We start from the raw sequence: 49,515 nt of genomic DNA, 5'->3' as shown, positions 1-49,515 counted from the left end.
GCCTACGGCATTGGTCGCCGAAACCAGTCGGCCAAGGTCGTCATAGGCGTAGGAAACAACGCTGTACTCGGTTACCCAAACGTAGGGATCAGAACCCTCGGTCCGCTGAATCTGGTAATCCACTGCCACGATACGATCGGCCGAATACCGCAAAAACAGCGAACGCCCGACACCGTTGTCCAACCGCTCAATGCGCCCCAACACATCCCGGGAAATCCGCAGCCGGTTGTCATACGCATCGCTGATGGCTGTCAGCAAACCCTCTTGAAAGTGGTAGAAACGCGACGCCTGCGCCAGCACCAACTCGTCAGGCAACGTCCCGAGATAAATGGCCGCTTCGGCCAGGCTATTGGTAATCGCAGGCCGAGCAACCGTAGGCAAGGGCAGGGTGGTAGACCGATTCTCATGGTCCGTCCACACCACCGAATCGCCCGAAACACAAAGCCTGTGCGCCAGCGCATGACTCCAGCCAAACCCCAACCCACAATCCACGCCCACCGCACTGGTGCGATACAACCGCGTCCACTCGAACGGCAAGATCCCATCGAGCGTGCCGTCAGTCAGGGTCAGCAACTCTTCTCCAGTGACCATCGACACCGGGCAACCATTGGTAGCGGTCTTGTCCGCAGAAGCCGCCGCATCACCGTTGGCATTCCTGCCGGAAGCAGGCACATCATCAACAGCTTCCTGGCGAACCAGCACGGTCTGCTGCCGACCCTTGTCCCGCACCACCGGCACCGGGTTGGAAACCAGTTGCTCCCCAGCCTTCAACGGCACATCCGGCACCGTCTTGATCGCCACCGACGGCCCACCCAATAGCAAGGGCTTCGACGCCTCGACATGCTCTCCCAGTCGAGCCTTGCCGAACTGCCCAGCCATGTGTTCCAACCACCTGCGCGCCCGCTTCGACTTGATCCCACCCAACACCTTGGCACTCATGCGCACCACCACACCCATCCCGGCAGTGGCGAGGCACAGCAACAGATTGATCAATACTTCGGCGCTGATTTGCCCCAATAACTCGTTCATGTACGGCGGCGGCAACAGGCGCATCCAACTGACCATTGCCGACAGATACACAAACAACAACGGCTCATCGCTGAGCACCAGCAAACCCTTCGCAAGGGTTTCGGCGCTCATGCTCAGCAGTGCTTCGAAGGCTTGCGGGGACAGGTAATGCAGGAGCTTTTCAGCATTCCCCAGTGGGTCCGAAAGCCACAGGAACAATTGCTTGATGGTGTCCCAGAGTGAATACAGCGCCTCGCCAAACCCACGCGCATAGGCTTGGTGCAACGAGAGATAGCGCTTGAGGAAGTTCGCTTCGGAGTAGCTCTTCCACAGCGGCTTAAAGGTGGTTGCCCATTCACTGCGCAGCCAGCCTTCCAGCGGTACGATTACCGATTGGTAGGAGGCATACAGCGCTTTGACATGATCTTTGGAAACGTTGGGGTAGAAACTGACCCGATACGCCTGGTTGCGATCACACTCGGTGACTTCAAGAATGCCGCTGGGCCCGATGGTTTTATGGATAGGTTCGCCCAGCGGGCCACCTTTTGGATCGACGCGTTGCAGAATCACCGGCGTATTGCCGATGGGCACGAACCGCGCGCTCTGGAACATATGCACCAAGGTCAACGTGCCGTTGGCCGAGCACGTTGCGGTGGTGCTGCTGGGAAGGATGGAGCGGTTGATCGGAGCGACCAGCGTCACCTCATTGCCGACCTTGAACACCTGCTCGACATCCAGCGCCGAAAAGCTGAAAAAGCTCTCGGCCCACACGTCGTAGGTATTGAGGCAGCGATTGAAGTCGCTGATCACGGATTCGACGTCCCGCGTCGTTGAATCCATGGCTGCCAGTACCATGTAGCCAATCGCCTGGCTGGTCGCGGAAATCACGACACAGCCCCACTCACCAAGACACTCACAAAAAAACTCATCTGCAATCCCTCGCACGGTGAAATCAGGCGAAGGACTTTGCAGGCGTTCCCAGGGCAGGGCAGTAGAGCTAATCCGGCGGTTGCGTGGGACGTTTCAACAGCCCTTGTGTGCCGCCATACGACTGGCGGCTATTGTCAGAAATTTCCCACAGGAGTACAAATGTACTCCATGACGACTCTAACCCCCCGCCGTACCGCCATCCTGACCTTTATCCGCGACCGTATCGCGCAGCAAGGCCAGCCCCCCAGCCTCGCCGAGATCGCCGAGGCGTTCGGTTTTGCCTCGCGCAGCGTGGCGCGCAAGCATGTGCTGGCGTTGACCGAAGCCGGCTTTATCGAGGTCAACCCCAACCAGGCGCGCGGCATTCGCTTGCTCAACCAGCCGCCGCGGCCCGAATGGCTGGATGTGCCGGTGCTCGGCCGCGTCGCGGCGGGCTTGCCGATTGGCGCCGATGCCGACGTGCACAGCCGCCTGCAACTGGACCCTGCCACCTTCGCGAAAACCCCGGACTACCTGCTGCGGGTGCAGGGCGATTCGATGATCGAAGACGGCATCCTCGACGGCGACCTGGTGGGTGTACGCCGCAGCGCCGAAGCCTTGAACGGGCAGATCGTGGTGGCGCGCCTGGACGGTGAAGTGACCATCAAGCGTTTCGAACGCCATGGCGACAGCGTGCGCTTGCTGCCGCGCAACCCTGCGTATCAACCCATCGTGGTCAAGCCTGACCAGGACCTGGCGATCGAAGGGGTGTTCTGCGGCCTGGTGAGGCAGGGCTGATGGGCGCCGTCGTTGCGTTGGATACGCTGTTCAATGGCGGCCGCGTGTGGAAAGGCCGGCCCGTCGCGCCGCCAGCCAGCGTGCATCCCACCGGGCTGACGGGGTTGGACGCGGTGTTGCCCAGCGGCGGTTGGCCGGAGGCGGCCTTGAGTGAAATCCTCATGGCCAAGGAGGGCGTCGGCGAGTTGCAACTGGTACTGCCGACACTGGCGCGCTTATCCAAGGCCGGCGAGCGCATTGTGTTGGTGGCGCCGCCCTACACGCCGTATCCCCACGCCTGGCAGAACGCCGGGGTGGATTTGCGCCTGCTCTCGGTGATCCAGGCCGAGGAACGTGATGCGCTGTGGGCGGTGGAGCAATGTCTGCGTTCCGGCAGTTGCGGCGCGGTGTTGTGCTGGCCGCGCAAGGCCGATGATCGCGCGTTGCGCCGCTTGCAGGTGGCGGCGGAAACCGGGCAGACCCTGGCGTTTGCCTGGCGCGCCTTGAGCGAGGCGATCAACTCATCGCCCGCTGCTTTGCGTCTGGCGGTTGAAGCGAAACCCGCGCAAGTGCGGGTGCTCAAGTGCCGTGGCGGCCTGGCCCATCCGGCGCCGATTGCCCTGGCCGGGCACTGAGGTTGGCATGCGCTGGGTGTGTATTGTCTTCCCGCAATTGGCGCTGGACGGGGTGCAGCGTGCGCACCCCGAACCGGACCAGCCCCTGGCCCTGCTGGCCGGCACGCCACAGCGTCGCGTGCTGCAAACCGTCAATGACGCCGCCCGCGCCCTGGGCCTGCGCCCCGGCCAGTCGCTGACGGCGGCCCATGCCCTGGCCAAGACGTTTGCCAGTGCCGAATACGACCCCGCCGAGATCGAGCGCTGGCAGCAATTCCTCGCGGCCTGGGCCTATCGCTTCAGCTCCCAGGTCAGCCTGTATTACCCGCGCGCCTTGTTGTTCGAAATCGAATCGAGCCTGGGTTTGTTCGGCCCGTGGCCGCAGTTCGAAGCGCGTTTGCGCGCAGAACTGACCGAGCTGGGCTTTCGTCACCGTATCGTCGCCGCGCCCAACCCGGCTGCGGCGCGGGTACTGGCCAATCTCTACGATGGCCTGGCCGTGGCCGATGATGAACGTTTGATGCAAGCCCTGGCGCCGCTGCCCATCGACCGCGCCGGCCTCGACCCGCAGGCGGCCACGGCCTTGTCGCGCATGGGCCTGCGCACCCTGGCTCAGGTGCAGGCGTTGCCCCGGCATACGCTGGCGCGACGCTTTGACGCCAGCCTGCTCAAGCACCTGGACGCCCTGAGCGGGCAGCGTCCGTTGGCCTTGGCGTTTTATCAGCCACCGGATCAGTTCGATGTGCGCATCGAGTTGAATTTCGATGTGCAATCCCATCAAGCGCTGCTGTTTCCCTTGCGCCGCTTGACCGGCGATTTGTCCGCCTTCCTCTGTGGCCGCGACAGTGGTGTGCAGCGTTTCGACCTGCACCTGGAACACGCCCAGGGTCCCGACAGCGTGATCAAGGTCGGCCTGCTCAGCGCCGAGCGTGAACCGGCGATGCTGTTTGAACTGGCCCGTGGGCGCCTGGAGCAAGTGCAGGTGACCTCGCCGGTGCGCGGCTTTCGCCTGGTAGCCGAGGATTTGCCGGTGTTTGTGCCGCAACGCCAGGACCTGTTCGACGATCGCCCGCACCAAACCCTGCCCTGGGAGCAACTGCGCGAACGCCTGCGCGCACGGTTGGGGGATGACGCGGTGCAGGGCCTGCGTTTTCATGCCGACCACCGCCCCGAATGCGCCTGGCAAGCAGCGGCCGACAGTCGCCCCGGCCCAACCCTGGATAACGTCCAGCGCCCCGGCTGGTTGCTGAGCGAACCGACCTTGCTCGCCGAGCAGGGCCTCCAGATCCTCATGGGCCCGGAGCGCATCGAATCCGGTTGGTGGGACGGCGCCGATATCCGCCGCGACTACTACCTGATCCAGACCCGCGCCGGCCAACAAGGCTGGGCCTATCGCACCGTGGGTCACAACGATGGGCTGTGGCTGCAAGGCTGGTTTGCATGAGTTACGCCGAGCTGCATTGCCTGTCGAATTTCAGCTTCCAGCGCGGTGCGTCCACGGCGCTGGAGTTGTTCGAGCGGGCCAAGCATCAGGGCTACAGCGCCCTGGCGATCACCGATGAATGCACCCTGGCAGGGATTGTGCGGGCGTGGCAAGCAGCGAAAGCGGTGGAGTTGCCGCTGATTATCGGTAGCGAGATGCGCATCGAGAACGGCCCGAAAGTGGTGCTGCTGGTGGAAAATCTCAGCGGCTACCAGCAGCTGTGCCGCTTGATCACCCTGGCCCGGCGTCGCGCCGAAAAGGGCAGTTATCGCCTGCTGCGAGAAGACTTCGAGCAACCGCTGCCCGGCCTGTTGGCGTTGTGGGTCGCCGCAGACAACGACACCCAGGCCGATATCCAATGGCTGCGCCACACCTTCGCCGAACGCCTGTGGCTGGCGGTGCAGCTGCATTGTGGCCAGGACGATGCGCGCCACTTGCACCAACGCCTGCAACTGGCCGCCAGCCTGCAACTCCCGGCCGTGGCTTGCGGCGATGTACACATGCATGCCCGTGGCCGCCGCGCCCTGCAAGACACCATGACCGCCATCCGCCATCACGTGCCGGTGGCCGAAGCCGGCACGCGCCTGCATCCCAACGGTGAGCGGCACCTGCGCAGCCTCGACGCCCTGGCCGCGCTGTACCCGCAAGCCTTGCTCGACGAAACTGAAACCATTGCCCGCCGTTGCACCTTCGACCTCAGCCAGTTGCGCTATCACTACCCGCGCGAGCTGGTGCCTGCCGGCCATGACGCCAAATCCTGGCTGCGCGCCGTGACCGAAGAGGGCATCGCCCAGCGCTGGCCCCAGGGCGTCGATGCAAAGACCTTGCAGCAGATCAACAACGAACTGGAGCTGATCAGCGAGCTGGGCTACGAAAGCTACTTCCTCACCGTGCACGACATCGTGCGCTTCGCCCGCAGCCGTTCGATCCTGTGCCAAGGCCGCGGCTCGGCGGCCAACTCGGCGGTGTGTTTTGCCTTGGGCATCACCGAGATCAACCCGAGCCTGACGAGCATGCTGTTCGAGCGTTTCCTGTCGCGCGAGCGCAACGAGCCGCCGGACATCGACGTGGACTTCGAACACGAACGCCGCGAAGAAGTGCTGCAGTACGTGTTCCAGCGCTACGGCCGCACGCGTGCGGCGTTGACGGCGGTGGTCAGCAGCTACCACGGCGCCGGCGCCGTGCGCGACGTGGCCAAGGCCCTGGGGTTGCCACCGGACCAGGTCAACGCCCTGGCCGAGTGCTTCGGGCGCTGGAGCGACGAAGCGCCGCCCATGGAACGTCTGCGTGAGGGCGGCTTCGACCCTGACAGCCCGATCCTGCGCCGCGTGCTGACGCTGACCCAGCAATTGATCGGTTTCCCCCGGCACCTGTCCCAGCACCCCGGCGGCTTCGTGATTTCCGAATACCCGCTGGACACCCTGGTACCGGTGGAAAACGCAGCCATGGCCGAGCGCACCATCATCCAGTGGGACAAGGACGACCTTGACGCCGTCGGCCTGCTCAAGGTGGATATTCTCGCCCTCGGCATGCTCAGTGCGATCCGCCGCTGCTTCGACCTGTTGCGCCGCCATCGTCATCTGGACCTGGCGTTGGCGAGCATTCCCAAGGAAGACCCGGCCACCTACGCGATGATCAGCAAGGCCGATACCATCGGCGTGTTCCAGATCGAGTCGCGGGCGCAGATGTCGATGTTGCCGCGCCTGAAGCCGCAGACGTTCTACGACCTGGTGATCGAAGTGGCGATTGTGCGCCCGGGGCCTATCCAGGGCGGCATGGTGCATCCGTACCTGCGGCGGCGGAACAAGGAAGAAGAGACCACCTATCCCTCGCCGGAGTTGAAAGCGGTGCTGGAACGCACCCTGGGCATTCCGCTGTTCCAGGAACAGGTCATGCAGATCGCCATGGTTGCCGCCGATTACGGCCCCGGCGAGGCGGACCAGTTGCGCCGTTCCATGGCGGCGTGGAAGCGTCACGGCGGCCTGGAGCCGCATCAGGCGCGCCTGCGCACGGGCATGCTGAAAAACGGTTACAGCGAAGCCTTTGCCGCGCAGATCTTCGAGCAGATCAAGGGCTTTGGCAGTTATGGCTTTCCCGAATCCCACGCGGCCAGTTTCGCCTTGCTGACCTACGCCAGTTGCTGGCTCAAGTGCCACGAACCGGCGGCGTTCGCCTGTGCGCTGATCAACAGCTGGCCCATGGGTTTCTACAGCCCGGACCAGATCCTGCAAGACGCGCGGCGCCATCACTTGCAGATCCGCCCGGTGGATGTGCAGGCCAGTGACTGGGATTGCAGCCTGGAGCCCATCGACGGCGCGCAACCGGCGATTCGCATGGGCTTGCGCATGATCGCGGGGTTTCGCGAAGAAGATGGGCGGCGCATCGAGGCGGCGCGCCAGCGTCGTATGTTCAGCGACATTGCCGACCTCGACGAACGCGCCGGGTTGGATGCTCGCGCCCAGGCGTTGCTGGCGGATGCCGGTGCCTTGCGTGCCCTGGCGGGCAACCGGCATGCGGCGCGTTGGGAGGTGGCCGGGGTGCACAAGCAACTCGGGCTGTTTGCCGGCCTGCCCAGTCCCGACGAAACGCCGGTCGAACTGCCGGCGCCGACGGTGGGCGAAGACGTGCAGGCGGATTACGCGACGGTCGGCACCACCCTGGGCCCGCATCCGTTGGCATTGCTGCGTGCGGAGTTGCGCCGGCGGCGCTGCCGCAGTTCCGAGGAACTGATGGCGGTGGAGCATGGGCGCAACGTCAGCGTCGCCGGGTTGGTCACCGGTCGTCAGCGTCCGGGCACGGCGAGCGGTGTGACCTTTGTCACCCTGGAGGACGAGTTCGGCAACCTCAATGTGGTGGTCTGGCGCGACCTGGCTGAGCGCCAGCGCCAGGCACTGGTGGGCTCGCGGTTGCTGAAAGTGGACGGGCGTTGGGAAGCGGTGGGCGAGGTGCGGCACCTGATCGCCGGGCGCTTGACCGACCTTACGCCGCTGCTGGACGGGATCAATGTGCGCAGCCGGGATTTTCACTGAGGGCGGTGGTGGCTGCGGGGTTTAGCGCCTAACGTACATGCGGTGAAACCATCTACGTTTGCAGCGCTCCAAAACTTGACGATGTCTTCTTTGCGCACAGAGCCAACCGATGCAGTTTTTATCCAACTCTCACGGCTGTGAAGGCTGGGCCGGTGAAATGGCCCAGCGCATCCGCGCGTTCGATTGGTCAACCACCGACCTTGGCCCCATCGACCGCTGGTCCCCCAGCCTGGCCTGCAACGTGCAGATGCTGCTGGCGTCCCCCGTGCCCATGGTGATGCTGTGGGGGCGGCTGGGCTACATGATCTACAACGACAGTTATTCGCGGTTTGCCGGCGGCCGCCACCCGTACCTGCTGGGCACGCCGGTGGAACTGGGTTGGCCGGAAGTCGCCGATTTCAACCGGCATGTGGTGGACACGTGCCTGGCGGGCGGCACCTTGTCGTTCAATAACAAGGACCTGGTGCTGCTGCGCAACGGCCAGCCGGAAACCGTATGGCTGGACCTCTACTACAGCCCGGTGGCTGGCGATAACCAGCAGCCGGCCGGGGTGCTGGCGATCGTGGTGGAGACCACCGAGCACGTGCATTCCGAGCGTTTGCGCCAGGAACTCACCCACAACCTGGAACAGCGCGTGGCCGCCGAAGTACAGGCGCGCTCCGCCGCCGAGGAGCAGTTGCGTCAGTCGCAAAAACTGGAAGCCATCGGCGGCCTCACCGGTGGCGTGGCCCACGACTTCAATAACCTGCTGCAAGTGATCGCCGGCAACCTGCATTTGCTGGCGCGCCATGAGCCGGACAACGCCCAGGTGCAGCGCCGTGTGGCGGCGGCGATTGCGGCCGTGGAACGCGGGGCCAAGCTGTCGGCGCAACTGCTCGCGTTTGCCCGGCGCCAACCGTTGTCGCCCGCCGTGTACAACCCGCAACGCATCTATGCGGGCTTGGGGGAGTTGCTGCAACGGGCGCTGGGGGAAACCATCCATATCGACGTGCAAATGCCCCAGGATGCCTGGTTTATCAATGTCGATCGCAACCAGCTGGAAAACGCGCTGCTCAACCTGGCGATCAACGCCCGCGACGCGATGAAAGGCGAGGGCGTGATCCGTATCACCGGGGAAAACATCATTCTCAACCCCGCCGATTGCGCGGGTAAAAGCATCAAGCCGGGCGAGTACGTACGCCTGGCAGTCACTGACACCGGGGTTGGGATGTCCCCGGTCACCCTCAAGCGTGCGTTCGAGCCGTTCTTCACCACCAAGCGCGAAGGCCACGGCACCGGCCTGGGCCTGAGCATGGTGTTTGGCTTTGTGCGCCAAAGCGGCGGGCATGTGGAGATGTGGAGCGAGGAGGGCAGGGGCACGGTGGTGCAGATGTATTTCCCCCACAGCTTGGAGCCGGAAAGCCTCGATGTGCACATTGACCAGGTGCTGCACGCCGGCGGTCAGGAAACCATCCTGGTGGTGGAGGATAACGAAGGCGTGCGCCTGACCGTGGTTGAGCTGCTGCAGCAGTCCGGGTACACCGTGCTCACCGCCGAAGACGGCGACCGCGCCATGCAGGCATTGCAAGGCGGGATGCTGCCGGACCTGATTTTTACCGACGTGGTCATGCCTGGCCGCGTCAAAAGCACCGACCTGGCCGACTGGGCCCGTGCACAGAGCCCGCCCGTGGGGGTACTGTTCACCTCGGGCCACACCCGCGACATTCTTTCCAGCAATCATCTGCTGAGCCCCGACATTCATCTGCTGAGCAAACCCTACAGCCCCGAAGCCCTGACGCAACGGGTCCGCAGCGTGCTCACCGCGCGATAAGGTTGACCATGACTTCACAGCGCAACATCCCTCAATTCCACGGTTTCGTGCGGGTGCGCGGCGCCCGCGAACACAACCTGCGTAACGTCGATGTGGATATTCCACGGGATGCCCTGGTGGTGTTCACCGGCGTGTCGGGTTCGGGCAAATCGTCCCTGGCGTTTTCCACGGTGTATGCCGAAGCGCAGCGGCGGTATTTCGAGTCGGTGGCGCCGTATGCGCGGCGGCTGATCGACCAGGTTGGCGTGCCGGATGTGGACAGCATCGAAGGCCTGCCGCCCGCCGTGGCCCTGCAACAACAGCGCGGCACGCCGAGTGCGCGCTCATCGGTGGGCAGCGTCACCACCTTGTCGAGCCTGATCCGCATGCTCTATTCCCGCGCCGGCAGCTATCCGCCGGGACAGGCGATGCTGTATGCCGAGGATTTTTCGCCAAACCTGCCCCAGGGCGCGTGCCCGCAATGCCACGGCCTGGGCCGGGTGTATGAGGTGACCGAAGCGCTAATGGTGCCTGACCCTTCGCTGACCATCCGCCAGCGCGCAGTCGCCTCCTGGCCCTTGGCATGGCAGGGCCAGAACCAGCGCGACATCCTCGTGACCCTGGGCTATGACGTGGACATTCCCTGGCGCGACCTGCCGCAAAAGCAGCGCGACTGGATCCTGTTCACCGAAGAAACCCCCACCGTGCCGGTGTACGCCGGCTTCACCCCGCAGCAGACCCGCGACGCGCTCAAGCGCAAGTTGGAGCCGAGTTACCAAGGCACCTTCAGCGGTGCGCGGCGCTACGTCCTGCACACCTTCACCCATAGCCAAAGTGCGCTGATGAAAAAGCGCGTGTCACAGTTTATGCAGGGCAGCGCCTGCCCGTTGTGCGCGGGCAAACGCCTGAACAAGGCGGCGCTGTCGGTGAAATTTGCCGGGGTGGACATTGGCGAGTTGTCGCAGTTGTCGTTGACGCAACTGGCCGAACTGTTGCGGCCGGTTGCGGCGGGGCAGGACAGGATGCAGCTGTCGGTGGAAAAGCGCCTGGCCGCGCAACGCATCGCCCAGGATCTGTTGGAGCGGGTCAGCACCTTGACCGAGCTGGGCCTGGGCTATTTGTCCCTGGAGCGCAGCACGCCGACGTTGTCGTCCGGCGAATTGCAGCGTTTGCGCCTGGCGACCCAACTGGGGTCGCAGTTGTTTGGGGTGATCTATGTGCTGGATGAACCGTCGGCAGGGCTGCATCCGGCAGATGGCGAAGCGTTGTTCACTGCGCTTGAGCGGTTGAAAGCGGCGGGCAATTCGTTGTTTGTGGTGGAACATGACCTGGAAACCATGCGCCGCGCCGATTGGCTGATCGACGTGGGGCCAGCGGCGGGTGAGCAGGGCGGGCAAGTCTTGTACAGCGGGCCACCGGCGGGGTTGGCGCAGATTGAAGCGTCACAGACCCGTGAGTATCTGTTTGCCGAAAAAAGCGGCTTGCCTCGGGTGTGTCGCGAGCCGCAGGGTTGGCTGAAGCTCGACGGCGTGACGCGCAACAATCTCAAGGAGCTGAGCGTGGATTTTCCCTTGGGCTGCTTTACGGCCGTCACCGGGATTTCTGGCTCGGGCAAGTCCAGCCTGGTCAGCCAGGCGCTGCTGGAACTGGTGGGCAGCGGCCTGGGTCGCGTGGTCGAAAACGATGAAGAGCCGAGCCTGGAGGACGATGCCCCGCAAACCAGCGGTGGGCGTATCAGCGCCGGCCTGGAGCAGATCCATCGGCTGGTGCAGGTGGACCAGAAACCCATCGGCCGCACGCCACGCTCCAACCTCGCGACCTACACCGGCTTGTTCGACCACGTGCGTAAACTGTTTGCCGCGACACCGGCGGCGAAACAGCAGGGTTACGATGCCGGGCAATTCTCCTTTAACGTTGCCAAGGGCCGCTGCCCCAACTGCGAGGGTGAGGGTTTTGTCAGCGTGGAGTTGCTGTTTATGCCCAGCGTGTACGCGCCGTGCCCAACCTGCCACGGCGCGCGCTACAACCCCGAGACATTGGCGATCCAATGGCAAGGCTTGAGCATCGCCGAGGTACTGGGGCTGACGGTGGAGCAGGCCGTCGAGGTGTTTGCCGAACAACCCAGCGTCCTGCGCTCGTTGCAGGTGCTGCGTGATATCGGCCTGGGCTACCTGCGCCTCGGCCAGCCGGCGACCGAACTGTCCGGCGGCGAGGCGCAGCGGATCAAACTGGCGACGGAGCTGCAACGCAATGCGCGGGGCGCCACGTTGTACGTCCTCGATGAGCCGACCACCGGCCTGCATCCCCGGGATGTAGACCGCTTGCTCAGCCAGCTCAACCACCTGGTGGACGCCGGGCACACGGTGGTTGTGGTGGAGCACGAGATGCGCGTGGTGGCGCAGAGTGACTGGGTGATCGACATCGGGCCGGGGGCGGGGGATTTGGGTGGGAAGGTGGTAATCAGCGGAATCCCAGCCACCGTGGCCAAAAACAAAATCAGCCGTACTGCGCCTTTCCTGGCCCGAGAGCTGACCTGACAGACAGCGCCGATCAACCTGTGAGCGGGCTTGTGTGGGAGCGGGCTTGCTCGCGAAAGCGGTAGATCAGTCGATTAATTTGGCGACTGACACACCGTATTCGCGAGCAAGCCCGCTCCCACACAAGCCCGCTCCCACAGGGGGCTGTGTCCACATTTAGAGCAGTGTCTTGACCTCAAACATGACAAGACCCCGCGCAATGGTCTAGCTTCAAGGGCGTAAGCCATTGATCAACTTGCGGAGGTACGCCATGCCAGTGAAACACGACCTGTATCAGGACTTGGGGTTGAGCAAGGACGCCGTTCACGAACGCAGGGCGAGCGACAAGCGTCTGGATTCGCTGCTCACTCAATACGACGACGCCGACAAAGAGGTGTTGAAGGCGGAAGCGGCCAGTGCCAGCGATGAGGATGTGGAGAAGCTGAAGAAGAAGCGGCTGTTGATCAAGGACAAGATTGTGGAGCAGTTGGGGTAACTGATGTTCCTACGGGGATAGGTCATATTTGTTCAGAATTGTCTGAGGGACAGTGCCCGGCGCAGTCCCTATGATGCCCACCGCCCACCCGGCTCTTGGGGGCTTTTACGGTGTAAGGATTACGCCGGTGAGCCGGGTGGGTATCTTGTTTCACCCATGCAGCGCTTGAATGCATGCCTCTATCGACCGCTGCTGCGTCTCCTCATACAGCGTCAACTCATCAATCGTCCGCCGCCCCAGCGCCTTCTCGAATTCAGCCCTGTTCGAATTGGCCGCGTAGTGACTCTGCGCCGCATCCCCCAGGTTTGACTGAAAAATCCCCGCCGCACTCACTGGCAGGAAGTCTTCGTACACCAACGGCTCCACCGCCACATGGCCTGCCGTGATCAGCTCCTCCAGTGTGCGTGGTTGATCGGCTTGGTCGCGTGCCGCCAGGCCTTGTGCAGTGGCGAAGTAGCGGAAGTACGCCAGGCCCTGTTCGCGCATTTGCACGTGGTTGTCGGGGAAGGCCTGGAAGTGCTGTTCCATCAATTGCACATAACGCGCGGCGTTGCCTTCAGTGGGGAATGCGCCCAGATCATCGCGTGCGGCATTCAGTAATTGGTCATACAGGGCGCGGCCTTTGGGGGTGAGTGCCACGCCGCGCTGTTCGATCTCGCCGAAGCGGGCGCTGTGGCTGCCTTGGGCGTCGGTGAAGGCGATGGCTTCGTCGAGGGCCTTGAAGCTGGTTTGGCGCAGCAGGATCGGGCACTGGCGGCGCGGCGGGCCTTCGATCACGGCCTTGGGGGTGATGCCTTTGCCGGGCATGGCGGCCTGGACTTGGTCGATGTCCAGGGTGCGCGGCGTCAGGTGGTTGATATGGGGGCCCTTGAAGGCCACCACGTCGGCGATCAGCCGGTGCTGGTCGCTGAGTTGCTGGTATTGGGCTCGGGTGACGGTGGCAGCGTGGTGCCAGCGGAAAGTTTCCAGGGCCTCGCGGATAAATTCCTCGGCGTCCACGGCGTTGAGTCCGTCAGCCTTTTCCGCCTGTTCGATCAGCGCCAGGGCGCGGTCGGTGAAGATGTTGCGTTTGACCAGGGCGGTTTCAGCAAAGGCGCGCAGTTCGGGGTTTTCGATCAGTTCCAGGCGCAGCAGCGAGGTGAATACGCGAAACGGGCTGGTTTGCAACGCGTGCTCATGCACCGCACGAAACGCGGTGGAGTGCACCGGCACGCCGGCCGGGGTCAGGTCGTAGTAGCCCACCGGTTGCATGCCCATCACCGCAAACAGGCGGCCGATGGTGGCCAGCTCGAAGGCGGTGCCCAGGCGGATGGCCCCGTGGCGCTCCATGTCCAAACGCTGGATTTCGCCCGTGCGTTGCAGCTGTTGCGCCAGCGCTGGCTGGGTGTCGAGCACGCGGGTGTTGGTCTCGGCCACCAACGCCATCAGTGCGCCATAGAGTGGAACTTCATCTCGGTACATGTCGGACATGGCCTTGGAAAAGCCCTTGCGGATCTCGTCGGGGCTGACATGTGCGGTGGTAGGCATAGAAAAATTCCTGATGACGGTGGCGATGAAAGTGGCCTTGTTCTGGATTTTGTTGAGCGCCCGCCGCACTTGCAAACGAAGAATCCTCTGGACTTCATTCCCTGGATGAATGAGATGACGTGAATATGACAAAAATCGGCCAGATGAAAATTTCATTTTCCACTGTTTTTCCTAACTAATTCTTCACGCAGTCGCCCCCACCCGGCATGAAAGAATCGTCACGTTCGCAAGGATGAAAACGCCGTTTTGCACATCACACACATAAAAAAATGTTTAGGGGCCGTCGTTAATGAAAATTTCTACACTGGCGTTGTCGATCACCGCCGCCGTTCTTGCACAACACGCGTTAGCTGATGATTTTGGGCTCGGCTCCCTGGGCACGGGCACCGGTCACAGCGGTTTCCTTGAAGACAGCCATGCATCCGTCAGTTCGCGGACCATGTACTACAGCGCTGACAACCGCTCGGGCAGCAACAACGACCTGCGCGAAGCCGCCACTGCGCTGCGGTTTGACTACAAATCCGGTTTCACCCAAGGCACCGTTGGCGTCGGTTTTGACGTGATGGCGTTCGGCGCTCTGCGCCTGGACGGCGGCGATGGCCACACCGCAGGCGCGGGCCTGTCGGGTAACGGCAACAGCTTCTTCCCGACCAAGAACAACGGCACCGAACCGGCCGACTCCTTTGGTCGTGCAGCGGGTAATGTGAAGTTCCGCATTTCTCAGACCGAGTTGCACGTCGGTGGCGGCTTGGCGCCGGTACTGCCTATCCTGGTGTCCAACGACAGTCGTGTGGCGCCGCAAACCTTTGATGGTGGCATCCTCACCTCCAACGATATTCCCAACGTCACCTTCACCGGCGGTGAGCTGAACCGCGCCGAAGGCCGTGCCTCCAGCAACTCCACCGGTTTGAGTGTGGCGGGCGGTCAGCGCGACAGTGATAGCTTCAAGTTCGGCGGGGTGGACTACAAGCCGTTTGGTTCTTCCGACAACGTCGTCGCGAAAAACCTGACGCTGCAGTACTACTACGCCCAACTGCAAGACTTCTACAAACAGAACTACTTCGGCCTGGTCCACGTATTGCCGCTGGGCAATGACCAATCGTTCAAGACCGACCTGCGCTACTTCGACAGCAGCAGCGACGGCAAGAACGGTCAGAGTGGCTACCAGTTCAACAACAACGGCGGCTATGCCAGGCACGCCAACGAAGTCGACAACAAAACCTACAGTGCGGCCTTCACCTACCAACTGGGCGGCAGCAGCTTGATGCTTGGCCATATTGGCGTGGGTGACGACGGCGGCTTTGTGTGGGTGAACCAGGGCAGCCTGGCCGATCCGCATGCACAAGGTGCCGGTGGCAGCGACTTCTACCTGTTCACCGACGCCGTGGTCGGCCAGTTCTCCCGGGCGGGCGAGCAGGTCAACTTTGGTCAGTACTCCTATGACTTCAAGGCCTACGTGCCCGGTCTGAAGGCGTCCGTGGCGTACCTGGATGGCCGGGACATCAAGGCGAAGGTGGCCGGTGGTCCTGACCAGAAAGAAAACGAAGCCGACTTCCGTCTGGACTACGTAGTGCAGGCCGGTCCTCTGAAAGGCTTCGGTACCACCTTCCGTACCGGTACCTACCACGGCAAGAACACCGGCACTGCCGATCAGGATCAAACCCGCCTGATCTTCAACTACACCTACGCCATCTTCTAAACCTTCATGTGCACACGGGCGTGGATGGGTCCTACACTGCACCTCACCTTGTAGGCGCAGGAGGACCCATGACGGCCACGCCCGTAACGCGGATTTCTGACACGATCGAAGGCCAACGCCTGGCAACCGGAGATGCCGAGCGCTGGCGCGAGTGGGGCCCGTACCTGAGCGAACGCCAATGGGGCACGGTGCGCGAAGACTACAGCGCCGATGGCGATGCCTGGGCCTACTTCCCCCATGACCATGCGCGCAGTCGCGCCTACCGCTGGGGCGAGGACGGCCTGGCGGGGTTCAGTGACAAGGCGCAACGCTGGTGCCTGGGCCTGGCCCTGTGGAACGAGCGCGATGGGATCATCAAGGAACGCCTGTTCGGCCTGAACAACGCCGAGGGCAACCACGGTGAAGACGTCAAGGAACTGTACTTTTTCGTCGATGGTGTACCGAGCCATGCCTACATGCGCATGCTCTATAAATACCCCCATGCTGCCTTTCCGTACGCAGACCTGATCGCCGAGAACGCCCGCCGTGGGCTGGCTGACGCCGAGTACGAAATCCTCGATACCGGCGTATTCGAAGACAACCGCTACTGCGATGTCAGTGTCGAATACGCCAAGCATCAACCGGATGATATTTTCATGCGCATCACCGTGCATAACCGCTCGGACCAGCCGACGCGGTTGCAGGTGTTGCCCCAGTTGTGGGCGCGCAATGATTGGAGCTGGACCGTCGGCGCGCCCAAACCACAGTTGACGCTGGACGGCGACCACGTGCTGGCACGTCATCATGCGTTGCCTGATCGCCATCTCAGCGCGTGGGGAGAGCAGGGCGTTGAGTGGTTGTTCTGTGAAAACGAAAGCAACCATCCCCGGCTGGAGGGGCAACCGGCGCCGGGGCCGTTCAAGGATGGGATCAACGATTACGTGGTAGAGGGTGTCCAGTCGGCGATCCGCCGTGACTGCGGCACCAAGGTTGCCGCGCGGTTCATCCTTGAGTTGGCGGGCCTGCAAAGCAAAACCCTCTACCTGCGGTTTGCACCGGTGGACGCTGTGCAGGTCAACGCGCGCAAGCTGTTTGAGCAGCGTCGCCAGGAGGCCGATGATTTCTACGCGGCCTTGCAACAGGGTATGGTGTCTGAGGACGCACGCAACGTACAGCGTCAGGCATTGGTCGGTTTGCTGTGGTCCAAGCAGCTCTACTATTTCGATGTGAACCAATGGCTCGATGGCGACCCGGCCCAGCCCGCGCCACCGGCCGAGCGTTTGCATAGCCGCAATACCCATTGGCGGCACCTGTCCAACTTCGACATTCTCTCCATGCCCGATACCTGGGAATACCCGTGGTATGCCTCCTGGGACCAGGGCTTCCAGGCCGTGGCCATGGCGCTGATAGACCCGGCGTACGCCAAACAACAGCTGTTGCTGCTGGTCAAGGATCGTTTCATGCACCCCAACGGCCAGTTGCCGGCGTATGAATGGCGCTTTGACGACGCCAACCCGCCCGTGCACGCCTGGGCCAGTTGGCGCGTGTATCAGCAGGACAAGGCACTGACTGGCGTAGGCGACATGGACTTCCTGGAGCGCATATTCCACAAACTGCTGCTGAATTTTTCCTGGTGGGTCAATCGCAAGGACGCCGAGGGGCGCAATCTGTTCCAGGGCGGCTTCCTCGGCCTGGACAATATTGCCTTGTTCGACCGCTCGGCCGCACTGCCGCCGGGTTATCAGCTGGATCAGGCCGACGGCACGGCGTGGGTCGCCGCGTATGCGCTGGACTTGATGCGCATCGCCCTGGAGCTGGCCAAGCGCAATGCGGTGTACGTGGATATCGGCGTGAAGTTTTTCGAGCACTTCTTGTACATCGCCGGGGCCATCAACCGCGTGGATGACAGCGCCGAAGGCCTGTGGGATGAACAGGACCAGTTTTTCTACGACGTGCTGCACCGCCCCGACGGCCAGAGTGAACCGGTACGCCTGCGTTCCATGGTCGGGCTGATGCCGCTGTTTGCCGTGTTGGTGCTGGAACAGCACGAACATGAAGGCCTGGAAGGGTTGCGTGAGCGTTTGCTGGGGTTTATGAAGCATCGGCCCGACTTGGCCAAGCTGGTGTCGCGCTGGAATGAACCGGGCCAGGGCAATCGCCTGTTGCTGGCGTTGCTGCGTGGTGAGCGTACGAAGGATTTGCTGCGGCGCATGCTTGATGAGGCTGAGTTCTTGTCGGCGTTTGGTGTGCGTTCATTGTCGAAGGCGTTTGCCGAGCAGCCGCTGGCATTGAAGATGAACGGCAACACCTTGTGTGCGCGCTACCAGCCCGGGGAATCCGATTCGCGCTTGTATGGCGGCAACTCCAATTGGCGCGGGCCGTTGTGGATGCCGGTGAACTACATGCTGATCGAATCGCTGCGGGAATTTCACCGCTACTACGCCGACAACTTTTCGGTGGAGTACCCGACGGGCAGTGGTTATCTGGCATCGCTGGAAGAAGTGGCTGATAGCCTCAGCGCGCGGCTGACGGGGTTGTTTCTAAGGGATGAGGAGGGGATACGGCCATCGATGGCGGGGTATGCGCAGTTGGAAGCGGACCCGGCGAGTCGTGACCTGGTGCTGTTCCACGAGTATTTCCATGGCGAGACCGGGCGCGGGTTGGGGGCGTCGCATCAGACGGGGTGGAGTGCGTTGGTGGCGTTGTTGTTGCAGCCAAAAACCTGAGCATCACAGCCAGTCAAAATGTGGGAGCGGGCTTGCTTGCGAATGCGGAGTGTCAGTCAATGAATCTGGTACTGATACACCGCATTCGCGAGCAAGCCCGCTCCCACACAAGCCCGCTCCCACACAGGGATTCAGGCTGGCCCTTGAATCAGGAAGGGAACAGCTCGCTCAGCTTCATCGCCAACATCATGTCGCCTTCGGTGCGCAGTTTGCCGCCCATGAAGGCCTGCATGCCGTCGGTGGAACCGTCAACGATACCTTCCAGGGTTTCGCTGTCCATGACCAGCGTCACTTGGGCGTCTGGGTTTTCGCCTTCCTGCAGCTCGCAGGTCTTGTCTTTGACAACCAGGGAGAAGTTCTTGGTGTCGTCGATGCGGAAACCGAATACCAGGTCCAGGCCGTCAGCGGCGCTTGGGTTGAATTTGGCTTTCATTGCTTCTACAGCTTTGGCTACGTCAGTCATGGTTTCGATCCTTTTATGGTGAGTCCAGTGACCTTGGGGTCACGGTTGGCCGCAGTTCATCGGAAGGTGATGAGCTGCGGCGCCTTCAACAGTTGCAAGTGGGTGTGGCTGTTGAAGGAAGCCAGGGCCACCTCGCGACCGCGGAATTTCAGCTGGTTGAGCGAGGTGTTAACAATTTGCCAGTTCAGTTCGAAGGCCTGGGTGGCAGGCATTCGGGTGATCAGGTGGAGCAGGGCGGTGATGGTGCCGCCGGAGGTGAACACGGCGATTTTCTGCGCGTTGTCCGCCGCCTCAAGAATGCGTTGCAGGCCGCCCTGGACCCGTTCGACAAACCCCAGCCAGCTCTCCAACCCCGGTGGATCATAGGTGCCGGCCAGCCAGCGTTCGATGATCAGGGCGAAGATACGCTGGAACTCGCTGCGGTTTTGCGCGGCATTGCGCAGGATCTCCAGGGCTTCGGGTTCGGTGGTCAGCAGGTCGGGGAGCAGGGCGCGGATGATCGCATCGGCGTCGAACTCGTTGAAGGCGCTGTCCACTTCCACCGTTGGAACGGATAAGCCGAGGGCGCTGTACTGCTCGAACGCGGCGCTGGCGGTGTGCTGCTGGCGGCGCAGGTCGCCGGCGATGCAGCGGTCGAACGTCACGCCTAGATCGGCCAAGTGACGCCCGAGCACTTGCGCTTGTTCCACGCCGACGGGCGACAGGACGTCATAGTCGTCTGCACCGAAGGAGGCTTGGCCATGTCGAATCAGATAGATGCTGCCCACGTCCGTTTTCCCGGTACGTTGAAAGTCTGGCGAGGTTATGGGGATGCCTGCGAGCTGTCAATGGAAAAACATACGCTTGTTTTAAAAGCCCGTTGGAGGCCCGCTTGCTGGCGGTTTGATCACTGGCCCCAACGCGGTGCCGCCGGTATGCTTGGGCGATCCGCGCCTGGCGCACTGCACTTGTAAGGAGCAACATGGATTTTTTGGCCGAATACGCGAGCTTCTTAGCGAAGACCGTCACCCTGGTGGTCGCTATTCTGGTGGTACTGATCAGCTTCGCCGCGTTGCGCAGCAAAGGTCGTCGCAAATCCGCTGGCCAATTGCAGGTCAGCAAACTCAATGACTTCTACAAGGGCCTGCGCGAGCGCCTGGAATCCACCCTGCTCGACAAGGACCAGCTCAAGGCCTTGCGCAAGTCCGAAAGCAAAGCCGATAAGAAAAACAGCAAGAAAAAGCCCGAAGCCAAGCCACGGGTATTCGTGCTGGATTTCGACGGTGACATCAAGGCCTCGGCCACCGAAAGCCTGCGCCATGAAATCACCGCACTGCTCAGCCTCGCTACCCCTAAAGACGAAGTGGTGCTGCGCCTGGAAAGCGGCGGCGGCATGGTCCACAGCTACGGCCTGGCTTCGTCGCAACTGGCGCGTATCCGCCAGGCTGGCGTGCCGCTGACCGTGTGCATCGACAAGGTCGCGGCCAGCGGCGGCTACATGATGGCGTGCATCGGCGAGAAAATTATCAGCGCCCCGTTCGCCATCCTTGGTTCGATTGGCGTGGTTGCACAGTTGCCTAACGTCAACCGCCTGTTGAAAAAGCACGATATCGACTTTGAAGTACTGATCGCCGGTGAATACAAACGCACCCTCACGGTGTTTGGCGAAAACACCGAGAAGGGCCGCGAGAAGTTCCAGGAAGACCTGGATATCACCCATCAGCTGTTCAAGAACTTCGTCTCGCGCTATCGCCCGCAGTTGGCAATCGATGAAGTGGCGACCGGAGAAGTGTGGCTGGGTGTTGCGGCACTCGACAAGCAACTGGTGGACGAGCTGCAAACCAGCGACGAATACCTGGCGACCAAGGCCAAGACCGCCGAGGTGTTCCACCTGCACTATGCCGAGCGCAAGAGCTTGCAGGAGCGTGTAGGCCTGGCGGCCAGCGGTTCGGTAGACCGCGTGTTGCTGACCTGGTGGAGCCGGTTGACCCAGCAGCGCTTCTGGTAACCCGCTTCCTCAGGTCTCAGCGGGCCCTTGTGGGAGCGGGCTTGCTCGCGAATGCGGTGTATCAGTTTCGGATGTATTCACTGACACTCCGTCTTCGCGAGCAAGCCCGCTCCCACATTGATCGGGTGCCGCATCAACAGCCCCACCACCAACGCCCCCAGCAACCCCAACCATCCCGCCACCCACAACACCCCACCGAAACCCCCGACAAACGCCTGCTGTGCCAGCGGCTGCACATTGGCCCTCGCCGACGCCGGCAACAACCCCATCGCCGCTGGCATATCACCCGCCACCACCCGCGACGCGATCCCGGCCACCTGGCCCTGCCACTGCGCACCGATACTCGCCCCCAACAATTGCTCGCTATGGCTGCTCAACAACGCCCCATACACGCCAATGGCCAGCATGATCGCGCTGAAACGCATAGTGGTACTCATCCCCGAGGCCATCCCGACGCGGTCGCGCGGCACGCAAGCCATGATGTTTTTCTGCGTATCGCCATTGAGCAAACCCGCGCCGGCCCCCGTGACCGCAATCGCCAACGCGAAGGGTACATACCCGCTGACATCCACCGCCCACGCGCTGAGCAGGTTGCCGCAGCCCACCAGGGTCAATCCCGTTGCCATCATCGTCGCCGGGGTAAAACGCCCCGCCAGGCGCGCACCGATGCGTGGGCAAACCAGCATGGTCAGGGCGAACGGCAACATGCCCAACCCCGAAGCAATGGCGGAGAACCCCAGGCCGTTCTGCAAGTAGAAGGGCAGCAGCGTCATCATCACCTGGGCGCAACCGGCGTAGGCAAACATCCCGAGCAAGGCGCCGATAAAGCGTGGGTGGCGAAACAGTTGCAGGTCCACCATGGGCCGTTGCTGCACGCGCTCGACCAGCACAAACACCCCCAGCAGCACGGCGCCAGCCAGCAGGCGCGCATAGGTCGGCGGGCTGTCCCAGCCGATGCGGTTGGCTTCGATCAGCCCCCAGATCAGGCACAGCAGGCTGGCACTGAACGCCAGGCTGCCCCAGGGATCAAGGCGGGCGGACTGGGTATCGCGGGATTCCGGGATGGCGCGCAGCACCAGCGCCATCAGTGCCAGGCCCACGGGCAGGTTGAGGTAGAAAATCCAGCGCCAGCCCAGGTACTCGGTGATCAAGCCGCCAAGGGTCGGCGCGGCGGTCATCGCCACGCCCATGCACGCGCCCCAGAACGCCCAGGCTTTGGCGCGCTCCACTTCATCGTGGAAGGTATGGCCGATGGACGCCAAGGCCGACGTCAGCAATAGCGCCGCGCCGACGCCTTTGACGGCGCGGGCGATATCCAGCCACAACGCGCTGGGCGCGGCGCCGCAACCCAGGGACGCGAGGATGAAAATACTCAAGCCCCACACCAGGGTTTTCTTGCGCCCGAAGCGGTCGGCAAGGCTGCCGGCCGGCAAGAGCAGTGCGGCGAAAGCCAGCATATAGGCACTGACGACCCACTCGATATCGGCGAAATTGGCCCCCAGGTCGCGGGCGATGCTCGGCAGGGTGACGGCGACGATATTGGTGTCGAGCACAATCAGCGAGCAGACGCCGGAGGCGGTGAGCAACGTCAAGCGTGGGCTGACGGGCCTCATGGATGGATTACCCAGTAGGCAATGGTAGGTGTGAAATCGCAAGGCATCGCAAAGGCTCTCTGGCTGTTAGGATAGGCCCAGCTTATCGCCGTCCAACGCTGCCTTTGTTAGGTAGCAATAAGAACTTCATTACCTTTGAGCTAATCCTGCGATGGAAATCCGTCATTTCCGCTACTTCCTGGCCGTCGCCCGGCAACGCAACTTCACCCGCGCCGCCGAGCAATTGGGCATTGCCCCGCCGACCTTGAGCCGGCAGATCCAGGACATGGAAACCGCATTGGGCACGCGCTTGTTTATCCGTCAGCAGCGCGAAGTCAGCCTGACCGAAGCGGGCGCGGCACTGGTGCAGGAAGCCGAAGCCACCGTGCGCCAATTCGAATGCGCCCAGCGCCACGCCCAACGGGCCGGGCGCGGTGATATCGGGCATATCGAACTGGGTTATGTGGCGTCGGCGGTGTATGGCGGCGTGCTGCAGCGGCAGATGCAGGCGTTCAGTCAGGCGTTTCCCGATGTGAGCGTGAATGTGCGCGAATGCGCCATGGCCGCATTGCCAGGTGCGGTCGCGGATGGGCGGTATGACATTGGTTACGTCCGCTCACCCATGACCCTGCCCGATGGCGTGGAAGCGGTGCGCCTGGACAGTGAGGGGTTTGTCCTGGCGGTGGCACAGGGTTCCTGGCTGCTGGGATTGAAGGCCATCGGTTGCGAACACCTGCAAAACGAGACCTTTATCCTGCCGGAGCAGATCAGCGGCACGCTACATGTGGCCGCCCAGGGCGGTTATGCGCCGCGTCTGGGGCCGCAGCCGGGGGGCTTGGTCGCGGTGCTGGCGCTGGTGTCGCTGGGGCAGGGCGTTGCGGTGGTGCCGGCGTCGGTGGTGGGGCATGTGACGCTGCCGAATGTGCTGTACCGCCCCATTCAAGGCAATGACGCGTCGTCGTGGCTGTCACTGATTCATCGGCGGTTTGAAAAAGCACCGGCGGTTGCGCGGTTTATCCAGCAGGTGAAAGCGGGGCGCTGAACACGATTACAGATCTTGTAATAGTTTTGCGTTGTAGGAATTTTGCCTTTCGGTTGTACGATTCAAGTCCTTTTTTATCGCAGGATTTGCATGAACACCCTCTCGGAGCCCCCCAGTCGTCTTTCCCCAAGACATCCGCTGCTGCCGTTCCCGCTGAAGCATCCCGTATTCCGACTGCTAACCTTGTCCCGGTCCACTGACCGCGCATTGCTGTGCCTGGCATTCTGAACTTCGAATTAAAGAGACTCTATAAATGGAATGGTTAGCGGATCCAACGGCCTGGCTCGGCCTGTTGACCTTGATTGTGCTGGAACTGGTGCTGGGTATCGACAACCTGGTGTTTATCGCGATCCTCGCGGACAAACTGCCACCCGAGCAGCGTGACCGTGCGCGCTTGATCGGTTTGTCCCTGGCATTGCTGATGCGCCTGGGCCTGCTGGCGAGTATTTCGTGGTTGGTGACCCTCACCCAGCCGCTGTTCGAGGTGTTCGACAAGAGCTTCTCCGGCCGCGACCTGATCATGCTGTTTGGTGGTGTGTTCCTGTTGTTCAAGGCCACCATGGAATTGCACGAACGCCTCGAAGGCCACGTCGCCCAGCGCAGCGGCAACGCAGCCTATGCGATGTTCTGGCCGATCGTGGCGCAGATCGTGGTGCTCGACGCGGTGTTCTCCCTCGATGCGGTGATTACCGCCGTAGGCATGGTGGATGAACTGGCGGTGATGATGATCGCGGTGATCATTTCCATCGGCCTGATGATCGTCGCGAGCAAGCCGTTGACCCGCTTCGTCAATGCGCACCCGACGGTGATCATGCTCTGCCTGGGCTTCTTGATGATGATCGGTTTCGCCCTGACCGCCGAAGGCCTGGGTTTCCATATTCCGAAGGGCTATCTGTATGCGGCCATCGGTTTCTCGATCCTGATCGAAGTGTTCAACCAGATTGCCCGCGCTCGTCGCAAGAAGTCGGCGCAAGGCGTGTTGCCGGTACGTGAGCGCACCGCCCATGCGGTGATGCGCTTGCTCGGCGGGCGCAGCCTGGCGGTGGAAGAGGTGGGTGAAGAGGTCGCCGACCTGTTGGGCGAGCCAGATACCACGCAAGGTCCGCTGTTTGATCGCCGCGAGCGCGTGATGATCAGCGGCGTACTGCAATTGGCCGAGCGGCCGATCCGTACGTTGATGACGCCACGGGCCAAGGTGGACTACATCGACTTGGCGGACGATGCTGAGACGATTCGCCTGAAATTGATGCATTCGTCCTACTCGCGCCTGCCGTTGATCCGTAATGGCGCGGTGGATGAACCCCTGGGCTTTGTGCACAAGAAGGAGTTGCTCAAGGAGTACCTGGCGGGCAATGAGCCGAACCTGGAGCATTTGGCGCGCCGGGCGATCAACCTGCTGGAGAGTTTCTCGGTGCTCAACGCCCTGGAGCAGATGCGCCAGGAGTCCACGCACATCGCCTTTGTGATCAACGAATTCGGTGACTTCATGGGCGTGTTGAGCATGACCGACATTCTCGAATCCATCGCCGGTGAACTGCCTGACGCCAGTGAAATCGAGGGGCCGGACATTGTCGAGGACGGTGCAGGTTTTCGCGTGAACGGCGCCCTCAATCTCAACCAGATCCGCCAGCGCACCGGTTTCAATGCCACGGCAACCGAGGACTACCAGACCCTCGCCGGCTTGGTGATGAGCCTGCTGGACCGCTTGCCGGTGGTGGGCGACAGCCTGGTGTACGAGGGCTGGCGCCTGACCGTGGCGGCCGTCGAGGAGCGACGGGTGACCCTGGTGGCTATGGTGCGTGAAACGTAAAGCGGTCCTTGCCCGCATGTTTTGACACATACAACGCCTGGTCCGCCTTGATCAGCACTTGGTTCAAGGTTTCGCCATCCTCCACCCGGGCCAGGCCGATGCTGATGGTCACCGGGTGTTGGCTGGCGTCCGCTCGAACCTGGGCGCACAACTGGCCCGCCAACTGCGCCGCGTCTTCGCGGCGTACCCCTGCCAGGTAGATGGCGAACTCTTCACCGCCAAGGCGGGCGTAGTCGAAGTCGTTCATCACGACGCGGATGTCATGGGCGACGCGCTTGAGTACGTCGTCACCAATATCGTGGCCAAACCGGTCATTCACTTTCTTGAAATTGTCGATGTCGACCATCGCCAGGTAATGGTCGTGCGTGCGCGGTTGGTGGGCGAGCTTCTGCCCGGCGCTGGCCATGAACGCGCGGCGGTTGGGGATGTCGGTCAGGGTGTCCACGTAGGCCTGGTCCAGCAGCAGCTTGGCCATGATGTAGTTGCTCAGCTTGACCTGGCGCAGTTTCAGGAAGCTGTAGAGGGTCAGCAGGCTGAGGAAGCTGGAGTAAAAGAACACCGTGGTGCCTTTGACTTCCAGCACCGAGGTTTCCGTGAGGTAGAACGGGTTAAGCACCACCCAGGTGATCACCAGCGTGGCGGCGAATGCCCAGCGCCTCAGCGGTAGCACGGAGGCACTGTACAAAATGGTCGAGGCGCCAAGGATCAGCCAGCCGGGGTGCAGGTCCATGGGCAGGCCTTCGATCACCAGGCGGATGCCGATGGCGATGATGCTGACGAAGATCAGGTTGATCCATTGGAAGTGGCGCACCTGTGTGTTGAAGGCCAGCACCAGCGTGGTGATCAACAGTGCGCTGAGAAATATCACCGAATAGAACGTAAAGCCTTGGCCGCCGCGAAAGCTGACGATCAGGTTGAACACCAGCCAGATGCTGATGCTGGCGAGGTAGATCAACAGGCAGAACGGCTTGAGTCGCTCGAAATCATGCTGGGCGAACTCAAGTTGCAAGGCGGGTGAGGGGAGTTTCTTGAGGACTTCGGCTTCAATGGTCTTGAACATTGCTGACCCTGGCTCGGCTGAGACTGCATTGAGCAGCGTAGACGTCTGTCAGGGCCGTGCAAGGGCTAACTGGCGTAGCGGGCGAAGGTATCCTCCACGAGTTGTGCCTGATCTTCCAAGGGGCCGAAACCTTGGAGTTTCTCTTTCAGTTCCCCGTTGACATAGACCAGCCCGGTCGGGGTGCCCGTCACCTCGGGATGCCTTGGGGTTTGTGCGCAGTCAAGCACCATGCTCACGACGATGGGATATCTGGCGGCAACCTTTTCAAACAGCGGCACGGCTTCGGTGCACGCAGGGCAGTGCGCTGAAACAAACAGCAGAAACACCGGGTGCGGCGTACTCAGCACCCGTTGGTAATCCTCGGCATTGGCAATCGTTGCGGTGGCAAGTCCCATGACGGTGGTGCTCCTGCATGGCGTCAATTGAGTGCCAACGCTAAATCGCAGATTCGCTGCCGTCTACTGTCAACCTTCACAGGTTCGCATCACGCTCCAGACGTTCGCGCGCCTTGCGGGCCTGGTTCGCGCATTTCTTGTATTCCAGGTTATCCCGCGAGGCCTTTGCCTGGCGGTAGCCGTGGTGGTTCTGGCTGGTGTAGTTGGTGCTCAAGGCTTCGTTGAGCTTGCGCAGTTCTATCTTGCAGTCGCGCCGGTCGTTGCTGGCCCAGGCGCTGGTGGCGATCAGACAGGAACATATAACCAGGGTGAGGCTGAGCTTCATCGGGGTGCGGTCCTTGTCGGCGGGGATGTGCAAAGGCTAGTCCAGCGTGGGGATTTTTCCACGGTGCGCGCGCACTGCAACGGTGCACGGTAACGCTCTAATGGCGCACCCGACTGGGGCCTATCACCGCACAGTGGGGCCTGGGGTATCACGTTGGCCGCAGGTGCTGGCGCAACGCCGTATCGTACGAAATGACTTATCTTGCTGATTTTTAATAAATTTATTCCTCGCGTGTTTTTCTGTTACCGCGTGTGGCACACTTTCTGCTGTCTATTCCGTTGTTACATACTAGGTTCCGGTATAGCGGAATACACAACCCCTGGAGTGCTTGTCATGCATCACCGACCTTCCGTGTTCAAAGCGTGTGTTTTTCTCTTCGCCGCATCGGCTTCCCTCGCAAGCCTCGTGCAGGCGGCGGACAGCAAGCTCGACAACGTGCTCAAGCGTGGGCATCTGATCGTGGGTACAGGCAGTACCAATGCGCCGTGGCACTTCCAGGGAGCGGATGGCAAGTTGCAAGGGTTTGATATCGACATCGGCCGCATTGTCGCCAAGGGATTGTTCAACGACCCCAGCAAGGTCGAGTTTGTGGTGCAGTCGTCTGACGCACGGATTCCCAACCTGCTGACCGACAAGGTCGACATGAGCTGCCAGTTCATTACTGTCACCGCCAGCCGTGCGCAGCAGGTCGCGTTTACCCTGCCGTACTACCGCGAAGGCGTGGGCCTGCTGCTGCCCAACAACAGCAAATACAAAGAGATTGAAGACCTGCAAGCCGCCGGCGACGGCGTGACCGTGGCCGTGCTGCAAAACGTGTACGCCGAAGAGCTGGTGCACCAGGCGCTGCCCAAGGCCAAGGTCGACCAGTACGACAGCGTTGACCTGATGTACCAGGCAGTGAACTCCGGCCGCGCCGATGCCGCCGCCACCGACCAGTCTTCGGTCAAATACCTGATGGTGCAGAACCCCGGCCGCTACCGCAGCCCGGTTTACGCCTGGAGCCCGCAAACCTACGCGTGCGCGGTCAAGCGTGGCGACCAGGACTGGCTGAACTTCGTCAATACCGCCCTGCACGAAGCCATGACCGGTGTGGAATTCCCCACCTACAAGGCCTCGTTCAAGCAATGGTTTGGCGTCGACCTGCCCGAGCCGGCGATTGGTTTCCCTGTCGAGTTCAAATGATTCGTGACAACCGGGGCGCCGCCAACGGCGCCCCTATTAGGTACTGCTGACCATGAACTATCAGTTGAACTTTGCCGCCGTGTGGCGCGATTTCGACACCTTGCTGGCGGGGCTCGGTCTGGGCCTGCAACTGGCACTGCTGTCGATCGCCATCGGCTGCGTGATCGGCCTGCTGATGGCCTTTGCCATGCTGTCCAAGCACCGTGCGTTGCGCATCTTCGCCTCGGTGTATGTGACGGTGGTGCGCAATACGCCGATTCTGGTGCTGATCCTGTTGATCTACTTTGCCTTGCCGTCCCTGGGGATTCGCCTCGACAAAATCCCCTCGTTCATCATCACTCTGTCGTTGTACGCCGGTGCCTACCTGACCGAAGTATTCCGCGCCGGGCTGTTGAACATTCCCAAGGGGCTGCGTGAAGCCGGCCTGGCCATCGGCCTGGGCGAATGGCGCATCCGTGCCTACATCACCGTGCCGGTGATGCTGCGCAACGTGCTGCCGGCACTGTCGAACAACTTTATCTCGCTGTTCAAGGACACCTCGCTGGCCGCCGCGATTGCCGTGCCGGAGCTGACCTATTACGCCCGCAAGATCAACGTCGAAAGCTACCGGGTGATTGAAACCTGGCTGGTCACGACCGCGCTCTACGTGGCTGCCTGTTACCTCATTGCCATGCTGCTCCGTTACCTGGAACAGCGTCTGGCGATCCGTCGTTAAGGAGGGTTTCCATGTACGAGTCCCCCAGCTGGCTGCATGAGTTGTGGATCGCCCGGGATACCCTGTGGGCGGGCTTTCAAGCCAGTGTGTATGTGTCGGCGCTGGCGATTATCTTTGGCACCCTGATCGGCATTGTCGCCGGGTTGATCCTGACCTACGGCAAATTCTGGATGCGTGCGCCGTTTCGCCTGTATGTGGATCTGATCCGTGGCACGCCGGTGTTTGTGCTGGTGCTCGCGTGTTTCTACATGTTGCCGGCCCTCGGTTGGCAGATCAGCGCGTTCCAGGCCGGTGCGGTTGGCTTGACGCTGTTTTGCGGCTCCCACGTGTCGGAGATCGTGCGCGGTGCGCTGCAAGCCATTCCCCGCGGGCAACTGGAAGCGGGCAAGGCGATTGGCCTGACGTTCCAACAGTCCCTGGCCTACGTGCTGTTGCCCCAGGCGCTGCGGCAGATCCTGCCGACCTGGGTCAATTCCTCCACGGAAATCGTCAAGGCGTCGACCCTGCTGTCGGTGATCGGCGTGGCTGAGTTGCTGCTGAGTACCCAGCAAGTGATTGCGCGCACGTTCATGACCCTGGAGTTCTACCTGTTCGCCGGGTTTCTGTTCTTTGTCATCAACTACGCCATCGAATTATTCGGGCGCTACATTGAAAAGCGGGTGGCCTTGCCATGAACCAACCTCACATCGAGCAACCGTTGCTCAACATCCGCGGCCTGCGTAAACAGTACGGCGAGGTGGAAGTGCTCAAGGGCGTGGACCTGACCATGCAGCGCGGCAACGTGGTCACGTTGATCGGCTCCAGTGGCTCGGGCAAGACCACGCTGTTGCGCTGCGTCAACCTGCTGGAGGAGTTCCAGGGCGGGCAGATCACCCTCGACGGTGAGTCCATCGGCTACAGCGACATCGGCGGCAAGCGCGTGCGCCACCCCGAGCGGGTGATTTCCCAGCATCGCGCCATGACTGGCATGGCGTTCCAGCAGTTCAACCTGTTTCCGCATTTGACGGCGTTGCAGAACGTTACCCTCGGCCTGCTCAAAGTCAAAAAGATGGGCAAGGACGAGGCTGTGGCACTCGCAGAAAAATGGCTCGACCGCGTAGGGCTTTTGGAGCGGCGCAATCACTTCCCCGGCCAGCTTTCCGGTGGCCAGCAACAGCGTGTGGCGATTGCCCGCGCCATTGCGATGAACCCCAGTCTGATGCTCTTCGACGAAGTCACCTCGGCCCTCGACCCGGAGCTGGTGGGTGAAGTGCTCAGCGTGATCAAGGGCCTGGCGGAAGAGGGCATGACCATGTTGCTGGTCACCCACGAAATGCGCTTTGCCTATGAAGTGTCCGACAAGATCGTTTTCATGAACCAGGGGCGCATTGAAGAGCAGGGGTCGTCGAAGGACATTTTCGAACGCCCGCAATCGCCGCGCCTGGCGGAATTTCTCAAGAACATTCGTTTTTAATCAGGAGGCTATTTTTATGAGCATTACTCGTTACGGCACCGGCAGCACCGCCGGCGGCGGCCAGCCCCGTCCCTTCGCCCGCGCGGTGGAAGCGGACGGCTGGCTCTACGTCTCGGGCCAAGTGCCAGCGGTGGACGGTGAAATCATCAACGGCGGCATCGTCGAGCAAACCCGGCAGACCATGCGCAATGTGGTGGCGATTCTGGAAGAGGCCGGCTACGAGTTGAAAGACGTGGTGCGTGTCGGCGTATGGCTGGAAGACCCGCGCGACTTCTGGAGTTTCAACAAGGTGTTCGGCGAATACTTCACCCCGGAACACGCCCCGGCGCGGGCCTGTGTGCAGGCCAACATGATGGTGGATTGCAAGGTGGAGATCGATTGCGTGGCCTACAAGAAAAAGGGCTAAATGCCTCACTCTTGAGACCACTGAAGATTAACTGTGGGAGCGGGCTTGCTCGCGAATGCGGTGTGTCAGTGAATACATCTGTAACTGATCCACCGCATTCGCGAGCAAGCCCGCTCCCACAGGGGATCTCGGTACAGCACCAGAATTTTACGGAACCGACCTGCCATGACCGAAGACACCATCAAACGCCGCGCCAAAGGCCTGGACCGGGCGTTCGATATCCTCGATTTTCTCAAGGAGATCGGCCAGCCCCTGCGCCCGAATGATATTGCCAGCGGCATCGGCAGCCCCAAGTCCACGGTCTATGAACTGGTCGCATCGCTGCTGGAGCGGCGCATCCTCGAAACCGTGGGCAAGGACGGTCACGTCTACCTCGGCCGCCAGCTGTACTTCCTCGGCCAGGCGCACCTGCGTCACTTCGACCTGACCCGCGAGGCCGACCACGCCTTGCAGGAGATCGTCAGCCAAACCCAAGAAACCGCGCAGATGTGCCTGCTCAACGGGCGCAAATACACGGTGGCGCTGATGCGCGAGGGCGAGCGGCATTTCCGCATATCTTCGGATATCGGCGAAAACGCACCGATCCCCTGGACCGCTTCCGGGCGCCTGTTGCTCGGGCATTTGAGTGACAAGCAGATCACTGACCTGATCGACCACGATGACTTTATCCTGCCGGACGGCCAGCGCTTGCCGCTGGACACCTTCCTCGCACAAATCCGCCAGGCCACCCTCGATGGGTTCTTTTCCTTCGACAGTGTGGCCGACACCTTTACCCATTGCTTTGCCGCCCCGGTCCGGGACGCGCAAGGCATCAGCATTGCGACCCTGTGCATCGTCGCCCCACGGGCCGATGCGCTGAAAAACTACAACGACTATCGCCGGGTGTTGATCGACAGCGCCAATAACCTGGCCCGTCGCATCAACGAATAGGAGCATTTCATGTCTGCCATCAATGCCGTTGAAAAAGGCGCCGCCGCCGTCGGTGCCCACTTGGTCCGTGACGTCAGCCTGCCTGCCCTGGTGCTGCACCGCGAGGCCCTGGAACACAACATCCGCTGGATGCAAACCTTCGTCAGCAACAGCGGCGCCGAGCTGGCGCCCCATGGCAAGACGAGCATGATGCCGGCGCTGTTCCAACGCCAGATCGCCGCCGGCGCCTGGGGCATCACCCTGGCCAGTGCGGTGCAGACCCGCGCCGCCTATGCCGGTGGCGTGCGCCGTGTGCTGATGGCCAACCAACTGGTGGGCGCGCCCAACATGGCGTTGATCGCCGACCTGCTGGCGGATAAGGATTTTGATTTCCACTGCATGGTCGACCACCCGGACAACGTCGCCGACCTCGGCCTGTTTTTCGCCGCCCGTGGCCTGCGCCTGAACGTGATGATCGAATACGGCGTGGTCGGCGGCCGTTGCGGTTGCCGCAGCGAGCAGGAAGTGCGCGACCTGGCCAAGGCGATCAAGGCCCAGCCGGCCCTGGCCCTCACCGGTATCGAAGGTTATGAAGGGGTGATCCACGGCGAGCACGCCATCAGCGGCATCCGCAACTTCGCCGCGAGCCTGGTGCGTCTGGCGGTGGATCTGCAGAACAACGGTTCATTCGACCTGCCCAAGCCGATCGTCACTGCATCGGGGTCGGCTTGGTATGACCTGATCGCCGAATCGTTTGAAGAACAAAACGCTGCCGGCCGTTTCCTCAGCGTCCTGCGCCCGGGTAGCTACGTGGCCCATGACCATGGCATCTACAAAGAAGCGCAATGCTGCGTGCTCGACCGTCGCAGCGACCTCAACGAAGGCCTGCGCCCGGCCCTGGAAGTCTGGGCTCATGTGCAATCGATGCCCGAGCCGGGTTTTGCGGTGATCGCCCTGGGCAAGCGCGACGTGGCCTACGACGCTGGTTTGCCGGTGCCGCTCAAGCGCTACAAGGCGGGCGTGGTTGGCGCCGAAGGGGATGATGTGAGTGCGTGCAAGGTCACGGCGGTGATGGACCAGCATGCGTTCATGACCGTTGCCGCGGGGGTTGAGCTGCGCATTGGCGACATTATTTCCTTCGGCACTTCGCACCCTTGCCTGACCTTTGACAAGTGGCAGGTGGGTTGCCTGGTGGATGAGCAGTTGCAGGTGGTTGAGAGTTTGCATACCTGCTTCTAGACCGAGTCGCTCCCTTCGCGAGCAAGCCCGCTCCCACACTTGACTGTATTCACAAATAGAAATCTGTGAACCCAATCCAATGTGGGAGCGGGCTTGCTCGCGAAGAGGCCATCAGCCACACCCGAGAATCCACCATGACAGCCCACCCCCACATCGCCCTCATCGGCGAATGCATGATCGAACTGCAACACCGCGCCGACGGCAGCCTGCACCAAAGCTTCGGCGGCGACACCCTGAACACGGCGGTGTACCTGCGCCGCGAGCTGGGCGATATTGGCAAAGTCGACTATGTGACAGCACTAGGCGATGACAGCTTCAGCGACGCCATGTGCCAGCAATGGGCCGACGAAGGCCTTGGGCTCGCCATGGTCCAGCGCCTGCCCGGGCGCTTGCCGGGTTTGTACTGCATCCAGACCGACGCCAATGGCGAACGCAAGTTTCTCTACTGGCGTAACGAAGCCGCCGTGCGCGACTGCTTCACCACACCCGCCGCCGAGCCGATCCTGGCCGCATTGCCGGCTTACGACGTGGTGTATTTCAGCGGCATCACCCTCGCAGTGCTGGGTGAGATCGGCCGCGAGCGCTTGCTGCACACCTTGATCGAAACCCGCCGGCGCGGCGGCAAGGTGGTGTTCGACAACAACTACCGCCCGCGTTTGTGGGCCAGTGTCGAGGCGGCACGCGTGGCGTATCGCGAGGTCTTGGCCGAGGTGGACATGGCCTTGCTGACTGAGGATGACGAGCGCGCGTTGTTTGGGTATGCCAGCAGTGAGCTGGTGTTTGCGGCGTATCCGGGGATTGAGGAAGTGGTGCTCAAGCGTGGCGCGGAGGAATGCCTGATCCGTTGTAAGGGCGAGGACTTTGCTGTGCCGGCGATCAAGGTGGAGAAGGTGGTGGATACGACGGCGGCGGGGGATTCGTTCAGTGCGGCGTATCTGGCCAGCCGGTTGAAGGGTGGCTCGCCGCAAGAGGCGGCGGTGGCGGGGCATCGGTTGGCGAGTCGGGTGATTCAAGTGCCAGGGGCGTTGATACCTCGGTGAATGGCCGCCTTTGGCGGTTCGCGAGCAAGCCCGCTCCCACATTCGACCGCATTCCGTCAGATAAAATGCGGTCATCTGTGGGAGCGGGCTTGCTCGCGAAAGCGGTTCAAAGCCAACCCCTCAGTCGCGGTAAAACACCTGCACCAGGTGATACCCAAACTTGCTCTTGATCGGCCCATGCACCACCCGCAGCGGCTTCTTGAAGATCACCGCATCGATCACCCCCACCATCTGCCCCGGCCGAATCTCCCCCAGATCACCGCCGCGCTTGCCCGACGGGCAGGTGGAGTACTTCTTGGCCAGCACGTCAAAGGCTTCGCCCTTGGCAATGCGCTGCTTGAGTTGTTCGGCTTCTTCGCTGGTTTTCACCAGGATATGACGGGCTTGGGCTTTCATTGATCTCTACCAGGTACGTGCAACGGCGCGCGATTATGCCTGAACTCATTCAACCACGCTGATCATGCTGCGGATTTTCGTGGCCAGCAGGTCGATGGAAAAGGGTTTGGCCACCATGTCCATGCCGTCCTCCAGGAAGCCTTGGCGCTCGGCGGCTTTTTCTGCGTAACCGGTCATGAACAACACGCGCAGGCCCGGCCGATGTTGGCGGGCGATCTCTGCCAGTTGCCGGCCGTTCATGCCCGGCAGGCCGACGTCGGTGACCAGCAGATCCACACGTAAATCCGACTCCAATAGCGGCAACGCAGTGCGGGCATCCGCCGCCTGGTGCGCGGTGTAGCCCAACTCGTCGAGCACATTGACCACCAGCATGCGCACCGCCGGGTCATCCTCGACTACCACCACGGCTTCACCGGCCAAGGCCACTGGCGCCTCCCCGAGGCTGGCCGGCAGGCTGCTTTCCAGCGCGGTGCCATGCAGGCGCGGCAGGTACAGGCGCACGCAGGTACCCTGGCCCGGTGCGCTGTGGATGGTCACGTGCCCGCCGGACTGCTGGGCAAAACCGTAGATCATCGACAGCCCAAGGCCGGTGCCTTGGCCGATGGGTTTGGTGGTAAAGAACGGGTCGAACGCCTTGGCAAGGATCTTCGGCGCCATGCCCGCGCCGTTGTCGCACACGCCGAGCATCACGTAGTCACCGGCTTTCACCGGTTCCAGGGTGGTGATATCGGTGCCGTCCAGGTAGCTGTTGGCCGTTTCGATCAACAATTCGCCGCCGTCGGGCATGGCATCGCGCGCGTTGATCACCAGGTTGAGCAGGGCGTTTTCCAGTTGGCTGGCGTCGGTGTTCACCGGCCAGATGTCATGGCCCAGTTGCACCTTGAGGTTGATATGGGCGCCCTTGGTACGGCGAAACAAGTCTTCGAGCGACGCCACCAACTGGTTCGGGTCCAGCGGTCGGCGGTCCAGGGACTGACGTCGCGAAAACGCCAGCAAACGGTGGGTGAGGGCGGCAGCACGGTGGGCGGAGGACACGGCGGCATCGGTAAACCGACCGATTTCGTCACTGCGCCCGGCGGCGATGTAGCGTTGCATCAGGTCCAGGCTGCCGATAATCCCGGTGAGCATATTGTTGAAGTCGTGGGCGATACCACCGGTGAGCTGGCCCACGGCTTCCATCTTCTGCGCATGGCGCAGGGCGTCTTCGGCGCGTTCACGTTCAAACATCTCGTTTTGCAGGCGCTCGTTGGCTTCGGCCAGCGCCTGGGTGCGCTGGGCCACACGCTCTTCAAGGTTTTCGTTGAGATTGCGCAGCGCTTCTTCGGTGAGTTTGCGTTCGGTTTCGTCGATCACAAAGATGTAGAAACCATTCACCGAACCGTCATTGCTGAAACGCGGCAGGTACTTCATCAATGCGTGGCGCGGGCGTCCGTCGCGGTGCGGGGTGATGGTCTGGAAGCTGCACGCCTTGCCCTTGAGCGCCGCGTTGATCTGGTCCTCGCGGCCGGCATAGACCTCGTCGCCGAGCACTTCGCGGATGCTCTTGCCGTACAGCTCCTGGGGCGTCATGCCGTACCACTCCAGGTACGCGCTGTTGTTCAGGCGAAAACGTTGCTCGTGGTCGACATAGCCAATCAGCACCGGCATGGCGTTGATGATCAGCTGCAACTCGGTCTGGCTTTGACGCAAGGCCTGTTCGGTGTGCTTGCGCTCGGTGAGGTCCAGCGCCGCGCCGAGAAAACGCGCCGGGCGGCCCTGGTGGTCCTTGTAGCAGCGCCCCCGGGCAAACACCCAGCGCACCTGGCCGTCGGCTTGCTGCAGGCGGTATTCCTCGGCGTATTCGGTGCCGTAGGTGATGCAATGCTTGATGCTGCGCGCCACCATGCCACGGTCTTCCGGGTGCACGCCTTGCAGGTAGGCGCTGATGGGCAGCAGGCCGGCGTTATCGGGGGCCACGCCGTGCAGGTAGGCGAAATGGGCGTCGGCGATAAAGCGGTCTTCGCCGATATCCCAATCCCAGGTGCCCACGGCATCGGTGGCGGCCAGCGCCAGTTGCAGGCGTTGCTCGGTGTTGTGCTGGGCCTTGCGGCGTTCGTTGGTTTCGATGGCGGTGACCAGGATCCCGGCGACGCTGCCGCTTTCATCGCGCACCGGGCTGTAGGTCAGGTCCAGCCAGATCTCGGTGTCGCGGTGATTGCGTTGCAGGATAAAGCGCTGCTCGGTGAAGGTGCGCACCTGGCCTTCGAGCACCGCGTTGTAGATCGGCGCGGTGAAGCTTTGCAGCTCCGGCCAGGCCTGGTGCGCCGGCTGGCCCAGGGCGTCGGGGTGCTTGTTGCCGGCCAGCAGGGCGAAGCCGTCGTTGTAGAGCTGGGTCAGTTGGCTGCCCCACAGCAGGAGCATCGGCATCGGCGAGTGGACAACGATATCCACGGCGGTGCGCAGGCTTTGCGGCCAGTCGTTTATCTCACCGAGTGGGCTTTGCGCCCAGTCCAGCCGCGCAATCAATGCAGCGGCTGCGCTGACGGTGGGTGTTCCATTCATGAAAAAGCCCTGAGCGTAACGCTTTGAAATATGACAAACGCCGATTATCCCGTGAGTCGGGAATGGCTGACTACCCCTCGAAAAATAGCATGCATTGGGGTTTTGTCTTCAAATGAGTGCATCAGGGCTGAAACCTTTCATCTTTCAAGCCAGTTCGGGGCGGTCGCGAAACTCCTCCAGGGCCTGTGGGTTGGCGAGGGCGTCGGTGTTTTTCACCGGTTCACCATGCACCACGTTGCGCACCGCCAACTCGACGATCTTGCCGCTGATGGTGCGGGGGATATCCGTGACAGCGAGGATCTTCGCCGGCACATGGCGTGGCGTGGTGTTGGCGCGGATCACCTGGCGAATCTGCTGTTCCAGGGCTTCATCCAACTCGATACCGTCGTTGAGGCGCACAAACAGCACCACCCGTACGTCATCCTGCCAGCGCTGACCAATGGCCAGGCTTTCCATCACCTGGGGGACTTTTTCCACCTGGCGATAAATCTCCGCCGTGCCGATGCGCACACCGCCGGGGTTGAGCACTGCGTCGGAGCGCCCGTGAATCAACAGGCTGCCGTTGGGCCGTTGCTCGGCGTAGTCGCCCTGGGCCCACACGCCGGGAAACTGGCTGAAATACGAGGCGCGCAGCTTCTTTTGTTCGGGATCGTTCCACAAACCGATGGGCATGGCCGGGAAGTGCCGGGTGCATACCAACTCGCCTTTCTCGCCGATCAGCGCCCGGCCCTGGTCGTCCCAGACCTCGATTGCCATCGCCAGGCTCTTGCACTGCATCTCGCCCCGGCGCACGGGCAGCACCGGGTTGCCGATCACAAAGCAGGACACGATATCGGTGCCGCCGGACATGGATGACAGACACAGCTCAGCCTTGATTTCGCGGTACACGTAGTCGTAGCTCTGCGGCGACAACGGCGAGCCGGTGGAAATCAAGCCCTTGAGGCTGCGCAAGTCGTGGCTCAGGCGCGGTTGCAGGCCGGCCTTTTCCAGGGTGGCGAGGAACTTGGGGCTGGTGCCGAACACGCTGATCTGTTCGGCGTCGATCAAGTCGAGCAGGCGCTCCGGCCCCGGATGAAACGGCGAGCCGTCATACAGCACCGCCGTCGCGCCGATGGCCAGCACCGAGACCAGCCAGTTCCACATCATCCAGCCGCAGGTGGTGTAGTAGAACAGGCAGTCCTCGCGGCTCAGGTCGGCATGCAGGCCGTGTTCCTTGAGGTGGGTGAGCAGCACGCCGCCGGTGCCGTGGATGATGCACTTGGGCACGCCGGTGGTGCCGCTGGAATACAGGATGTACAGCGGGTGATCGAAGGGCACCGCGACGAATTCAGGCTCGCCGCCGGGTTGGTAGAAGTCGCCCCACAGGCTGACGCTGGCTGCGGTTTGATAGTCCTCGACCCGCGCCTGGGGCCGTGCGTACGGCACGATGATCAGTTGCTCCAGGGAGGGCAGCCGTTCGAGGATTTCGTTGAGCTTGGCCGTTTGGTCGATGTTTTTGCCGGCGTAGCGGTAGCCGGCGCAGGTGATCAGCACCTTGGGTTCGATCTGGCCGAAACGGTCGATCACGCCCTGGGTGCCGAAGTCGGGCGAGGAGCACGACCAGATCGCCCCAAGGCTGCTGGTGGCAAGCATGCCCACCAGGGTTTGCCAGGTGTTGGGCATGCACGCGGCCACGCGGTCGCCCTGGGTCACGCCGATGGCCCGCAGGCTGTGTTGCAGGCCGGCGACGTGGGCCGCCAGTTCGGCGTAGGTCAGCTGTTCGCGCTGGCCGTCTTCACCGATGGCGACCACGGCGGGGTGGTCGTCACGGCGGCGCAGCAGGTGCTCGGCAAAGTTCAGGGTGGCGCCGGGGAACCACTGGGCGCTGGGCATTTCGCGGTCTTCGACCAGCACGGCGCTGGGCGGGGTGCGAAACTGCACGTCAAAGAACGTGACGATGGCCTGCCAGAAGTCGGGGCGCTGGTCGATGCTCCACTGGTGCAGGGCGGGGTAGTCGGCGAGTTGCAGGGCGAAGCGCTCGTTGATGTAGCGGCGGAATTGGTCCATGCGCGTGGCGGCGATGCGTTCCGGGGAGGGTTGCCAGAGGATGTCGGACATAGGCACGTCTCTTGTTTTTGTATGAAGTCTTCCAGACAACACAGGCCAAATGTGGGAGCGGGCTTGCTCGCGAATGCGGTGGGTCAGTACAAGATGTGCTAGCTGATACACCGCATTCGCGAGCAAGCCCGCTCCCACATTTGGATCTCCATTGTTGTCGAGATAGGGGGCTATTGGGCCAGCCAGCCGCCATCGATGTTCCACGCGGCGCCACGCACCTGGCTGCCAGCTTCGCTGCACAGGAACAGCACCAGCTCGCCGAGTTGCGGCGGTGTGACAAACTCCAGCGACGGCTGCTTCTCCGCCAGCAGGTCATGCTGCGCCTGCTGCGGGTCCACGCCCGTGGCGATGCGATCATCGATCTGTTTCTGCACCAGCGGCGTCAGCACCCAGCCCGGGCAGATGGCGTTGCAGGTCACATTGCTGGTGGCCGTCTCCAGGCCCACCACTTTGGTCAAGCCGATCACCCCATGCTTGGCTGCTACGTACGCGGCCTTGCCCACCGAGCCGACCTGGCCGTGTACCGAAGCAATGTTGACGATACGCCCCCAGCCCTTGGCCTTCATCCCCGGCAAGCTCAGGCGCGTGCTGTGGAACACCGACGACAGGTTGATGGCAATGATCGAATCCCAGCGCTCGGCAGGGAAGTCTTCCACCGCCGCCACGTGCTGGATGCCAGCGTTGTTCACCAGGATGTCGACGCCGCCGAATTCACGCTCGGCGTAGGCGAGCATGTCGGCGATCTGCGCCGGGTCGCTGACGTCCGCCGGGTGATGGCCAACCTTGCCGCCAAACGCCTGCACCTGGGCGATCACCGCGCTGGCGTCGCCGAAGCCGTTGAGGATCAGGTTGGCGCCGGCCTTGGCCAGGCTCAGCGCAATCCCCAGGCCGATGCCGCTGGTGGAGCCGGTGACCAGGGCGGTCTTGCCGTTTAAAGTCGTCATGAAAACCTCACACAATGCCGGTGGCGTAGAAAGTCCCGATCACCACGAACACCGCAAGGGTCTTGATGATCGTGATGCCGAAAATGTCCTTGTAGGCTTCGCGGTGGGTCAGCCCGGTCACCGCCAGCAGGGTGATCACCGCGCCGTTGTGGGGCAGGGTGTCCATGCCGCCGCTGGCCATGGCCGCCACGCGGTGCAGCACTTCAAGGGGGATATTGGCCGCATGGGCCGCCGAAATAAAGCTCTCGGACATGGCCGCCAGCGCAATGCTCATGCCGCCCGAGGCGGAACCGGTGATGCCGGCCAGCAAGGTCACGGTAATCGCTTCGTTGACCAGCGGGTTGGGAATGCCCTTGAGCCAGTCCGCCAGCACCAAAAAGCCCGGCAGCGAGGCGATCACCGCGCCAAAGCCGTATTCCGACGCGGTGTTCATCGCCGCCAGCAACGCACCGCTGACTGCGCTTTTGCTGCCTTCGGCGAGTTTGCTTTTGATCGCCGACCAGCCGAACACCAGCACCATCAAGATGCCCACCAGCAGCGCCGCCTGCACCGCCCAGATCGCGGTGAGCTTGGCGATTTCAGTGGTCACCGGCGCGCTCATGCCCGGCAGGGCGAGGCTGTGTGTCTTGCCGTACCACTGCGGGATCCAGTGGGTGAACAGCAGGTTCATCACGCCCACCAGGATCAGCGGCGACAGGGCGATCCAGGGGTTGGGCAAGCTGAGGTTTTCGGCGGTTTCCGGCTCGTTACGCAGCTCGGTGCCATAGCCTTCGCCGGCGCGCTGGGCCTTGTTGCGCTGGCGCGCGAGGTAGAGCATGCCGGCGCAGAACACGAAGATTGTGCCAATCAAGCCCAGCCACGGCGCGGCCCAGGCGGTGGTGTTGAAAAACGTGCTGGGGATGATGTTCTGGATCTGCGGCGTGCCGGGCAGGGCGTCCATGGTGAACGAAAACGCGCCGAGGGCGATGGTCGCCGGGATCAGGCGCTTGGGGATATTGCTCTGGCGAAACATCTCCGCCGCAAACGGGTACACCGCAAACACCACCACAAACAGCGACACGCCGCCGTAGGTGAGCAGGGCGCAGACCAGCACGATCACCAGCATCGCCTGCCGCGTGCCAAGCAAGCGGATCGCCGCGGCCACAATCGAACGGGAAAAGCCCGACAGCTCGATCAGCTTGCCAAACACCGCGCCGAGCAGGAACACCGGGAAATACAGTTTGATAAAACCGACCATCTTCTCCATGAACACCCCGGTAAAGGCAGGCGCAACGGCGGATGGGTCAGTGAGCAGGACCGCGCCGAGGGCGGCGATGGGGGCAAACAGGATAACGCTATAGCCACGGTAGGCAGCCAGCATCAGCAGCGCGAGGGCTGCCAGGGCGATGATTACACTCATGGAGTGTCTCCGGATCGAATTGTTATTTTTGTGGGGTGTTGCTGTAGGAGGAGGCTATAGCTAGATCTGTGCCAAGACTTTAAGTTATTGAAATATAAGTAAAATGTACAAATAGCTGATGGCGATTTTGAATGTAGTCTCTAACTTGAGACTAGTGAACACCCCATGTGGGAGCGGGCTTGCTCGCGAATGCGGTGTGTCAGTCAGCACATTTGGCACTGATGCACCGCATTCGCGAGCAAGCCCGCTCCCACATGGGAATGTCTTTGTATTGGGAATTTTGTCTCTTTATTGAGATTGCGCGATACCCAAGGCCACCATCTTCTTGTACAGCGTCGACCGCCCAAGCCCCAACCGCTTGGCCGCCTCCACCACATTTCCCTCGCAGGCCGCCAAGGCCGCCGCAATGATCTGCCGATCAAACCGCTCCCGCGCCGCGCTGAAGCTTTCTCCTTCTACCGCCGCCACCGCATTGCGCGCGACCGGGGTAAACGTGCCGATGGCCGCGCGAATCTCCTCGGCATTCAACACCAGGTCATCACTGAGCAACGCCGCCCGTTCCAGCACATTGCGTAGCTCGCGGATATTCCCCGGCCATGCGTGTTGCGCGAGCAGTGCCAGGGCTTCGCGGTCCAGTTCGTGCTGGCTGCGCAGTTCCTCAAGGATCGCCTCGCTCAGCGCCGGTATATCTTCCAGGCGCTCGCGCAAGGGTGGCACCTGGATCGGCAGCACGTTCAGCCGGTAATACAAGTCCGCACGGAATTCACCGCGCTTGATCGCTGCTTCCAGGTCCATGGACGTGGCCGCGATCACCCGCACGTCGCTGTGCAGCATCTCGTTGGAGCCTACCGGTTCGAATTCCTTTTCCTGCAATACGCGCAGCAGTTTGCTTTGCAGCGGCAGGGGCATATCGCCGATTTCATCGAGGAACAGCGTACCGCCCTGGGCGATCTGGAACTTGCCGGGACGGCCCTTGCGGTCGGCACCGGTAAACGCGCCCGGCGCGGTGCCGAAGAATTCGGCTTCCAGCAGGTCGGCAGGAATCGCCGCGCTGTTGACGCTGACAAACGCCTTGTGTGCACGGGGTGATGCGCCGTGAATCGCCTGGGCCAGCAATTCCTTGCCAGTGCCGGTTTCTCCCAGCAACAGCACTGGCGACTCGGCGCTGGCGCTGCGCCGTGCGCGGCGTTTGACTTCGAGGCTGGCGGCGCTGGTGCCGATAAAATGCGCGAAGTTGTATTTGCTCTGCCGCGAACGCAGCAACGAACGGGTCGAGGCCAGTTCCTGCTGCATGCTCAGGTAGCGCTCGATCAGCGGCGACAGGTTGCGCAGCTCATCAAACAGCGCGAACCCAATCGCCCCGATCACCGCGCCGGCGTCGTTGTGGATCGGCAGGCGCATCACCACCAACGGGCCTTTGGGCGTGTCCTGGATGTCCAGCAGGATCGGCAGGTCGGTGCGCACCACCTGGCGCAACAGGCTGTTGGAAATCACCTGCTCGCACGGCTGGCCGATGGCTTCATCGGCGCTTTTCAGGCCGAAGCGCTTGGCGTAGCGCTCGTTCATCCAGACGATATTGGCGTCGCGATCGACAATCACCGTGCCTTCGCTGGACTGCTCGATGATCTCGAACAGCGACTGGATGGCCAGGCCGCGCACCTGTTGGTAGTCCTTGAGGCTTTCGCTGGTGTTCATAGGTATGCCGTCAACGCAAATTGAGGGTGGGACGCGATCCTGTGGGAGCGGGCTTGCTCGCGAAGGCAGTGTGTCAGTCAGTATATTCGGCACTGATACACCGCTTTCGCGAGCAAGCCCGCTCCCACAGGGGGATGTGTTTACAAGGGGATATTGGCGGCGGCCAGCAGCTCCTGGGTGTAGGCGTGCTGGGGGGCTTCGAATACCTGATGACTTGCCCCAGCCTCCACCACCTTGCCATCCTTGATCACGATCATGTCATGGGCCATGGCCCGCACCACCGCCAGGTCATGGCTGATAAACAGGTAGGTCAGGCCGTACTTCTCCTGCAACTCACGCAATAGCGCCACCACCTGCTTTTGCACCGTGCGGTCGAGGGCCGAGGTCGGTTCGTCCAGCAGCATCAGCGCCGGTTTGAGCACCAGGGCGCGGGCGATGGCGATGCGTTGGCGCTGGCCGCCGGAAAATTCGTGTGGGTAGCGGTGGCGGCTGGCGGGGTCGAGGCCGACGTCCTTGAGCACCTGGATCACCTGCGCATCGCGCTCTTGCAGGCTGCACGGCGCGTGCACTTCCAGGCCTTCGCTGATGATCTGCTGCACCGACATGCGCGGGCTGAGGCTGCCGTAAGGGTCCTGGAAAACCACCTGCATCTGTTTGCGCCACGGGCGCATCTGCTGGTGGTTGAGCGGGTCGAGGGCAGTGCCCTGAAAGCGGATGCTGCCGGTGGAGTCCAGCAGGCGCAGGATCGCCTGGCCCAAGGTGGACTTGCCTGAGCCGGACTCGCCGACAATCCCCAGGGTCTTGCCCCGCTGCACGCTGAGGCTGATGCCGTCCACCGCGCGCAGATAGGTCTTGCGTCGGAACAAGCCGCCGCCGAGGGGGAATTGCACGCTCAGATCGTCCACCTGCAACACCGTTTCACGGGTATCGCTGCACAGCACGTCGCCCGAGGGCTCGGCGTCCAGCAGCAGGCGGCTGTAATGGTGCTGCGGCGCCGTGAACAAGGTCTGGCAGTCGGCCTGTTCGACGATCTCACCGGCGCGCATCACGCACACACGCTGGGCAATGCTGCGCACCAGGTTGAGGTCGTGGCTGATCAGCAGCAGCGACATGCCCAGGCGCTGTTGCAGGGACTTGAGCAGCAGCAGGATCTTGCGCTGCACCGTCACGTCCAGCGCAGTGGTGGGTTCGTCGGCGATCAGCAACTCGGGCTCGCAGGCCAGGGCCATGGCGATCATCACCCGTTGCCGCTGGCCGCCGGAGAGTTGGTGCGGGTAGGCCTTGAGGCGTTCCTGGGGTTTCTGGATGCCCACCAGGTCGAGCAGTTCAAGGATGCGCGCCTGCGCCGCCTTGCCGCCCAGGCCCTTGTGCAGCAGCAGGGTTTCGCCGATCTGCTTTTCGATGCTGTGCAAGGGATTGAGGGAGGTCATCGGCTCCTGGAAGATCATCGCGATGCGGTTGCCGCGCAGTTTCTGCAAGGTGCTGGCCGAGGCGCCCACCAGTTCCTCGCCGCGATAACGGATGGAACCGGTGGTCAACGTGCCGGCCTCGGGCAGCAGTTGCAGGATCGAATGGGCCGTCACCGACTTGCCCGAGCCCGATTCGCCCACCAGCGCCAGGCACTCGCCGGGGCGCACATCCAGGCACAGCTTGTTCACCACGGTCTGGCCGTTGAAGGCGACGCTGAGGTCGCGGATCTCGATCAGGTTCATATGCAGTCACTCATGAGCGGGGGTCGAAGGCGTCACGCAGCGCCTCGCCAATAAAGACCAACAGCGACAGGATCAGCGCCAGGGTGAAAAACGCCGTCAGGCCCAGCCACGGTGCTTGCAGGTTCTGCTTGCCCTGGGCGATCAACTCGCCCAGGGACGCGCTGCCGGCGGGCATGCCAAAGCCGAGGAAATCCAGGGCGCTCAAGGTGGAAATCGCCCCGGTCAAAATAAATGGCAGGTAACTCAAGGTGGCGGTCATGGCATTCGGCAGGATATGCCGGCGGATGATCTTCGCGTCGCCCAAGCCCAGGGCGCGCGCGGCCTTGACGTATTCCAGGTTGCGCCCGCGCAGGAACTCGGCGCGCACCACGTCCACCAGGGCCAGCCAGGAAAACAGCGCCATGATCCCCAGCAGCCACCAGAAATTCGGCTCGACAAAGCCCGAGAGGATGATCAGCAGGTACAGCACCGGCAACCCGGACCACACTTCCAGCACGCGCTGGCCAATCAGATCCACCCAGCCGCCGTAGTAGCCCTGCAACGCACCGGCAGCAATGCCGATGGCCGCGCTGATCGCGGTGAGCGCCAGGGCAAACAGGATCGACACCCGCGCGCCAAAGATCACCCGCGCCAACACGTCCCGCGACTGATCGTCGGTGCCCAGCCAGTTCACCGCCGAGGGCGGGCTGGGGGCAGGGCGGGTCAGTTCGTAGTTGGGCGTGTCGTCGCTGAACGGGATCGGCGGGAACAGCATCCAGCCACCGTCCTGTTTGATCAGTTTTTGCACGTAGTCGCTGCGATAGTCGGCCTGGAACGGCAACTGGCCGCCAAACTGCTGCTCGGTGTAGCGCTTGAACACCGGGAAATACAGCTCGTTCTTGAAGCTCAGCACCAGCGGCTTGTCATTGGCGATCAACTCGCCGCCGAGGGTGAGGACGAACAGGCCGATAAACAGCCACAGCGACCACCAGCCGCGACGGTTCTTCTTGAAGCGCTCGAAACGCCGACGGGCCACGGGAGACAGATTAAGCATCAGGCGTTCCTCGCGGCGAAGTCGATACGCGGGTCCACCAGGGTGTAGCAGAGGTCACCGATGAGTTTTATCAAGAGGCCGAACAGAGTGAAGATAAACAGCGAACCGAACACCACCGGATAGTCCCGCGAGACGGCCGCTTCGTAACTCATGCGGCCCAGGCCATCAAGGGAGAAAATCACCTCGATCAGCAGGGAACCGGCAAAGAACACGCTGATAAACGCCTGGGGAATGCCCGATATCACCAACAGCATGGCGTTGCGGAACACATGGCCGTACAGCACGCGCCGTTCGCTGAGGCCCTTGGCACGGGCAGTGACCACGTATTGGCGGGTGATTTCATTGAGGAACGAGTTTTTCGTGAGGATGGTCAACGTGGCGAACCCGCCGATCACCAGCGAGGTCACCGGCAGCACCAGGTGCCAGAAGTAGTCGGCGATCTTGCCCACGGTGCTCAGTTCTTCGAAGTTCTCCGAGACCAGCCCGCGCACCGGGAACCAGTTCAACGAGGTGCCGCCGGCGAAGACCACGATCAAGAACATCGCAAACAGGAACGCCGGCATGGCATAGCCGATGACAATGGCGGTGCTGCTCCACACGTCAAAGTTGCTGCCGTGGCGCACCGCCTTGCGAATCCCCAGGGGGATCGACACCAGGTAGGTAATCAGCGTGGCCCACAAGCCTAGGGAAATGGTGACGGGCATCTTTTCCAGGATCAGGTCGATCACCGTCTTGCCGCGAAAGAAGCTGTTGCCGAAGTCCAGTTGGGCGTAGCTGGTGAGCATCAGCCACAGGCGTTCCGGCGCGGGCTTGTCGAAGCCGTATTGTTTTTCGATGTCCTTGATCAGTTTCGGGTCGAGGCCACGGCTGGCGCGGGAGCCGCCGCTGATGCCGTCACCGCCTGAGCCGCCGACCGCGCCGCCGCCGATGCCTTGCAGGTGGGCGATGGCTTGTTCCACCGGCCCGCCAGGCGCGGCCTGCACGATAACGAAGTTGACCAGCAGGATAATCACCAGCGTGGGGATGATCAGCAGCAGGCGCCGTACGATATAAGCAAACATCAGTGGCTGCCTCCGCGTTTCTGCATCTGTTCGTTGGTCAGCGGCGTGGGGCTGATTTCCCACCAGCTTTCCAGGGCTTCATCGTTCTTCGCCTCGACGGCCGGGCGGCCGAAGCGGTTCCACCACGCGGCGGACGTGCCGGGCGGGTAGTAGTTGGGAATCCACAGGTAATTCCATTGCAGTACCCGGTCCAGGGCGTGGGCGTAGGTGAGCATCTGCGCCTGGGTGTTGGCCTTGACCAGGCCTTTGACCAGGGTATCGACGGCCGGATCCTTGAGCACCATGTAGTTGTTGGCGCCCGGGTCGAATGCCGCTTCCGAGCCGAAGTAGTTGTACAGCTCCATCCCTGGCGAGGTGGTGACCGGGAAGCCGACCACGATCATGTCGTAGTCGCGCGCCATCATGCGGTTCACGTATTGCGAGGGGTCGATGCGGCGGATGTTCAAGGTGATGCCGATCTGTGCCAGGTTGCGTTTGTACGGTAGCAACAGGCGTTCCAGGCCGTTCTGGGTATTGAGGAAGGTGAACTCCAGCGGCTCGCCCTCGGCGTTGACCAGCTTGTCGCCGTCCGGTTTCCAGCCGGCCTCTTCCAGCAGGGCCAGGGCTTGCAGTTGTTTGTCGCGGATCATGCCGCTGCCGTCGGTGACCGGGGCCTTGAACACTTGCGTGAAGACCTCGTCAGGAATCTGCCCGCGCAGGGGCTCGAGGATCGCCAGTTCTTCTGGAGTGGGCGGTTGGCTGGCGGCCAGCGGGCTGTTGGAAAAGAAGCTCTGCTGGCGGATGTACATATTGCGCATCATCTGCCGGTTGGCCCATTCGAAGTCCCAGAGCATCGCCAGGGCCTGGCGCACGCGGCGGTCCTTGAACATCGATTTTTGCACGTTGAACACATAGCCCTGGGCCGGTTGCGGTGCCTCTTTGGCCAGGTGCGCACGTTGCAGGCGGCCATCGTCGAGGGCCGGGCCGTTGTAGCCGATGGAATAGCCGGTGGCGGAAAACTCGCGGTTGAAATCATAGGCGCCGCCGCGCAGGACCTGGCGCGCCACTTCGGTGTCGCCGAAGTATTCCAGGCTCAGGTGATCGAAGTTGTACAGGCCACGGCTGACGGGCAGGTCCTTGCCCCACCAGTCGGGGTCGCGGGTAAAGGTGATGGTGCTGCCGGAGTCGATCTTGCTGATCTTGTACGGGCCGCTGCCCAGCGGGGCCTCGTAGCCGCCGCCATTGGCGAAGTCGCGGGTTTTCCACCAGTGTTCGGGGAGCACCGGCAGGGTCGCCAGGTCGAGGGGCAGGGTGCGGTTTTCATTGCTGGAGAAATCGAAGCGCACTTGGCGCTCACCTTCGACCTCGACGTGCTTGACGTCGGCGAACAGCGTGCGAAAGCCCAGCCGGCCTTGGGTCATCAGCAGGTTGTAGCTGTAGCGCACGTCTTCGGCGGTGATCGGCGTGCCATCGGCGAAACGCGCCTTGGGGTTGAGGAAGAAGCGCAGCGACAGGCCATCCTCGGCGCGTTCCATCTTCTCGGCCACCAGGCCATAGACCGTGTAGGGCTCATCCAGGGAGCGCTGGGCCAGGGGCGAATAGAGCCAGCCGTCGACCTGGGACACGCCGATGCCTTTGTCGATATACGGCAGCACATGGTCAAAGCGCCCGATCTCGATGGCCGAGCGCTTAAGGCTGCCGCCCTTGGGGGCGTTGGGGTTGACGTAGTCGAAGTGGTGGAAACCGGCGGGGTACTTGGCCGGTTCGCCGTACACGGTGAGGTACGGTTGCGGCGCCGCAATCACGGCGGTGCTGGCCAGCAGCAGGGCCAGGGTAGAGCTCAGCAGAGTCGAAAACGCCAGTCGCATTGTCAGCCTTAAACGCCGCGTAGAGAAGAATAGGGATTTGTACGCTAACGGCATCCGTGTCGCCAGTCGTCACATGCACAACGGCCCACCAAAAGGCGGGCCGTTGTGTAGGGCATCAGCGCAGACTGGATCAGTCCTGGCGGCTGGTGACTTCCAGCAGGTGGTAGCCGAACTGGGTTTTTACTGGGCCTTGTACGGTGTTGACCGGGGCGCTGAAGACGACGGTGTCGAATTCCTTGACCATCTGGCCTGGGCCGAACGAGCCCAGGTTGCCGCCGTCGCGGCTGGATGGGCAGCTGGAATTGGCTTTGGCGATTTCTGCGAAATCAGCGCCGCCTTCGATTTGGGCTTTGAGTTCGTTGCACTTGTCTTCAGTGGAAACGAGGATGTGACGGGCGGTGGCTTTGGCCATGGGGAAGGTCTCCTTGGGGTAAAAAGGGGGAGCGTACCGGATTCAGGCGGTTATTTCTTGGCAAAGTTCCGCTGGGGGATGGAGTACATATCCATTTCTTCGGTAACGGCCGCTATTGGTTCCGCCCTTACGGCGGCTCACTTTTGAAGAGCGCAAAAGTAAGCAAAACGCTCTTGCCCAACCCTCGGCACCTCGCCTAGGCTCGGTG

Annotated in this window: 39 protein-coding genes; 20 read left to right on the top strand and 19 right to left on the bottom strand. The window is 62.2% G+C overall.

Annotated elements, in window-relative coordinates; all coding sequences use genetic code 11:
- Window positions 1-1,848, bottom strand: a 1,848-nt coding sequence (locus DBR46_RS14555; RefSeq protein WP_256659306.1) for a DUF6531 domain-containing protein, incomplete at its 3' end; no start/stop codon positions are given.
- A 249-nt stretch (window positions 1,849-2,097) separates the two neighbouring features.
- Here DBR46_RS14555 and lexA point away from each other — a divergent pair.
- The 7 genes from lexA to DBR46_RS14520 all read left to right on the top strand — a co-directional run bounded on the left by lexA (window position 2,098) and on the right by DBR46_RS14520 (window position 12,621).
- Window positions 2,098-2,715 (top strand): transcriptional repressor LexA, encoded by a 618-nt coding sequence (lexA, locus tag DBR46_RS14550; RefSeq protein ID WP_124526763.1) that lies wholly within the window; start codon window positions 2,098-2,100, stop codon window positions 2,713-2,715.
- The gene (imuA, locus tag DBR46_RS14545) at window positions 2,715-3,329 is read left to right on the top strand and encodes a translesion DNA synthesis-associated protein ImuA (protein ID WP_124526762.1); all 615 of its coding nucleotides are present in this window, start codon (window positions 2,715-2,717) and stop codon (window positions 3,327-3,329) included. Before lexA ends, imuA begins: the two co-directional genes overlap by 1 nt.
- 7 nt (window positions 3,330-3,336) lie before the next feature.
- Entirely contained in the window at window positions 3,337-4,752 is a 1,416-nt protein-coding gene (locus tag DBR46_RS14540) for a DNA polymerase Y family protein (RefSeq protein WP_124526761.1), read from the top strand.
- A complete protein-coding gene (locus DBR46_RS14535) occupies window positions 4,728-7,820 on the top strand; it encodes an error-prone DNA polymerase (RefSeq protein ID WP_218569329.1) in 3,093 nt (1,030 codons plus the stop codon). Before DBR46_RS14540 ends, DBR46_RS14535 begins: the two co-directional genes overlap by 25 nt.
- A 109-nt stretch (window positions 7,821-7,929) precedes the next feature.
- Window positions 7,930-9,630 carry an ATP-binding protein gene (locus DBR46_RS14530; RefSeq protein WP_124526759.1) on the top strand — a complete coding sequence of 567 codons (1,701 nt, stop codon included), beginning with the start codon at window positions 7,930-7,932 and terminating at the stop codon, window positions 9,628-9,630.
- An 8-nt stretch (window positions 9,631-9,638) separates the two neighbouring features.
- Entirely contained in the window at window positions 9,639-12,146 is a 2,508-nt protein-coding gene (gene uvrA, locus DBR46_RS14525) for an excinuclease ABC subunit UvrA (RefSeq protein WP_124526758.1), read from the top strand.
- A gap of 250 nt (window positions 12,147-12,396) precedes the next feature.
- A complete protein-coding gene (locus DBR46_RS14520; RefSeq protein WP_124526757.1) occupies window positions 12,397-12,621 on the top strand; it encodes a DUF465 domain-containing protein in 225 nt (74 codons plus the stop codon).
- A gap of 150 nt (window positions 12,622-12,771) precedes the next feature.
- Here the strand turns inward: DBR46_RS14520 and DBR46_RS14515 are convergent, their stop codons facing one another.
- The gene (locus tag DBR46_RS14515; protein WP_124526756.1) at window positions 12,772-14,148 is read right to left on the bottom strand and encodes a VOC family protein; all 1,377 of its coding nucleotides are present in this window, start codon (window positions 14,146-14,148) and stop codon (window positions 12,772-12,774) included.
- Between the two features lie 289 nt (window positions 14,149-14,437).
- Between DBR46_RS14515 and DBR46_RS14510 the strand changes: the two genes are divergently transcribed.
- Both DBR46_RS14510 and DBR46_RS14505 read left to right on the top strand, forming a co-directional pair.
- Window positions 14,438-15,847: an OprD family outer membrane porin gene (locus DBR46_RS14510; RefSeq protein ID WP_124526755.1), complete on the top strand. Its 1,410-nt coding sequence runs from the start codon at window positions 14,438-14,440 to the stop codon at window positions 15,845-15,847.
- Window positions 15,848-15,915: 68 nt separating this feature from the next.
- A complete protein-coding gene (locus tag DBR46_RS14505) occupies window positions 15,916-18,552 on the top strand; it encodes a glucosidase (RefSeq protein WP_124526754.1) in 2,637 nt (878 codons plus the stop codon).
- A gap of 148 nt (window positions 18,553-18,700) precedes the next feature.
- Here the strand turns inward: DBR46_RS14505 and DBR46_RS14500 are convergent, their stop codons facing one another.
- Window positions 18,701-19,015: an SCP2 sterol-binding domain-containing protein gene (locus DBR46_RS14500; protein WP_122684460.1), complete on the bottom strand. Its 315-nt coding sequence runs from the start codon at window positions 19,013-19,015 to the stop codon at window positions 18,701-18,703.
- A 56-nt stretch (window positions 19,016-19,071) separates the two neighbouring features.
- Window positions 19,072-19,782, bottom strand: coding sequence for a histidine phosphatase family protein (locus DBR46_RS14495; protein ID WP_124526753.1), 711 nt, complete (start codon window positions 19,780-19,782; stop codon window positions 19,072-19,074).
- Window positions 19,783-19,976: 194 nt separating this feature from the next.
- On the opposite strand from DBR46_RS14495, the gene sohB reads away from it, so the two are divergent.
- The gene (gene sohB, locus DBR46_RS14490; protein ID WP_124526752.1) at window positions 19,977-21,002 is read left to right on the top strand and encodes a protease SohB; all 1,026 of its coding nucleotides are present in this window, start codon (window positions 19,977-19,979) and stop codon (window positions 21,000-21,002) included.
- 77 nt (window positions 21,003-21,079) lie between these two features.
- Here the strand turns inward: sohB and DBR46_RS14485 are convergent, their stop codons facing one another.
- Window positions 21,080-22,615 carry an MFS transporter gene (locus DBR46_RS14485; protein WP_124526751.1) on the bottom strand — a complete coding sequence of 512 codons (1,536 nt, stop codon included), beginning with the start codon at window positions 22,613-22,615 and terminating at the stop codon, window positions 21,080-21,082.
- A 151-nt stretch (window positions 22,616-22,766) separates the two neighbouring features.
- Between DBR46_RS14485 and DBR46_RS14480 the strand changes: the two genes are divergently transcribed.
- Complete coding sequence (locus DBR46_RS14480; protein ID WP_124526750.1) at window positions 22,767-23,636, top strand: LysR family transcriptional regulator; 870 nt, start codon at window positions 22,767-22,769, stop codon at window positions 23,634-23,636.
- 253 nt (window positions 23,637-23,889) lie between these two features.
- Entirely contained in the window at window positions 23,890-25,446 is a 1,557-nt protein-coding gene (locus DBR46_RS14475) for a TerC family protein (protein ID WP_124526749.1), read from the top strand.
- Here DBR46_RS14475 and DBR46_RS14470 read toward each other — a convergent pair.
- From DBR46_RS14470 to DBR46_RS14460, 3 genes are all read right to left on the bottom strand, one after another.
- Window positions 25,427-26,506: a GGDEF domain-containing protein gene (locus tag DBR46_RS14470; protein ID WP_124526748.1), complete on the bottom strand. Its 1,080-nt coding sequence runs from the start codon at window positions 26,504-26,506 to the stop codon at window positions 25,427-25,429. The two genes, DBR46_RS14475 and DBR46_RS14470, sit on opposite strands and share 20 nt — an antisense overlap.
- A gap of 65 nt (window positions 26,507-26,571) precedes the next feature.
- The gene (locus DBR46_RS14465; protein WP_124526747.1) at window positions 26,572-26,901 is read right to left on the bottom strand and encodes a co-chaperone YbbN; all 330 of its coding nucleotides are present in this window, start codon (window positions 26,899-26,901) and stop codon (window positions 26,572-26,574) included.
- 76 nt (window positions 26,902-26,977) lie between these two features.
- Window positions 26,978-27,226, bottom strand: a complete 249-nt coding sequence (locus tag DBR46_RS14460; protein ID WP_124526764.1) for a hypothetical protein — start codon at window positions 27,224-27,226, stop codon at window positions 26,978-26,980.
- Between the two features lie 333 nt (window positions 27,227-27,559).
- Here DBR46_RS14460 and DBR46_RS14455 point away from each other — a divergent pair, with 333 nt between their 5' ends.
- From DBR46_RS14455 to DBR46_RS14415, 8 genes are all read left to right on the top strand, one after another.
- Complete coding sequence (locus tag DBR46_RS14455; protein WP_124526746.1) at window positions 27,560-28,408, top strand: transporter substrate-binding domain-containing protein; 849 nt, start codon at window positions 27,560-27,562, stop codon at window positions 28,406-28,408.
- Window positions 28,409-28,460: 52 nt separating this feature from the next.
- Entirely contained in the window at window positions 28,461-29,123 is a 663-nt protein-coding gene (locus DBR46_RS14450) for an amino acid ABC transporter permease (RefSeq protein WP_124526745.1), read from the top strand.
- Between the two features lie 11 nt (window positions 29,124-29,134).
- Window positions 29,135-29,797: an amino acid ABC transporter permease gene (locus DBR46_RS14445; protein WP_017737241.1), complete on the top strand. Its 663-nt coding sequence runs from the start codon at window positions 29,135-29,137 to the stop codon at window positions 29,795-29,797.
- The gene (locus DBR46_RS14440; RefSeq protein ID WP_124526744.1) at window positions 29,794-30,576 is read left to right on the top strand and encodes an amino acid ABC transporter ATP-binding protein; all 783 of its coding nucleotides are present in this window, start codon (window positions 29,794-29,796) and stop codon (window positions 30,574-30,576) included. The genes DBR46_RS14445 and DBR46_RS14440 overlap by 4 nt, the downstream gene beginning before the upstream one ends.
- Window positions 30,577-30,592: 16 nt before the next feature.
- Entirely contained in the window at window positions 30,593-30,982 is a 390-nt protein-coding gene (locus DBR46_RS14435) for a RidA family protein (RefSeq protein ID WP_078742925.1), read from the top strand.
- Between the two features lie 165 nt (window positions 30,983-31,147).
- Window positions 31,148-31,912, top strand: coding sequence for an IclR family transcriptional regulator (locus DBR46_RS14425; RefSeq protein WP_124526742.1), 765 nt, complete (start codon window positions 31,148-31,150; stop codon window positions 31,910-31,912).
- Window positions 31,913-31,921: 9 nt separating this feature from the next.
- Window positions 31,922-33,130, top strand: a complete 1,209-nt coding sequence (locus DBR46_RS14420; RefSeq protein WP_124526741.1) for an amino acid deaminase — start codon at window positions 31,922-31,924, stop codon at window positions 33,128-33,130.
- A gap of 134 nt (window positions 33,131-33,264) precedes the next feature.
- A complete protein-coding gene (locus DBR46_RS14415) occupies window positions 33,265-34,170 on the top strand; it encodes a sugar kinase (RefSeq protein ID WP_124526740.1) in 906 nt (301 codons plus the stop codon).
- Between the two features lie 120 nt (window positions 34,171-34,290).
- Here DBR46_RS14415 and DBR46_RS14410 read toward each other — a convergent pair whose 3' ends face one another.
- From DBR46_RS14410 to DBR46_RS14355, 11 genes are all read right to left on the bottom strand, one after another.
- Window positions 34,291-34,566, bottom strand: coding sequence for a peptidylprolyl isomerase (locus tag DBR46_RS14410; RefSeq protein WP_017737235.1), 276 nt, complete (start codon window positions 34,564-34,566; stop codon window positions 34,291-34,293).
- A gap of 45 nt (window positions 34,567-34,611) precedes the next feature.
- On the bottom strand, window positions 34,612-37,107 hold the full coding sequence (locus DBR46_RS14405; RefSeq protein WP_124526739.1) for a PAS domain-containing protein: 2,496 nt from the start codon (window positions 37,105-37,107) through the stop codon (window positions 34,612-34,614).
- Window positions 37,108-37,251: 144 nt separating this feature from the next.
- Complete coding sequence (locus tag DBR46_RS14400; protein ID WP_124526738.1) at window positions 37,252-39,204, bottom strand: acetoacetate--CoA ligase; 1,953 nt, start codon at window positions 39,202-39,204, stop codon at window positions 37,252-37,254.
- 170 nt (window positions 39,205-39,374) lie between these two features.
- Window positions 39,375-40,148, bottom strand: coding sequence for a 3-hydroxybutyrate dehydrogenase (locus tag DBR46_RS14395; protein WP_124526737.1), 774 nt, complete (start codon window positions 40,146-40,148; stop codon window positions 39,375-39,377).
- A 7-nt stretch (window positions 40,149-40,155) separates the two neighbouring features.
- Entirely contained in the window at window positions 40,156-41,547 is a 1,392-nt protein-coding gene (locus tag DBR46_RS14390) for a GntP family permease (RefSeq protein WP_124526736.1), read from the bottom strand.
- A gap of 288 nt (window positions 41,548-41,835) precedes the next feature.
- Window positions 41,836-43,242 (bottom strand): sigma-54-dependent Fis family transcriptional regulator, encoded by a 1,407-nt coding sequence (locus tag DBR46_RS14385; RefSeq protein WP_124526735.1) that lies wholly within the window; start codon window positions 43,240-43,242, stop codon window positions 41,836-41,838.
- Between the two features lie 140 nt (window positions 43,243-43,382).
- Window positions 43,383-44,954: an ABC transporter ATP-binding protein gene (locus DBR46_RS14375; protein ID WP_124526733.1), complete on the bottom strand. Its 1,572-nt coding sequence runs from the start codon at window positions 44,952-44,954 to the stop codon at window positions 43,383-43,385.
- A 10-nt stretch (window positions 44,955-44,964) separates the two neighbouring features.
- Entirely contained in the window at window positions 44,965-45,987 is a 1,023-nt protein-coding gene (locus DBR46_RS14370; protein WP_177414057.1) for an ABC transporter permease, read from the bottom strand.
- Complete coding sequence (locus DBR46_RS14365; RefSeq protein ID WP_124526731.1) at window positions 45,987-47,048, bottom strand: microcin C ABC transporter permease YejB; 1,062 nt, start codon at window positions 47,046-47,048, stop codon at window positions 45,987-45,989. The genes DBR46_RS14370 and DBR46_RS14365 overlap by 1 nt, the downstream gene beginning before the upstream one ends.
- Complete coding sequence (locus tag DBR46_RS14360) at window positions 47,048-48,895, bottom strand: extracellular solute-binding protein (protein WP_124526730.1); 1,848 nt, start codon at window positions 48,893-48,895, stop codon at window positions 47,048-47,050. Before DBR46_RS14360 ends, DBR46_RS14365 begins: the two co-directional genes overlap by 1 nt.
- 130 nt (window positions 48,896-49,025) lie before the next feature.
- Window positions 49,026-49,307, bottom strand: a complete 282-nt coding sequence (locus DBR46_RS14355) for a peptidylprolyl isomerase (protein ID WP_010210937.1) — start codon at window positions 49,305-49,307, stop codon at window positions 49,026-49,028.
- Window positions 49,308-49,515: the final 208 nt, after the last annotated feature.

Source organism: Pseudomonas sp. KBW05 (assembly GCF_003852405.1).
Lineage (GTDB): Bacteria > Pseudomonadota > Gammaproteobacteria > Pseudomonadales > Pseudomonadaceae > Aquipseudomonas.
Note: the sequence above shows the minus strand (reverse complement) of the source record. Positions and strands in the feature narration are given on the sequence as shown.

Coding starts and splice junctions, on each gene's coding strand:
- lexA (WP_124526763.1), top strand. CDS start 2,098: ATGTACTCCATGACGACTCTAACCCCCCGCCGTACCGCCATCCTGACC.
- imuA (WP_124526762.1), top strand. CDS start 2,715: ATGGGCGCCGTCGTTGCGTTGGATACGCTGTTCAATGGCGGCCGCGTG.
- DBR46_RS14540 (WP_124526761.1), top strand. CDS start 3,337: ATGCGCTGGGTGTGTATTGTCTTCCCGCAATTGGCGCTGGACGGGGTG.
- DBR46_RS14530 (WP_124526759.1), top strand. CDS start 7,930: ATGCAGTTTTTATCCAACTCTCACGGCTGTGAAGGCTGGGCCGGTGAA.
- uvrA (WP_124526758.1), top strand. CDS start 9,639: ATGACTTCACAGCGCAACATCCCTCAATTCCACGGTTTCGTGCGGGTG.
- DBR46_RS14520 (WP_124526757.1), top strand. CDS start 12,397: ATGCCAGTGAAACACGACCTGTATCAGGACTTGGGGTTGAGCAAGGAC.
- DBR46_RS14515 (WP_124526756.1), bottom strand. CDS start 14,148: ATGCCTACCACCGCACATGTCAGCCCCGACGAGATCCGCAAGGGCTTT.
- DBR46_RS14510 (WP_124526755.1), top strand. CDS start 14,438: ATGAAAATTTCTACACTGGCGTTGTCGATCACCGCCGCCGTTCTTGCA.
- DBR46_RS14505 (WP_124526754.1), top strand. CDS start 15,916: ATGACGGCCACGCCCGTAACGCGGATTTCTGACACGATCGAAGGCCAA.
- DBR46_RS14500 (WP_122684460.1), bottom strand. CDS start 19,015: ATGACTGACGTAGCCAAAGCTGTAGAAGCAATGAAAGCCAAATTCAAC.
- sohB (WP_124526752.1), top strand. CDS start 19,977: ATGGATTTTTTGGCCGAATACGCGAGCTTCTTAGCGAAGACCGTCACC.
- DBR46_RS14485 (WP_124526751.1), bottom strand. CDS start 22,615: ATGAGGCCCGTCAGCCCACGCTTGACGTTGCTCACCGCCTCCGGCGTC.
- DBR46_RS14480 (WP_124526750.1), top strand. CDS start 22,767: ATGGAAATCCGTCATTTCCGCTACTTCCTGGCCGTCGCCCGGCAACGC.
- DBR46_RS14475 (WP_124526749.1), top strand. CDS start 23,890: ATGGAATGGTTAGCGGATCCAACGGCCTGGCTCGGCCTGTTGACCTTG.
- DBR46_RS14470 (WP_124526748.1), bottom strand. CDS start 26,506: ATGTTCAAGACCATTGAAGCCGAAGTCCTCAAGAAACTCCCCTCACCC.
- DBR46_RS14465 (WP_124526747.1), bottom strand. CDS start 26,901: ATGGGACTTGCCACCGCAACGATTGCCAATGCCGAGGATTACCAACGG.
- DBR46_RS14460 (WP_124526764.1), bottom strand. CDS start 27,226: ATGAAGCTCAGCCTCACCCTGGTTATATGTTCCTGTCTGATCGCCACC.
- DBR46_RS14455 (WP_124526746.1), top strand. CDS start 27,560: ATGCATCACCGACCTTCCGTGTTCAAAGCGTGTGTTTTTCTCTTCGCC.
- DBR46_RS14450 (WP_124526745.1), top strand. CDS start 28,461: ATGAACTATCAGTTGAACTTTGCCGCCGTGTGGCGCGATTTCGACACC.
- DBR46_RS14445 (WP_017737241.1), top strand. CDS start 29,135: ATGTACGAGTCCCCCAGCTGGCTGCATGAGTTGTGGATCGCCCGGGAT.
- DBR46_RS14440 (WP_124526744.1), top strand. CDS start 29,794: ATGAACCAACCTCACATCGAGCAACCGTTGCTCAACATCCGCGGCCTG.
- DBR46_RS14435 (WP_078742925.1), top strand. CDS start 30,593: ATGAGCATTACTCGTTACGGCACCGGCAGCACCGCCGGCGGCGGCCAG.
- DBR46_RS14425 (WP_124526742.1), top strand. CDS start 31,148: ATGACCGAAGACACCATCAAACGCCGCGCCAAAGGCCTGGACCGGGCG.
- DBR46_RS14420 (WP_124526741.1), top strand. CDS start 31,922: ATGTCTGCCATCAATGCCGTTGAAAAAGGCGCCGCCGCCGTCGGTGCC.
- DBR46_RS14415 (WP_124526740.1), top strand. CDS start 33,265: ATGACAGCCCACCCCCACATCGCCCTCATCGGCGAATGCATGATCGAA.
- DBR46_RS14410 (WP_017737235.1), bottom strand. CDS start 34,566: ATGAAAGCCCAAGCCCGTCATATCCTGGTGAAAACCAGCGAAGAAGCC.
- DBR46_RS14405 (WP_124526739.1), bottom strand. CDS start 37,107: ATGAATGGAACACCCACCGTCAGCGCAGCCGCTGCATTGATTGCGCGG.
- DBR46_RS14400 (WP_124526738.1), bottom strand. CDS start 39,204: ATGTCCGACATCCTCTGGCAACCCTCCCCGGAACGCATCGCCGCCACG.
- DBR46_RS14395 (WP_124526737.1), bottom strand. CDS start 40,148: ATGACGACTTTAAACGGCAAGACCGCCCTGGTCACCGGCTCCACCAGC.
- DBR46_RS14390 (WP_124526736.1), bottom strand. CDS start 41,547: ATGAGTGTAATCATCGCCCTGGCAGCCCTCGCGCTGCTGATGCTGGCT.
- DBR46_RS14385 (WP_124526735.1), bottom strand. CDS start 43,242: ATGAACACCAGCGAAAGCCTCAAGGACTACCAACAGGTGCGCGGCCTG.
- DBR46_RS14375 (WP_124526733.1), bottom strand. CDS start 44,954: ATGAACCTGATCGAGATCCGCGACCTCAGCGTCGCCTTCAACGGCCAG.
- DBR46_RS14370 (WP_177414057.1), bottom strand. CDS start 45,987: ATGCTTAATCTGTCTCCCGTGGCCCGTCGGCGTTTCGAGCGCTTCAAG.
- DBR46_RS14365 (WP_124526731.1), bottom strand. CDS start 47,048: ATGTTTGCTTATATCGTACGGCGCCTGCTGCTGATCATCCCCACGCTG.
- DBR46_RS14360 (WP_124526730.1), bottom strand. CDS start 48,895: ATGCGACTGGCGTTTTCGACTCTGCTGAGCTCTACCCTGGCCCTGCTG.
- DBR46_RS14355 (WP_010210937.1), bottom strand. CDS start 49,307: ATGGCCAAAGCCACCGCCCGTCACATCCTCGTTTCCACTGAAGACAAG.